This is a genomic window from Rhodopseudomonas palustris BisB18 (assembly GCF_000013745.1).
Classification (GTDB): domain Bacteria; phylum Pseudomonadota; class Alphaproteobacteria; order Rhizobiales; family Xanthobacteraceae; genus Rhodopseudomonas_A; species Rhodopseudomonas_A palustris_F.
In genome coordinates this window covers 4,716,256-4,760,000 of sequence record NC_007925.1, presented here as the reverse complement: position 1 = coordinate 4,760,000, position 43,745 = coordinate 4,716,256, and the positions used below count along the sequence as shown (strand labels likewise).

The 43,745-nt window shown below is 65.3% G+C and carries 40 protein-coding genes, 1 tRNA gene and 2 riboswitches (2 of these 43 only partly in view); of the genes, 21 read left to right on the top strand and 20 right to left on the bottom strand.

Annotation, left to right across the window (positions count from 1 at the left end):
- Positions 1–1,020 carry the beginning of a bifunctional proline dehydrogenase/L-glutamate gamma-semialdehyde dehydrogenase PutA gene (gene putA / locus RPC_RS21370; protein ID WP_011474679.1) on the bottom strand. The gene continues 2,067 nt to the left of window position 1, outside the view, so the window shows 1,020 of its 3,087 coding nt (coding positions 1–1,020); its start codon is at positions 1,018–1,020; the stop codon falls past the left edge of the window.
- Between the two features lie 428 nt (positions 1,021–1,448).
- Here putA and RPC_RS21365 point away from each other — a divergent pair, with 428 nt between their 5' ends.
- A complete protein-coding gene (locus RPC_RS21365; protein WP_011474678.1) occupies positions 1,449–2,099 on the top strand; it encodes a hypothetical protein in 651 nt (216 codons plus the stop codon).
- Positions 2,100–2,245: 146 nt separating this feature from the next.
- Here RPC_RS21365 and RPC_RS21360 read toward each other — a convergent pair whose 3' ends face one another.
- The 3 genes from RPC_RS21360 to RPC_RS21350 form a co-directional block, all read right to left on the bottom strand.
- Positions 2,246–2,446 carry a cold-shock protein gene (locus tag RPC_RS21360; RefSeq protein ID WP_011474677.1) on the bottom strand — a complete coding sequence of 67 codons (201 nt, stop codon included), beginning with the start codon at positions 2,444–2,446 and terminating at the stop codon, positions 2,246–2,248.
- Positions 2,447–2,718: 272 nt separating this feature from the next.
- A complete protein-coding gene (locus RPC_RS21355; protein WP_011474676.1) occupies positions 2,719–3,765 on the bottom strand; it encodes a YcjF family protein in 1,047 nt (348 codons plus the stop codon).
- A complete protein-coding gene (locus tag RPC_RS21350; RefSeq protein WP_011474675.1) occupies positions 3,762–5,228 on the bottom strand; it encodes a YcjX family protein in 1,467 nt (488 codons plus the stop codon). Before RPC_RS21350 ends, RPC_RS21355 begins: the two co-directional genes overlap by 4 nt.
- A gap of 210 nt (positions 5,229–5,438) precedes the next feature.
- Between RPC_RS21350 and trhA the strand changes: the two genes are divergently transcribed.
- Positions 5,439–6,149, top strand: a complete 711-nt coding sequence (trhA, locus tag RPC_RS21345; protein ID WP_011474674.1) for a PAQR family membrane homeostasis protein TrhA — start codon at positions 5,439–5,441, stop codon at positions 6,147–6,149.
- Positions 6,150–6,229: 80 nt separating this feature from the next.
- Positions 6,230–7,039, top strand: coding sequence for an SDR family oxidoreductase (locus RPC_RS21340; RefSeq protein ID WP_011474673.1), 810 nt, complete (start codon positions 6,230–6,232; stop codon positions 7,037–7,039).
- A 173-nt stretch (positions 7,040–7,212) separates the two neighbouring features.
- Here RPC_RS21340 and RPC_RS21335 read toward each other — a convergent pair whose 3' ends face one another.
- From RPC_RS21335 to RPC_RS21320, 4 genes are all read right to left on the bottom strand, one after another.
- Positions 7,213–8,064, bottom strand: a complete 852-nt coding sequence (locus RPC_RS21335; RefSeq protein WP_011474672.1) for an FAS1-like dehydratase domain-containing protein — start codon at positions 8,062–8,064, stop codon at positions 7,213–7,215.
- Positions 8,061–9,179 (bottom strand): CaiB/BaiF CoA transferase family protein, encoded by a 1,119-nt coding sequence (locus RPC_RS21330; protein WP_011474671.1) that lies wholly within the window; start codon positions 9,177–9,179, stop codon positions 8,061–8,063. The genes RPC_RS21335 and RPC_RS21330 overlap by 4 nt, the downstream gene beginning before the upstream one ends.
- 277 nt (positions 9,180–9,456) lie before the next feature.
- The gene (locus RPC_RS21325) at positions 9,457–10,629 is read right to left on the bottom strand and encodes an acyl-CoA dehydrogenase family protein (protein ID WP_011474670.1); all 1,173 of its coding nucleotides are present in this window, start codon (positions 10,627–10,629) and stop codon (positions 9,457–9,459) included.
- 60 nt (positions 10,630–10,689) lie between these two features.
- Positions 10,690–11,955 carry a cytochrome P450 gene (locus RPC_RS21320; RefSeq protein ID WP_011474669.1) on the bottom strand — a complete coding sequence of 422 codons (1,266 nt, stop codon included), beginning with the start codon at positions 11,953–11,955 and terminating at the stop codon, positions 10,690–10,692.
- A gap of 218 nt (positions 11,956–12,173) precedes the next feature.
- Here RPC_RS21320 and RPC_RS21315 point away from each other — a divergent pair, with 218 nt between their 5' ends.
- A complete protein-coding gene (locus RPC_RS21315; protein WP_011474668.1) occupies positions 12,174–13,346 on the top strand; it encodes an isovaleryl-CoA dehydrogenase in 1,173 nt (390 codons plus the stop codon).
- 164 nt (positions 13,347–13,510) lie between these two features.
- Here RPC_RS21315 and RPC_RS21310 read toward each other — a convergent pair whose 3' ends face one another.
- Together RPC_RS21310 and RPC_RS21305 are read right to left on the bottom strand one after the other, a co-directional pair.
- Complete coding sequence (locus RPC_RS21310) at positions 13,511–14,302, bottom strand: DUF2927 domain-containing protein (protein ID WP_011474667.1); 792 nt, start codon at positions 14,300–14,302, stop codon at positions 13,511–13,513.
- A 59-nt stretch (positions 14,303–14,361) separates the two neighbouring features.
- Positions 14,362–14,937: a L,D-transpeptidase gene (locus tag RPC_RS21305; protein WP_011474666.1), complete on the bottom strand. Its 576-nt coding sequence runs from the start codon at positions 14,935–14,937 to the stop codon at positions 14,362–14,364.
- A 179-nt stretch (positions 14,938–15,116) separates the two neighbouring features.
- On the opposite strand from RPC_RS21305, the gene RPC_RS21300 reads away from it, so the two are divergent.
- From RPC_RS21300 to RPC_RS21285, 4 genes are all read left to right on the top strand, one after another.
- Positions 15,117–16,655 carry an acetolactate synthase large subunit gene (locus RPC_RS21300; RefSeq protein ID WP_011474665.1) on the top strand — a complete coding sequence of 513 codons (1,539 nt, stop codon included), beginning with the start codon at positions 15,117–15,119 and terminating at the stop codon, positions 16,653–16,655.
- A gap of 332 nt (positions 16,656–16,987) precedes the next feature.
- Complete coding sequence (locus RPC_RS26365; protein ID WP_157043266.1) at positions 16,988–17,134, top strand: hypothetical protein; 147 nt, start codon at positions 16,988–16,990, stop codon at positions 17,132–17,134.
- Between the two features lie 217 nt (positions 17,135–17,351).
- A riboswitch (cobalamin riboswitch) is annotated at positions 17,352–17,554 on the top strand.
- A 244-nt stretch (positions 17,555–17,798) separates the two neighbouring features.
- Positions 17,799–18,134 (top strand): cysteine-rich small domain-containing protein, encoded by a 336-nt coding sequence (locus RPC_RS21290; protein ID WP_011474663.1) that lies wholly within the window; start codon positions 17,799–17,801, stop codon positions 18,132–18,134.
- A gap of 87 nt (positions 18,135–18,221) precedes the next feature.
- The gene (locus RPC_RS21285; protein WP_011474662.1) at positions 18,222–19,796 is read left to right on the top strand and encodes a cobyric acid synthase; all 1,575 of its coding nucleotides are present in this window, start codon (positions 18,222–18,224) and stop codon (positions 19,794–19,796) included.
- A gap of 7 nt (positions 19,797–19,803) precedes the next feature.
- On the opposite strand, the gene RPC_RS21280 is transcribed toward RPC_RS21285, so the two are convergent.
- The 3 genes from RPC_RS21280 to RPC_RS21270 are packed head-to-tail and all read right to left on the bottom strand — an operon-like array spanning position 19,804 to position 22,423.
- Positions 19,804–20,658, bottom strand: a complete 855-nt coding sequence (locus RPC_RS21280) for an ABC transporter substrate-binding protein (RefSeq protein WP_157043265.1) — start codon at positions 20,656–20,658, stop codon at positions 19,804–19,806.
- Complete coding sequence (locus RPC_RS21275) at positions 20,655–21,437, bottom strand: ABC transporter ATP-binding protein (protein WP_011474660.1); 783 nt, start codon at positions 21,435–21,437, stop codon at positions 20,655–20,657. The genes RPC_RS21280 and RPC_RS21275 overlap by 4 nt, the downstream gene beginning before the upstream one ends.
- Complete coding sequence (locus RPC_RS21270) at positions 21,434–22,423, bottom strand: FecCD family ABC transporter permease (protein ID WP_011474659.1); 990 nt, start codon at positions 22,421–22,423, stop codon at positions 21,434–21,436. The genes RPC_RS21275 and RPC_RS21270 overlap by 4 nt, the downstream gene beginning before the upstream one ends.
- A 101-nt stretch (positions 22,424–22,524) precedes the next feature.
- Positions 22,525–22,722: riboswitch (cobalamin riboswitch) on the bottom strand.
- Between the two features lie 1,551 nt (positions 22,723–24,273).
- On the opposite strand from RPC_RS21270, the gene RPC_RS26360 reads away from it, so the two are divergent.
- A complete protein-coding gene (locus tag RPC_RS26360) occupies positions 24,274–25,110 on the top strand; it encodes a hypothetical protein (protein WP_011474658.1) in 837 nt (278 codons plus the stop codon).
- A 434-nt stretch (positions 25,111–25,544) separates the two neighbouring features.
- On the opposite strand, the gene RPC_RS21265 is transcribed toward RPC_RS26360, so the two are convergent.
- A tRNA-Val gene (locus RPC_RS21265) sits at positions 25,545–25,619 on the bottom strand.
- 121 nt (positions 25,620–25,740) lie between these two features.
- Complete coding sequence (locus RPC_RS21260) at positions 25,741–26,937, bottom strand: hypothetical protein (protein WP_011474657.1); 1,197 nt, start codon at positions 26,935–26,937, stop codon at positions 25,741–25,743.
- On the opposite strand from RPC_RS21260, the gene RPC_RS21255 reads away from it, so the two are divergent.
- Entirely contained in the window at positions 26,921–27,112 is a 192-nt protein-coding gene (locus RPC_RS21255; protein ID WP_041802183.1) for a hypothetical protein, read from the top strand. The genes RPC_RS21260 and RPC_RS21255 overlap by 17 nt on opposite strands.
- A gap of 66 nt (positions 27,113–27,178) precedes the next feature.
- Here RPC_RS21255 and RPC_RS21250 read toward each other — a convergent pair whose 3' ends face one another.
- A complete protein-coding gene (locus RPC_RS21250; RefSeq protein ID WP_011474656.1) occupies positions 27,179–27,766 on the bottom strand; it encodes a DUF1134 domain-containing protein in 588 nt (195 codons plus the stop codon).
- A gap of 114 nt (positions 27,767–27,880) precedes the next feature.
- On the opposite strand from RPC_RS21250, the gene RPC_RS21245 reads away from it, so the two are divergent.
- On the top strand, positions 27,881–28,387 hold the full coding sequence (locus RPC_RS21245) for a YHS domain-containing (seleno)protein (protein WP_011474655.1): 507 nt from the start codon (positions 27,881–27,883) through the stop codon (positions 28,385–28,387).
- Positions 28,388–28,389: 2 nt separating this feature from the next.
- On the opposite strand, the gene RPC_RS21240 is transcribed toward RPC_RS21245, so the two are convergent.
- Positions 28,390–29,226, bottom strand: a complete 837-nt coding sequence (locus tag RPC_RS21240) for a 3'(2'),5'-bisphosphate nucleotidase CysQ family protein (protein WP_011474654.1) — start codon at positions 29,224–29,226, stop codon at positions 28,390–28,392.
- A gap of 174 nt (positions 29,227–29,400) precedes the next feature.
- Between RPC_RS21240 and chpT the strand changes: the two genes are divergently transcribed.
- From chpT to RPC_RS21210, 6 genes are all read left to right on the top strand, one after another.
- Entirely contained in the window at positions 29,401–30,060 is a 660-nt protein-coding gene (gene chpT, locus RPC_RS21235) for a histidine phosphotransferase ChpT (RefSeq protein WP_011474653.1), read from the top strand.
- 205 nt (positions 30,061–30,265) lie between these two features.
- A complete protein-coding gene (locus tag RPC_RS21230; protein WP_011474652.1) occupies positions 30,266–33,034 on the top strand; it encodes a hybrid sensor histidine kinase/response regulator in 2,769 nt (922 codons plus the stop codon).
- Between the two features lie 8 nt (positions 33,035–33,042).
- Positions 33,043–33,537 carry a chemotaxis protein CheW gene (locus RPC_RS21225; RefSeq protein ID WP_011474651.1) on the top strand — a complete coding sequence of 165 codons (495 nt, stop codon included), beginning with the start codon at positions 33,043–33,045 and terminating at the stop codon, positions 33,535–33,537.
- Between the two features lie 74 nt (positions 33,538–33,611).
- The gene (locus RPC_RS21220; protein WP_011474650.1) at positions 33,612–33,977 is read left to right on the top strand and encodes a response regulator; all 366 of its coding nucleotides are present in this window, start codon (positions 33,612–33,614) and stop codon (positions 33,975–33,977) included.
- A gap of 76 nt (positions 33,978–34,053) precedes the next feature.
- Complete coding sequence (locus tag RPC_RS21215) at positions 34,054–35,223, top strand: protein-glutamate methylesterase/protein-glutamine glutaminase (RefSeq protein WP_011474649.1); 1,170 nt, start codon at positions 34,054–34,056, stop codon at positions 35,221–35,223.
- Positions 35,220–36,092: a CheR family methyltransferase gene (locus tag RPC_RS21210; RefSeq protein WP_011474648.1), complete on the top strand. Its 873-nt coding sequence runs from the start codon at positions 35,220–35,222 to the stop codon at positions 36,090–36,092. The genes RPC_RS21215 and RPC_RS21210 overlap by 4 nt, the downstream gene beginning before the upstream one ends.
- A gap of 218 nt (positions 36,093–36,310) precedes the next feature.
- On the opposite strand, the gene RPC_RS21205 is transcribed toward RPC_RS21210, so the two are convergent.
- The 3 genes from RPC_RS21205 to RPC_RS21195 all read right to left on the bottom strand — a co-directional run bounded on the left by RPC_RS21205 (position 36,311) and on the right by RPC_RS21195 (position 38,360).
- Positions 36,311–36,688, bottom strand: coding sequence for a helix-turn-helix domain-containing protein (locus tag RPC_RS21205; protein ID WP_011474647.1), 378 nt, complete (start codon positions 36,686–36,688; stop codon positions 36,311–36,313).
- Between the two features lie 14 nt (positions 36,689–36,702).
- Entirely contained in the window at positions 36,703–37,005 is a 303-nt protein-coding gene (locus RPC_RS21200) for a type II toxin-antitoxin system HigB family toxin (RefSeq protein WP_011474646.1), read from the bottom strand.
- A 203-nt stretch (positions 37,006–37,208) separates the two neighbouring features.
- Positions 37,209–38,360 (bottom strand): AGE family epimerase/isomerase, encoded by a 1,152-nt coding sequence (locus tag RPC_RS21195; RefSeq protein ID WP_011474645.1) that lies wholly within the window; start codon positions 38,358–38,360, stop codon positions 37,209–37,211.
- Positions 38,361–38,615: 255 nt separating this feature from the next.
- Here RPC_RS21195 and RPC_RS21190 point away from each other — a divergent pair, with 255 nt between their 5' ends.
- The 4 genes from RPC_RS21190 to RPC_RS21175 form a co-directional block, all read left to right on the top strand.
- A complete protein-coding gene (locus tag RPC_RS21190; protein WP_011474644.1) occupies positions 38,616–40,115 on the top strand; it encodes a phosphomannomutase/phosphoglucomutase in 1,500 nt (499 codons plus the stop codon).
- A gap of 468 nt (positions 40,116–40,583) precedes the next feature.
- Complete coding sequence (locus RPC_RS21185) at positions 40,584–41,582, top strand: glycosyltransferase family 2 protein (RefSeq protein ID WP_011474643.1); 999 nt, start codon at positions 40,584–40,586, stop codon at positions 41,580–41,582.
- A 68-nt stretch (positions 41,583–41,650) separates the two neighbouring features.
- Positions 41,651–43,348 (top strand): hypothetical protein, encoded by a 1,698-nt coding sequence (locus RPC_RS21180; RefSeq protein WP_011474642.1) that lies wholly within the window; start codon positions 41,651–41,653, stop codon positions 43,346–43,348.
- Positions 43,349–43,665: 317 nt separating this feature from the next.
- Positions 43,666–43,745, top strand: the beginning of a protein-coding gene (locus RPC_RS21175; protein ID WP_041802181.1) for a GtrA family protein. It continues 367 nt past the right edge of the window; 80 of the gene's 447 nt are visible here — the first part of the coding sequence; its start codon is at positions 43,666–43,668; the stop codon falls past the right edge of the window.

Genomic DNA, 43,745 nt, shown 5'->3' with positions numbered 1-43,745 from the left:
GACCAGCCGCAGCATCAGCCGGCGGTCGAGCCGTTGTGCGAGATCAGCCGCATGATCGATCACCGCCAGCGCGCGCTTCTGATAGGCCTGCACCGCGAGGCCAAAGCCGTCCCAGCCGGCCAACGACGGATCGCGCAACACCGCGGCGAACACCTCGAGCGACAGTTCGAGCCGGTCGGCTTCCTCGGCGTCGAGCGTGAGGTTGAGGTCATACGACTTGGCCTGCCGCGCCAGCTCGATCACCCGCGGCACCAGTTCGTCCATCACCCGGGCACGGCTGAGCGCCTCGAACCGCGGATGCAGCGCCGAGAGTTTCACCGAAATGCCGGGACGTGCCGGCAGTCGGGCAGTGCCGGCGCTGCGCCCGATGGCGTCGATCGCCGCCGCATAAGAGGCGAAGTAACGGTCGGCGTCGGCTTGCGTGCGCGCGCCTTCGCCGAGCATGTCGAACGAATAACGCGCGCCGCCGCCCTGCGCCCGTTGCAGCGCCGCTGCGATGGTCTCGCCGAGCACGAAGTGATTGCCCATCAGCCGCATCGCCGCGCGGGTGGCGGCGCGCACCGCTGGCGCGCCGATGCGTTTGCTTAAACTGGCGAGTATGCCTTGCGGGGTTTCCGATGTGTGAACGACCCGCGCGGAAATCCCCAGCGCCCAGGCCGAGGCGTTGACCAGCAGCGCGCCGGACCGGGTGGCGTGGTGTTCGAAATCGCCCTGGCCGAGCTTGTCCTCGATGAACTGGTCGGCGGTGAGCGCGTCCGGCACCCGCAACAGCGCCTCCGCCAGCACCATCAGCGCGACGCCCTCCTTGGTGGACAACGCGAATTCGCGCAACATTTCCTCGACGCCGCCGAGCCGGTCATGGTCGGCGCGGATCGCCGCGATCAGCCGCGTTGCGCTGGCGTCGATCCGGGCCTCGCGCTCGGGCGACAGCCGCGCGGTCGGCAACAGCGCGGCGGCAAGATCGCCGTCGTCGGCGGCATAGGGCGCGCTGAATACGGGAAGAGCAGAATTGTCCAACATCGGAATGCTCCCCATGCTTGCCACTCAAGAGCCTCGCCGCAAATGCTGCGACTCCCCATTAGGCACGTCGCCCAACACGTCATGGCCGGGCTTGTCCCGGCCATCCACGCCCACATCCGACGCCTTGCCTGTTTTCCGTGGATGGCCGGGACAAGCCCGGCCATGACGTGGAGAGGCAGCACCTCTCACAAACACCGCCGTCGTCGAAAGCCCGGTTTCGCCTCTCACTTAGCCTCTGGAACAGTCCCGACAGTCATGACTCAAAGGTCACGCTCCGAAGACTCCGAAGAGCGCGCCCTGTGAAGACATGGCGATCCGGCGGCGGGTTGCAAAGGCCGGCGCTGCGCGCGGCGCGACCGGCTTTGGCCCGCGATATTGGCAGGCCCGGGCGGGCGGGCTAGGTTCGCGCGAAACCATGGAATGACTGCATGACATCGAGTAACCCGATCCGTTCACGTCTTAGCCGCGCGGTCGCGGCGCTGGCCATCAGTTCGGCCGCGCTGGGCGCGATGGCCTCGGCTGAAGCCGGCGAGATCAGTCCGGCGATTGCCCAGCTCTACACTTCGGTGTCGATCTTCCCGCCGTCGGGCAATGCCATGACGGTGTGCTACGGCTTCGTCTGCCGGCGCCGGCAGACGCTGGAGTTCGGCCCCGGCGACCGCCGGGCGCTGACCCAGATCCTCGCCGGCGGTCGCGGCTCGGCGGCGGCGGAGCGCGCCGCGGTGCAGAAGGCGGTGGTGTGGTTCGATCGCCGGGTGGGGCCGGTGCTCGGCACCGACAAACGGGTGGCGCGGGCGGATTTCCGCTTCGGCGCCGACAAGTCGAATTTCGATTGCTGGGACACCACGCGCAACACCACCAGCCTATTGTTGCTGCTGCAGGACTGGGGGCTATTGAAACATCACAGCGTCGGCAATCCGCATTATCGCGGCAACGTGCTGGTGCTGCAGACGCCGCACAACACCGCGGTGTTGCTGGAGCGCGCGACGCAGACCGAATGGGTGGTGGATATGTGGACCCGCGGCTATGCGCAGTCGCCCGAGGTGATGCCGGTCGGACAATGGGTCAAGCAGGACTGAGGCCTGCTGCGGACAATTTTCGCCGCATACAAAAAAACGATGGCCGTACTTGGAGTGAGGGCCATCGCAAAATTCAGCACGATCTTTTTTAAAGGACGCACCCTCGGATCATCTCCGAGGGCATGCCTTTCGAACAACGTCGCCGATCAAACCTTGAGGTTTTCCGCCGAAGTCTTGCCGCGATTGGCAACTTCTTCGAATTCAACCGTCTGACCTTCATTGAGCGTCGAAAGGCCTGCCTTCTCAACCGCCGAAATATGGACAAACACGTCCTTGCCGCCATTGCTGGGCTGGATGAAACCGAAGCCCTTGGTGGCGTTGAACCACTTCACAGTACCTTTAGCCATGTAGAGAGTCTCCGCAGGATTTAAAAACGTAACGAACGGTCGGCCCCGCACACCGGCTTGTTCTACGACGCACGATACGCGGTATCGCGATCGCTTGATAGCTTAAACAATCGCCGAATCCGGTTGCGACCGCGGTTAGAGCCGTAATTCGGCGATTTTTCCGGTTTTTGCCGCAGTGCAGCGGAGGCCGGCGCCGCGATGAACCGCGCGCCCGCGCTAAGCTGCAAGGATTCGGCCGAACCCGGCTCGGTTCCGCCCGCAACCGCCGGCTGCTATTCGTCTTTCTCACGCTTGCGCATCAGGTCCTTGACCAGATCGCCGAGCGCCGGTCGCGGCACCGCGATGAACGGCAGCGGCCGCGTCAGGTCGATCGCCGCGAGCCCGAGCCTGGCGGTCAGCATGCCGTTGAGCACGCCTTCGCCGAGCTTGGAGGACAGTTTGGCGGCGATGCCGTGACCCAGCACCTGCTGCACCACGCTGTCGCCGATTGCGACGCCGCCGGTGATGGCGAGATGCGCGATCACCTGCCGCATCAGCCGCATCATGCCGATGGTGCCGGGGCGGCCGCCATAGAGCCGCGCCAGCTGCCGCACCAGCCGCAACGCGGCGATGAACACGAACAGGATGTCGATCAGCGCCTTCGGGCTGATCGCGGTGACCAGCGAGACGCGCTGCGCGGCGGTAGAGACCAGGTTGCGGGCCTGCTGATCGAGCGGCTCGAGCAGTTCGCGCTCGGCGAGCCGGATCAGATCGGCGCCGTCGATGATGTCGTTGAGATGCGTGTTGAGCGTGGTGCGGGCGCGGGCCAGCTGCGGGTTCTGGTTCTCCAGCGTCAGCAGTTCCTTGACGATGGCGCGGCCTTCGGCGCGGTTGTCGGTCTCCAGCACCACCAGCGCGCGGCGGTGCAGCTTTTCAATCGCACCCATCCGCAACAGGCTCGTGACTTCACGAAGGACGATCACCGCCAAGGCGACGCCGGCGATCACCGCCAGCACCAGCGCGATGCTGCCGAGCGTCTTATTGTGCGCGAACAGGTCTTCGATCAGCCGCGTCACCGCGAGCCAGGCGGCGAGCGAAACCAGGCCGCTGACCGCGCTCCAGAACAGCGTCGCCCAGCGGAATCCCTTGCGTACAGCCAGCACCGGGGCGGCTTCCGCCGGCACCGTCTCGGCCGCGACCTGGTCGTTTTCCGGCGTGATCTGCACCCGGCCGCGCGGTGGCTGCGGGCGACTCGCGTCCTCGACCGGATCGGTCACGACGACGCTGGGATCGCCGAGCTTGAAGGTGGCCGGCCGGCGACTTTGAAACCGCTCCGTCATTGCAGTCTGTCTCCGATCAGGAACTGGAGCGCGCGGTCGAGGCGGATGTGAGGCAGGATGGTATCATCCGGGCCGCGATCGGCAATATGCGGCGGCCGGAACCGGAGGAAGCGGTAGTCGGCGTATTCGGCGTCGCCGGCGGCCAATCCGCGAAACGCGCCGGCCTTGAAAATCTCCTCGAGATTGGTCGGCAGGTCGCCGGGGAAGGTCGCCACCTCGGTCTCGCCGTCGAAAATGTCGCCGCCGGAGGTTTCGCCGGCGATCGGCGTGCCGACGATCGAGGGCAACCGGTCGTGGCCGCGCTGCACCTGGGCCTCGCGGGTGGCGCGCACCGCGGACAGCGCCACCACGTCGACCGCGGCGCCGGCGTATTCGGCGCGGCCCGCGGCGCGCTCGACCAGCCGGCGCAGGATCGCTTCCAGCCGGTCGTGGCTGGCGTGGTGCAGGTGGTCGGCCTTGGTGGCGGCGAACAGGATGCGGTCGATCTTCGGCCGGAACATCGAATTCAGCAGCGAACTGCGGCCGATCCGGAAGCAATCCAGAATGCCGGCGAGCGCCGATTCCAGGTCGTGCAACGCCTCCGGACCGGCGTTGAACGCGGTCAGCGCGTCCACCAGCACGATCTGGCGGTCCAGCCGTGAGAAGTGGTCACGGAAGAACGGCCGCACCACCACGTCCTTGTAGGCCTCGAAGCGGCGCCGCATCATCGCCCACAGCGTGCCGTCCGGCGCCTCGCCATTGGCGGGCACGTCGAGCGGCGCGAAGGTCAAGGCCGGCGAGCCGGCGAGATTGCCCGGCATCAGGAAGCGGCCGGGCGGCAACAGGCTCATGGCGAACTGTTCGTCGCGACATTCGCGCAGATATTTGGTGAACAGCCGCGCAGCAGTCAGCGTGGTCTGTTCGTTTTCGCGGCCTTTGGGCTGCAGCGTGGCGAGATGGGCGTGCCATTCGCCGGCCAGCCGCACCCGTGGGTCCTGCATCGACAGCTTAAGGCTTTCCGCCGCCCATTGCTCGTATGTCTGGTTCAACAATGGCAGGTCGAGTAGCCATTCGCCGGGATAATCGACGATATCGATGGTCAGCGTGCGATTGGCGCCGTTCTTGCGCTGATAATCGATGACGAGGCGCAATTCGCTGATGTCGACGGTTGAGTGCGGCCAATTGCGCTCGTCGATCAGCGTTCTGAGGTGATGTTCGTAATCGAACCGGGGAACCGCATCGTCCGGCTGGGGTTCTAGACGTGCCTTGGCAATCCGGCCGCTCGCCATGGACTCGAAGATCGGGAAGCGGCCGCCGCGCGACAGGCCGTGCACCAGCGCGGTGATGAAGATGGTCTTGCCGGCACGCGACAGGCCGGTGACGCCCAGCCTGATGGTCGGGTTGAACAGATTGTCGCTGTAATCGAGCAACGCCCGCGCCGACAGCCGGGCTTCCTCGACGATATTGGAGAAATTGAAGGCCATGCTTCGGGTTCGGCTCGATCGGACAGAGAAACCGGGCAAAATTAGCCGGAAAGCAGCGATTCTGGCGAATCAAGCCTTGGGTTTGCCGGGTTTGCAGACGAATAGTCTGCCCGTCATCGACCGGCAACAGAAGATGATTTATCGTGCCGCGTCGGGCGTCTTGAATGCGCCAGATCAATTTACAACAAAGTTCTCAGCGGGAAACGCCGGATGCCGATCTTCCAATTGAAGCAAATCGCGTCGTATTCCCGCCCCGCCGCGAACTCCGGCCACGCCGCTGGCGCGGTGGGCTGGCATTACGACCGCGCCGAGCTGATCGCCGACGGCGTCGTCCATGTTCTGGGCGTCGCGCTGGGCGTGATCGCGGTGACGGTGATGATCGTGTTGGCCGCGGTGTTTTCCTCGCCTTCCGACATCCTGCTGGTGCTGGTTTATGCCGGCGGCTTGCTGGCGATGCTGGGGTTTTCCGCGGCCTACAATCTGTGGCCGGTGTCGCGGCGCAAATGGATGCTGCGGCGGTTCGACCATTCGGCGATCTACATCCTGATCGCCGCGACCTACACGCCGTTGCTGGCGCAGATCAAGGACCAGGTGTTCGCCGCGGCGCTGCTCGGCGGGGTCTGGGGCGTCGCGATTATCGGTATCCTTCTCAAGCTGTTCGTGCCGGGCCGGTTCGACAAAGTGTCGATCGGGCTGTATCTGGCGATGGGCTGGAGCGGGCTGATCGCCTACGAATCGGTGGCGGCCGCGGTGCCGCATCTGGCGCTGTGGTTCATCGCCATCGGCGGCGTGCTGTACACGCTGGGCGTGGTGTTTCATGCCTGGCGGGCACTCCGGTTCCAGAATGCGATCTGGCACTCCTTCGTGCTGCTCGGCGCCGCTTGCCACTACACCGCGGTGCTCGACACCGTGCTTGCGTAATCCGACACCGACGAGGCCATTCAACGGCCTCGTCATCTCCATCCATCCATCAATCAATCAAGAAAATAGGGGAGGGGACCATGCAGGTCGCCGGCAAAATCGTGGTCGTGACCGGAGGCGCCAATGGTATCGGCCAGGCGCTGTGCGAGGCGTCGCATCGCGCCGGCGCCGCCAAGGTGGTCGTCTCCGATCTGGATCTGGCGCGCGCCGAACAGGTCGCCGCTTCGATCGATGGCGCGGCGTTCAAATGCGACGTCGGCCGGGAGGCTGACATCGCGCATCTGATCGGCGAGACCGAGCGGCAATTCGGGCCGATTGCGCTGTTCTGCTCCAACGCCGGAATCGGCGGCGGTTTTGATCCATTGTCGGAGAATGCCGGCGGTGCCTCCGACGAGCCGTGGGAGAAGAGCTGGGCGATCCATGTGATGGCGCACGTCCATGCCGCGCGGCATCTGATCCCGCTCTACAAGGCGCGCGGCGGCGGCTATTTCCTCAACACCATTTCGGCGGCGGGTCTGTTGTCGCAGGTCGGCAGCCCGGCCTATTCCACTACCAAGCACGCCGCGGTCGGCTTCGCCGAAAACCTCGCGATCTCGCATCGCGCCGACGGCATCAAGGTGTCGATCCTGTGCCCGCAGGGCGTCGATACCAACATGCTGCGCGCGATCCCCAAGGGCCCGCAATCCGGCGACGGCGATCTGTCGCCGGAGGAAGTGGCTCGGGTTGCGCTGGAGGGCGTCGCCGAGGAGCGCTTCCTGATCCTGCCGCATCCACAGGTGCTGGGCTATATGCGCGCCAAGACCGAGAACTACGATCGCTGGCTCGGCGGCATGGCCAAGATCCAAGCCAAGATGCGCGACGCCTATCGGGCGACGGCGAAGGCGGGGTGATACCTGATCCCGCAGCGCATGACGGGCTCAATCACCTCACTCCGTCATTCCGGGATGCGCGCAAGGCGGCGTAGCCGACTTGCCGCAGGCCCGGAATCCATACTCCCTGCAGGGGTCATGGATTCCGGGCTCACTCGCAGCTTCGCTGCTCATGCCCCGGAATGACCGAGTGATCACCAGCTCGCGCTGGCCTTCATGGTCGGCGCGCCGTCTGCGTTGGCGGTCCAGAGCTCGAGGCCGGCGTCGGTCGGGTTGGCGTTGACGCTGAATTCGGCGCCGTCGAACAACGGCTGCACGCCGCGGTAGCTGAACTTTTTTGGCTCGGCGCCGCCGTGCAATTTCGCCGCGAAGTTCACCAATAGCGCCGCCTGCAGCGGGCCGTGAAACACCAGACCCGGATAGAATTCGACTTTGGTGACGTAGTCGCGGTCGTAATGGATGCGGTGGCCGTTGAAGGTCAGCGCCGAATAGCGAAACAGTAGCACCGGATCGGCGACATGAATTTCGCGATGCTGCGCGGGCGGTGGCGCCGCGGGCTTGGCCGCGGGCGCGGCACCGCCGCTCGGCGCGTCGCGATAGACGATGTCCTGGCGTTCGCGAATAGCGATGCCGCGCGCGGTCGAGATCACATGCTCGACCGCGACGAAGCACAACGGCCCGCTGGAGCCGTGCTTCAGCGTTACGTCGGTGATGGTGGAGGTGCGGTTGACCGCGTCGCCGACCCGCAACGTGTCGAGAAACTGCAACTCGCCGCCGGCCCACATCCGTCGCGGCAGCGGCACCGGCGGCAGAAACCCGCCGCGCGCCGGATGGCCGTCGGGGCCGAGTTCGGCCATCGCCGCCACCGGCTGCGCCAGGCACCAATGCACCGTGAACGGTGCCGCGTCGCCCGCGGCCGGCGCGCCGATGTCGAGAAACAACGTGGCGCGCAAGCCCTTCACCAGCTGCGCGGTCACCACATCGGAGGCCTGCTCGCTACGGCCGATCCATTGTTTCAGATGATCGAGATCGAGAGCGTCGGTCATGAGGTTTTCGCCTTGGTCGTATCCTGCGGGCTGTCGCCGATGCCGGGCACCGCGCCGTAGCGGCGCTCCTCGCCGACAAAGATCGCCGCCGGCGCCGGATAGCTCACCGGGCCATTCGGCGTCGCCACTTCGATCCGCCGCAGATGCGGATGCGCGGAGAGGTCGGCCATCGTGTTGACTTCGGCGAAGGCGATGTCGGCAGCGGTCAGATGCGCCAGCAGATCCTCGCGGGTCAGCAGGCCGAACGCCGCCGCGACGGTGGCGTCGGTGAAGCCGCGGTTGCGCACCCGCTCGACGCCGTTGCAGAGCCGTGGATCATCCGCGAGCTGCGGCTGCCGCAGCACCTCGGCGCAGAGCTTTTTCCATTCGCGCTCGCTCTGGATCGAGATCAGGATGTCTTTGCCGTCCTTGGAGCGAAACACCCCGTAGGGCGCGATCGAGGGATGCGCCAAGCCCATCCGTTGCGGCGGTTGCCCGGCCTCGGCATTCAACAGCGGCACGGTCAGCCAATCCGCCATCACGTCGAACATCGAGATCCGGATGTCGGCGCCCTGGCCGTGGCGGGCGCGGCCGATCAGCGCCTCGAGGATCGCGGCGTGCGCCGCCGCGCCTGTAGCCACGTCGACGATCGACATGCCGACGCGCGCCGCGCTCTCAGGGCCGCCGGTGATCGAGGCGAGCCCGCTCTCGGCCTGGATCAACAGGTCATAGGCCTTGCGATGCGCGTACGGGCCGTCGTCGCCATAGCCGGAAATGGTGCAGATGATCAGCGCCGGATAGTCCTTTCGCAGCCGCTCGCGGGCAAAGCCGAGCTTGTCCATCGCGCCGGGCTTCAGATTCTGCAGCAGCACGTCGGCGGAGGCGATCAGCGTCTCCAGATCGTCGCGGCCTTCACGCGTGGTGAGATCGATCACCACGGAGTCCTTGCCGCGATTGAGCCAGACGAAGTAGCTGCTCAGGCCCTTGGCGGCGTGATCGTAACCGCGGGCGAAATCGCCCTCCGGGCGCTCGACCTTGATGACATGCGCGCCGGCATCCGCCAGCCGCGAGCTGCAATACGGCGCCGCGACGGCTTGCTCGACGGCGACGACGGTCAGTCCCTCAAGCGGCAGCATCGGCGGTCCTTTAGGATAGCTGTCGTCATTGGAGCGTGCCCCGGACGCAGCGCAACGCGCCGCGCTCGCGGCGTGGTGCGCTGCAGATCCGGGGCCGTAACGGAACGCGGCGCTTGAAACGGTCCCGGCTCGCGGCGTCGCGTGAAGAACGCGGCACCGCGTCCGGGACACGAGGCCCCTGAGTACTGGATTCCGGGTTCGCTCGTTCTTGCGAACTCGCGCCCCGAATGACAGCTTCGTTGTGGGGTGGGGTCTGCACTGAACCGAACGCTTCCTCTCAATACGACCGCGGCAGGCCGAGCACGTGCTCGGCGACGTAGGACAGCACCAGGTTGGTCGAGATCGGCGCCACCTGGTACAACCGCGTCTCGCGGAATTTGCGCTCGACGTCGTATTCCTCCGCAAAGCCGAAGCCGCCATGGGTCTGCACGCAGGCATTCGCCGCCTCCCACGAGGCGTCGGCGGCGAGCATCTTCGCCATATTGGCCTCGGCGCCGCAATCCAGACCCGCTTCGTATTTCCGCGCGGCTTCCTTCACCATCAGCTCGGCGGCGCGCATCGCCGCGTAAGCCTTGGCGATCGGAAATTGGATACCCTGGTTCTGTCCGATCGGCCGGCCGAACACCACGCGCTCGCGCGCATAGGCGGTGGCCTTGGCGATGAACCATTTGGCGTCGCCGATGCATTCCGACGCGATCAGGATGCGCTCGGCGTTCATGCCGGACAGGATGTAGCGAAAACCCTTGCCCTCTTCGCCGATCAGATTCTCGGCCGGCACGTGCAAATCGGTGAAGAACACCTCGGTGGTGGAGTGGTTCATCATGGTGCGGATCGGCCGGATGGTCAGCCCGTGGTCCTTGGCCTGTTTCATGTCGACCAGGAACACCGACAATCCGTCGGTGCGCTTGGCGGACTGCTCCTTCGGCGTGGTCCGCGCCAACAGGATCATCAGGTCGGAATATTCCGCGCGGCTGGTCCAGATCTTCTGGCCGTTGACGACGTAGTCGCCGTTGTCGTCCTTCTTGGCGAAGGTCTTCAGCGACGAGGTATCGGTGCCCGAGCTCGGCTCGGTGACGCCGAACGCCTGCAGCCGCACTTCGCCGGAGGCGATCTTCGGCAGCCACTCGGCTTTCTGCTTGTCCGAGCCGTGCCGCAGCAGCGTGCCCATGGTGTACATCTGGGCGTGGCAGCCGCCGCCATTGCAGCCGGCCTTCTGGATCTCTTCGAGGATAGCCGCCGCAGCCGACAGTTTCAGTCCGGAGCCGCCATATTCTTCCGGGATCAGCACCGACAGATAGCCGGCTTCGGTCAGCGCATCGACGAAGGCCTGCGGATATTCCATGGCGCGGTCGAGCTTGCGCCAGTACTCGCCGGGAAACTGCCCACACAGTTTGGCGACGGCGTCGCGGATGTCATGGAATTCGTCCTGCTCCGCGCTGTGATCGGTCATTGATGAAGTCGGACTCTCTGGGCTGGAAACGATGGGGCTGGAAGCATCGGTCGCAAACGATCAGGAGATCCGCACCGGCAGGCACTCGTAGCCCCTGACGAAGCTCGAATACACCCGCCTCGGTTCGCCGACAACTTGGATATGGTCGAAGCGTTTCAGCATTTCTTCCCATACGATCCTGAGTTGAAGTTCGGCGAGCCGCATGCCGACGCAGCGGTGAATGCCGAAGCCGAACGAAAGATGCGTGCGCGGCCGCGCGCGGTCGATGATGAAATCGTTCGGCGCCTCGATCGCCTCGTCGTCGCGGTTGCCGGAGACGTACCACATCACCACGCGCTCGCCCTTGCGGATCAGCTTGCCACCGAGTTCGCTGTCGACCAGCGCGGTGCGCCGCATATGCGCCAGCGGCGTCTGCCAGCGGATCACCTCCGGCACCATGCTGTCGAGCAGCGCCGGGTTTTCGCGCAATTTCCTGAATTGGTCCGGGTTTTCGTTCAGCGCCAGCACCGAGCCGGTCATGGTGTTGCGGGTGGTGTCGTTGCCGCCGACGATCAACAGGATGATGTTGCCGATCAGATTGTCGTGGTCCATCTGCCGCGTGGCGTCGTGATGCGCCATCATCGAGATCAGGTCGTTGCGCGGCGCCGCGTTGATGCGCTCGTTCCACAGCTTGGTGAAATAGCTGGCGCATTCGCTCATTTCGGTGCGGCGCTGCGTCTCGGATTCCACCACGCCGCTTTTCGGCAGCGCGGTGGCGACGTCGGACCAGCGCGTCAGCTTACGCCGCTCGTCGAACGGAAAGTCGAACAATGTGGCCAGCATCTGCGTGGTCAGTTCGATCGAGACTTTCTCCACGAAGTTGAAGGTCTCGTTCTTCGGCAGCGCGTCGAGCACTTGGCCTGCGCGCTGCCGGATCAGCACTGCCAGTTCGTCGAGATGCTCCGGGGTGAACATCGGCGACACCGTCTTGCGCTGCTCGGCGTGCCGCGGCTGGTCCATCGCGATGAAACTCGGCCAGTCGTAGCCCTGCGGCGCGTCGCGGATCGAAATGCCGCCGAGCGTGGAGTCCGAGGAGAAGATCTCGTGGTGGGTGTCGACGTTCATGATGTCGTGATACTTGGTCACCGACCAATACGGCTCGATCGGCGCGTTGGTGCAGTAATGCACCGGCGCCTCGGCGCGCAGCCGCTCGAACCACGGCCACAGCGTATCGTCGCGGAAATGCCGCGGCGCGCCGGGATGGAAGTCCTTCAGCGGCGTGGCGTAGGCCTCCGCGCGGGCGGCGCGCAATCGGTCGGCCTTTTCCGAATCCACGCTGCCGTGCATGCCGCGCTCCTTTGACTTTGTGCGCTCTCCCGAGGCCGCTTGGTGTGGTGAGGCCGGCGGCGATTGGCTGGAATTACACTCCGTCGCACGCGGCGGCGCAAGGCCCGGGAGCTGCGATGCCGCACTCGTCATCAGGCCTCGTGACATTGCCGATGCCGGCGAATAGACCTGAGCGGAAGCAGTTTGGCACAGACCAGCAGGCGACCGGAGGCGACCCCATGATTCCCAACGCGCAACGGATGTTCAATTTTGATCTCGGCGAGACCGCGGACGCGATCCGCGACACCGTGCGGGATTTTTCGCAAAACGAAATTGCCCCGCGCGCCGACGACATCGACAAGAGCAATCAGTTCCCGCGCGATCTGTGGCCGAAGCTCGGCGCGCTCGGCCTGCACGGCATTACCGTCGAAGAGGAGTATGGCGGTGCCGGGCTCGGCTATCTCGAGCATTGCATCGCGGTCGAGGAAATTTCGCGGGCTTCGGCCTCGGTGGGATTGTCCTACGGCGCGCATTCCAACCTCTGCGTCAATCAATTGCGCCGCAACGGCAACGAGGCGCAGAAGCGAAAATACCTGCCCAAGCTGATCAGTGGCGAACACGTCGGCGCGCTGGCGATGTCGGAGCCCGGCGCCGGCTCCGACGTGGTGTCGATGAAGACCCGCGCCGAGAAGAAGGGCGACCGCTACGTGCTCAACGGCAGCAAGATGTGGATCACCAACGGACCCGTAGCCGAGACGCTGGTGGTCTATGCCAAGACCGATCCCACCGCCGGCGCCCGCGGCATGACCGCCTTTATTATCGAGAAAGGCATGAATGGATTCAGCACCGCGCAAAAACTCGACAAGCTCGGAATGCGCGGCTCCGATACCGGCGAACTGGTGTTCGAGGATTGCGAGGTGCCGGAGGAGAACGTGCTCGGCGACGTCGGGCGCGGCGTCAACGTGCTGATGTCGGGGCTGGATTATGAGCGCGCGGTGCTGGCCGCGGGTCCGCTCGGCATCATGCAGGCCTGCCTCGACGTGGTGATGCCCTATATCCACGAGCGCAAGCAGTTCGGCCAACCGATCGGCCTGTTCCAACTGGTGCAGGGCAAGGTCGCCGACATGTATGTGACGCTGAACGCCTCGCGCGCTTACGTCTATGCGGTGGCGAAAGCCTGCGACCGCGGTGAAACCTCGCGCGAGGATTCCGCCGGCGCCATCCTCTACGCCGCGGAGCGCGCGACGCAATGCGCGTTGGATGCGATCCAGCTGCTCGGCGGTAACGGCTATATCAACGACTATCCCACAGGGCGGCTATTGCGCGATGCCAAGCTCTACGAGATCGGCGCCGGCACCAGCGAGATCCGCCGGATGCTGATCGGGCGGGAGTTGTTCGAGAAGAGCGCGTAGGGCGTGGTCTCCCGCGGCTGTCATTCCGGGGCACGAGCAGCGATAGCGGCGAGTGAACCCGGAATCCAGTATTCCAGGGCGTGAGCACTGGCTTCCGGGTTCGCTCGGGCTGACGCCCTCGCGCCCCGGAATGACGCTTCGTATGGGGCTGAGCGCCGCGCGCCTCACTCCTGCCGCAACCCATTCACCCTCGCCACGAACGCCCGTACCTCGGGCAACACCACCGGCAGCACCGCCTCGACCTCCGCCACGGTCATGCCGGGCCGGATCAGCGGGTGATACAGGATGTTGAGGATGTACTGATCGTAGACGTCGAAAAAGCCCATCTGCACGTCGTCGTTGAACATCGTCCACGGCAGGGAATCGGTGTCGTTGATCGGCCCCAGCGACTGCAGCAGCTCCTCATAGGCGCAATCCAGGAAGACGAAGTCGCCATTGTCGACGGTGAGGATGACGTCGGAATGTTCGATCTCGTAGCGCTCGTTCTTGCGGAAGCCCGACAGGCATTGCGGATCGAGCGATGAGCGGATTTCCTTGGCGCGCTCGGCGCCATACGACTTGGCGATGGCCGGATACAGATCGCGGTCGCGCACCAAAGTCACGGTGACTTGTGCCTCGCCGCCGGGCTCGGCCAGCGCGATGTCGAGGTGCTGCACATGCGCGGCGATCTCGGCGACCACGCCGGCGAGCTGCGCCCTGCGGTCGCGGCGGGGCGCGCCCTCGATCGCGACCCGCACCGGACCGGGATATTTGCGGATCCGGTCGACCCGACCGGCGAGATGATATTCGGCACCGAACGCGGTCTTGAAGAATCCGTCGAGGATTTCGGCGTCGCTGAACGCCTTGCGCTCGCTGCGCTGCTTGGCCGCGACGCTGTTCGTTGCGGCGCTTGGGTTTTTGGCGGACGCGGGCAGCGGCGTCAGTGACGCCGCGACCGCCGCGCCGGTCACGAGCACGATGGCTTGAAACAGCCGGCTCGGCCGCAGCCGCGCCGGCGCAGCGCGGCGCTGCGAGCTCAGTTCTTCACCACCACGGTGGTGCCGACGCGGACCCGATCATACAGATCCTGGACGTCCTCGTTGGTCATCCGGAAGCAGCCCGACGACACCGCCTGGCCGATGGTCTCCGGCTCGTTGGAACCGTGGATGCGATACAGCGTCGAGCCGAGATACATCGCCCGCGCGCCGAGCGGATTATCGATGCCCCCCGCCATGTGGCGCGGCAGGTCGGGGCGACGGCGCAGCATCTGCGACGGCGGCGTCCAGCTCGGCCATTCCTTCTTGGCGGTGATGCGGTGCACGCCGCCCCAGCGGAAGCCGTCGCGGCCCACCCCGATGCCGTAGCGCAGCGCCTGGCCGCCCTGCAGAATCAAATACAGACGGCGTTCCGCGGTATCGATGTAGATGGTTCCCGGCGCGTAGTTGCTGGCGAAATTCACCGTGGTGCGTGGGATCGGATTGGCGTCGCTGGCGCCACCGAAGAAGTTCGGGCCAAAGCCCATGAAGCCCCGGGAGTCCTCCTGGGCGGAGGCCGCCCCGACACCGCCGACCAAAACCACCATCGCAACCAACGCCGCAGCAACCCGATTCATCTGTTTCCCCACGTGTCCGAATTTCGCCTGGGAAGTGGCCACAAAGCGAGCAGATGCGCAACCCACGGCCGCGTGAGTGGTGAATCGCCGGGCCGCGCGGCGTTCGGTAAACCTTTGACGCCGACGCGCAACGATGATTGATCGATGCGGCGTCCAACCAAGCCGAAGGGCCTCAAAACATGAATGGTGCGGAAAGTCTGGTGCGAACCCTGGTGGCCGGCGACGTCGACGTCTGCTTCGCCAATCCCGGCACTTCCGAGATGCATTTTGTCGCAGCCTTGGATCGGGTCGAGGGCATGCGTTGCGTGCTCGGGCTGTTCGAAGGCGTGGTGACCGGCGCCGCCGACGGCTATTTCCGGATGCGGAACAAGCCGGCCTCGACGCTGCTGCATCTCGGTCCGGGCCTCGCCAATGGCCTGGCCAATCTGCACAACGCCAAGAAGGCCAATTCCGGCATCGTCAACATCGTCGGCCAGCACGCCACCTATCACATCGATTACAACGCGCCGCTGACCTCGGATATCGAAGGCCTGGCGCGGCCGATGTCAGCCTGGCTGCGCACCTCGCCGGACGCGCAAGCGGTGGCGAGGGACGGCGCGGCTGCGATCGCCGCAGCCCGCCACGCCCAGATCGCGACGCTGATCCTGCCCGCCGATACCGCTTGGAACGAGGCCGACGGCATCGCCGCGGTGCCGGAGGACAGGCAGCGCGCCAGCTATTCGCGCGAGGCGGTGGAAGCCGCCGCCAAGATCCTGCGCACGGGCGAGTCGACGCTGCTGCTGATGACCGGCGGCGCGCTGACCGAGCGTGGCCTGTCGATGGCTTCGCGGATCGCCGGCAAGACCGGCTGCAAGGTGATGGGCCAGACCTACAATCCGAAGATGGCGCGTGGTCGCGGCCGCTTCGCGATCGACCGGATTCCTTACGTGATCGAGCAGGCGCTGCCGATCCTGAAGGATTTCCGCCACATCATTTTGGTCGAGGCCAATGATCCGGTGGCGTTCTTCGCCTATCCGAACAAGCCGAGCCTGCTCAAACCCGAAGGCTGCGAGGTGCATCGCATGACCGATCCGGGCGAGCATTCGGTGGCGGCGCTGGAAGCCTTGGCCGGCGTGCTCGGCGCCAAAGCGCCCGACGCCCAGCCGCAGCCGATGGTCGAATTGGTGAAGCCGGTCGGCGCCTTGACCCATGCGGCGATCGCGATGGCGATCGCGGTGGCGATCCCCGAGCACGCCATCGTGGTCGATGAATCGATCACCACCGGCCGCGGCTTCTTCCCGCCGACCGCGGCTTCGGCGCCGCACGATTGGCTGCAGAACATGGGCGGTTCGATCGGCTTCTCCACGCCGGTCGCCACCGGCGCCGCGGTGGCCTGTCCGGATCGCAAGGTGATCTGCATGGTCGGCGACGGCTCGGCGATGTACACGCTGCAATCGCTGTGGACCCAGGCGCGCGAAGGCCTCGACGTCACCACCATCGTGTTCGCCAACCGCAATTATCAGATCCTGAAGGGCGAATTCGCAGGCGTCGGCGCCGGCGAGATGGGCGCACGCGCCATGGACATGCTCAGCATCGACCGGCCGACGCTGGATTGGCCGGCGCTCGCCAAGGGCATGGGGGTGCCGGCGCGCTCGGTGGCCACGGCCGAAGCGTTCGTCGCCGCGCTGGCGGAGGCGGTGGCCGAGCCGGGGCCAAGACTGATCGAAGTGGTGATGTGAGCGGGGGAGCCGGCGCGAGGGCGAGGGACATGCCAGCCGGCGATCCGCAGTCCGCTGCGGGCGAAAGCCGCGATGGCGGCGCCAAGCTGCCCTAAAAAAACGACGGCCCGAAGTTTTCACTCCGAGCCTCTGAGAAACGAACGTACATCCGGTCCGCCTCACATAAGTTGAGCTTATACCGAGCAAAGTTAACAGATTCATAACAGCGCCGGCGCGGCGTCCGGAATCCTGGCCGGACTTCACGTAAACGTTGCCGGGCGACCGTCGCTCAATCTTTGAGGCGCCGGAACCGGCGCTATGGCTGCCGATTATCTCCTTTTCAGGAGGTCGACATGGCAGACCACTGGCGAAGCGCCCGCCCAGGTGCGGAAGTGATGAGCGGCGTCGGCGATCCCGCCGCACGCTATTTGACCGGCTGGGTGATCAGTCTGGCGCTGACGGTGGCGACCATCCTGGTGGTGTGGCGCTATCAGTTCTGAAGCCGGATGCCGCAGGCCGAGCCTATCGCCCGGCGGTCGCACCGCCGCGGCAATCTGCCGAGCACCTGCGACGATCTCGCACTCGCAGCGGCCGGCGACGGCCGGGCGAATGCCGCTGCGCTTGGGCATTCATCCTTGGATCATCGTTACGAGAATCGCGAGCCGCGCCGCCTGCTCGCGCGGCGCAATTCTCCTTGCGTGGCGGCACGCGTCATGCTCTTTTCAGGCCGTCTTCGGTGCCTCTGGTAACAGAGGTGAAACTGGGAATGCGGTGCGGCGAGAAATCGCCAATGCCGCGGCTGCCCCCGCAACTGTAGGCGGACTGTGCCCGATCGATAAGCCACTGATGCCGTGCATCGGGAAGGCGATCGGGGACCATGTCCGTGAGCCAGGAGACCGGCCGAAGACGCTGGTCCAACTCAATCGACGGCGGGTCGATAGCGGAGAAATCATGAACAAGCTCAACTAGTCAGCGCGTCGCCGGCGATCCAAAGGATGCGCTGTCCGCGCTCGATCGCGCGTGCGGCGGGCGTCTCGATCAGACATTCTCAAGTAACGGTTCGCGCGCAGCAATGCTGCACGAGTGCGGCTGCGCGTCGACATGTCGCTGCGTGATGGCGCGAGCCGCTGCGGGCGCCGAGTTGCGCCTGCTCCTGGAGTCGATATGGAACCGAAACACACCACCAGTAACGAAGCCTTCAAGGGTTTCACCAATGCCAACTGTCCGTTCATGCCCTGTCACCCGGGGGTGGAACGCGAGTTCAATTGCCTGTTCTGTTACTGCCCGCTGATCGCCTACGAATGCCCTGGGCCGTATCAGGTGTTCACCGATCGCAATGGCCTGAAGCGCAAGGATTGCTCGGCCTGCACGCTGCCGCATAACGGCTACCGCCGCTCCTGGAATTTCATCCAGCGCTGGCTCGAGCGCCCGAAAATCTGGGATGGCCACGACCAGGATCCGCGGCGGCTCAAGCAGCCGAACACCGAAGCCGACGGCTGATCGGCCGGGCCCCACCATTCGCGCGCCCGCGGCCACGACGGATCGCGACCGCATTGCCGCGACCTTCACATCAATCATGGACAAGAAATGCCCGATATCAACGTCAGCGAACTGATCGACCGCATCACATTCACCGCCGCGCCCGCCGATCTGCCGCGCCGCGCCCGCGTGCTGATGATCCAGGGCACCAGCTCCGACGTCGGCAAGAGCATGGTGGTCGCAGGTCTTTGTCGCGCTTACACCAACCGCGGCCTCATGGTGCGTCCCTACAAGGCGCAGAACATGAGCAACAACGCCGCGGTGGCCTGCGACAGCGATCTGCCGCCCGGTGCCGACGGCGTGATCCCGCGCGGCGAGATCGGCCGCGCGCAGGCGATGCAGGCGCGCGCCTGCCGCGCCGCACCCTCGATTCACATGAACCCGGTGCTGCTGAAACCGCAGAGCGAGATCGGCGCGCAAGTGGTGCTGCGCGGCCGCGTGCTCGGCAATTGTCCGGCGAGGGTCTATCACAAGATGCGCCGCGCCTTGATGCCGGCGGTGCTCGACAGTCTGCAGCGGCTCAAAGCCGAGGCCGATCTGGTGCTGGTGGAGGGCGCCGGCAGCGGCGCCGAGGTCTATCTGCGCGCCTCCGACATCACCAATATGCGGCTCGCCGAGCAGGCGGACCTGCCGGTGGTGCTGTTGTCCGACATCGACCGCGGCGGCACCATGGCGGCGATCGTCGGCAGCCACGCCTTGCTGGACCATGCCGACCGCGACCGCGTCGAAGGCTACATCGTCAACAAATTCCGCGGCGATTTTTCGCTGTTCGAGCCGGGCTGCAGAACCATCACCGAACACACCGGCTGGCCGTTCCTCGGCGTGCTGCGCTGGTTCGATCGCGCCCAGCAATTGCCGGCGGAGGATTCGCTGGCGCTGGAGCGGCCGGCCAATGGCGCTGGCGTTGGGCTTAAGATCGCGGTGCTGCGATTGTCGCGCGTCGCCAATTTTGACGACATCGATCCGCTCGCCGCCGAGCCCGGCGTGCAATTGCGCTGGGTGCAGCCGGGTTCGCCGATCCCGGCCGACACCGACGTCATCCTGATCCCCGGCTCCAAGGCGACCCGGACCGATCTCGCGGTGTTGCGCCGGGAAGGCTGGGACATCGACATTCTCGCCCATGTCCGCCGCGGCGGCCGCGTGGTCGGGATCTGCGCCGGCTTCCAGATGCTCGGCCATGTGGTGCGCGATCCGCAAGGGCTGGAAGGCGCGCCGGGCGACACTGCGGGGCTGGGGCTACTCGACGTCGAGACCGAGATCGGCGGCGACAAGCGGCTCACCGACATCGACGCCGTCGACCAAATCAGCGGTTGCCGGGTCACCGGCTACGAGATGCATATGGGCCGCACCACCGGGCCGGGCTTGGCGCGGCCGTGGTTGATACTCGACGAGCACGGCGTGCCGCGTCCGGAGGGCGCGATCTCCGCCGACGGCCGCGTCAGCGGCGGCTATCTGCACGGGCTGTTCGGCTGCGACGCGTTTCGCGCGCAATGGCTTCGCAGCGTCGGCGGATCGAATTCGCAGCTCGCTTATGAGGCGCGGGTCGAAGCCACGCTGGATGCGTTGGCCGAACAGATCGAGGCGCAGCTCGATCTCGACGCGCTCTTGGCCTTGGCGCGCTGAGATCGCCTCAGTGACCGATGCGGTCCAGCGCGGCGGTGAGGCGGTCGAGCGCGGCGGGCAGCATCGGCCCGCCGCACATCGTCAGTTGTTCGGCGATCACCAGCCGCTTGTCGGGCGGGTAGGCGCGCTGGATCGCCGGATGCAGCAGCAACGCCTTGCCCTGATCCTCCGCGGCCGGATCGGCTTCGGCGATCAGGATCAGATCCGGCTTTGACGCGACGATGGTCTCCAGCGCGGCGAAGCCGCCATGCGGCAGTCCGAGCTCGGCGGCCGCATTGGACAGCCCGGCGGCCGCCAGCAGCGAACTGGTCAGGCTGTCGCTGCCCGAGACCCAGCCGCGCCGCGACACCGTCAGCACGCGGTCGTGGCGGCGCGAGGCCGCTGCCCGCGTGCGGCTCAAAGCTTCGTCGATCTTCGCGATCAGCGCCTCGGCGCGATCGGTGTGGCCGACCAGATCGCCGGCGCGGCGGATCTGGCTTTTGACGTCGTCGATGCTGCGCGGCACGTCGAATTCGGCGACCGGCACGGCTTTGGCGCGCAGCAGGTCGCGGGTGGCGCGCTTGCCGTAGCGGCCGGCCAGCACCAGGTCGGGCTGCAGCATCAACAGATCCTCGGCCTCGCCGGACAGCCGCGGATAGCGCAGCGCCTCGGTCGCAGACCACGACAGCCGCGGGTCGCGCGCATAGGGGCCAAGGCCCGCGATCTGCTCGGGATCGGCGAGCGCCAGCAGCAATTGATCGGTGCACATGTTGATCGAGGCGATCCGTGCCGGGCCGGCGAGGGCGCCCGTCGCCAGGGTCGCCAAGGCCAGCACGCCGCCTGCGCGGGCGAGCCAGCCGGATCGGGCGAGACATCGCCTCATCGTGCCGCCCATGGCACGATCACCGGCTGGCCGTCGTGCACGCCGCGAAAAGCCTCGATCGCAAATATCTCGGCCAGCCTATCCGCCGAGAGCGCGACGTCCGGAGCTCCGGCGTTGCTCAGCCGGCCGTCGCGCAGCGTCAAGACCCGATCGGCGAACCGCGCGGCGAGGCCGAGGTCGTGGGTCACCACCACCACCAGCGCGCCGGCATCGGCCTGCTTGCGCAGCAACGCCATCACCGAGAGCTGGTAGTAGGGATCGAGCGAGGCGATCGGCTCGTCGGCCAGCAGCACCGGGGCTTGCGTCGCCAGCGCGCGGGCCAGCGCCACCCGGCCGCGTTCGCCGCCGGACAATTCGCTGACCGGGCGGTCCTGCAGCGCCATCAGATCGGCCTCATGCAAGGCGCGATCGACCGCCGCCGCGTCGGACGGGCCGAGCCGCCGCGGGTCGGTGGCGCCGTGCGGATAACGGCCGAGCGCGACCACGTCGCGGACCGGCAGCGGCCAATGCACCGCATGGCCTTGCGGCAGATAGGCGAACCGCACCGCGCGCTCGCGCACCGCCAGGCCGGCAAGGTCTTTGCCGTCGATGGTCACCTGACCTTGGCTCGGCACCAGGCCGGCGAGCGCGCGCAGCAGCGTGGTCTTGCCGGCGCCGTTCGGGCCGACCAGGGCGACCAGGCAGCGGCGCGGCAGCGCGACCGAGACGTCGTCGACGAGAACGCGACCCCCAAGGCGGACGCACAATCGTTCGATCGCGAGAAAAGCCGTCGCCGTCATGCCTGACCGCCGCCGAGCGTGCGGCGCTCGCGCATGATCAGATACAGAAAGAACGGCACGCCGATCAGCGCGGTCAGCACGCCGACTTTGATTCCGGTGCCGGACGGAATGATCCGCACCGCGATGTCGGCGGCGAGCAGCAAGGCCGCGCCACTGAGCGCGCTCGGCACCAGCAGCCGGCCGGGATCGTGCCCGACCAACGGCCGCATCAGATGCGGCGCCACCAGGCCGATGAAGCCGATGGTGCCGGACACCGCGACCGCGGCGCCGACCCCGAGGGCGACGCCGATGATGACCTGAAGCCGCAGCCGGCCGACGTCGACGCCGAGCGATTGCGCGGTCTCTTCGCCGAGGCTGAGCGCGCGAAACGCATCGCGCCGCGCCAGCAGCAGAAAGCCGCCGCACAGAATGAACGGCAGCGCCAACGCCAGATGATGAAAGCTGCGGTCCTCCAGCGAGCCGAGTAGCCAGAACGAGATCTCCAGCGCGGCGAACGGATTGGCCGACAGGTTCAGCGCCAGCGCGGTGGCGGCGCCGGCCAGGCTCGACAGCGCCAATCCGGCGAGGATCAGCAGCAGCAGGCTGGAATTGCGACCGGCCACCGCGATCAGCACGAACACCGAGGCGAACGCCATCAGGATCGCCGCGAACGGCAGCGCGAACGACAGCACGTCGGCGAGCCCGGTGGCGATCACCAAGACGGCGCCGAACGCCGCCGCCTGCGGCGCGCCGAACAGCGACGGCGAGGCCAACGGGTTGCGCAGCAATCCCTGCAGCGCCGCGCCCGACAGCCCGTGAATGGCGCCGATCGCCACCGCCAACAGCGCGCGCGGCAGCCGAATTTCCTGCACGATGGTCTGCTGAATCTCGCTGCCGAAACCGAACAGCGCCTCGACCACCGAGGCGATCGGCAACCGAACCGGGCCGACGCCGAGCGACACCAGGAACAACAGGACGACGCCGCCAATCAACAGCGGCAGCAGCACGGCGCGATCGGCCGCACGCGCCAAAATAATTGTCGCAGCCGCGCCAGGCGCGGCCAACGAGATCTTCAAGACAATGCCCTCCGCCGGCCCATCGCCGAACGCGTAAGATCGACGTCGCCGGCCGGTCTCCTGGCTCGCGGATATCTCCTCGTCCGCCTTCCCAGCCGATCGGCCAGTGGCATGTTGGACGTCTCGATCCGCATACAGTTGCGAGGGCAGCCGCGGCCTTGGGACATCGTCCCGCACCGCATTCCCGTTTCACCTCCCTTGCGAGAGGCACCGACGACCGCGGCGTTTAAGCATGGCGCCCGTCGCCGCACAAGCGGCGGGGCAACCCAGCGGCGCGGCAAAAGCCATGGTCCAAACCGTCAACTCGGGCTCAAAAAAGGGTGGATTATTCGCCAAGGCAGCGCCGAATTTCAGCAGCCGATGGTGTGAGACGTCAGTGGGGGAAGAACGGCCGAGGGCACTAAGCCATTGAAAGATGCTGGGCGCACAAGGGATCGAAGTTTGGATCTCTCCCGTGTGAAGGCGTGTGAAGGGAACGGGCATTCACATGGTAGCGCTTTGTTACTATTTGGGTTTCTAGGCTAGCACGATGCGCCGGGGCGGATTTGGGGCGGGGCAGGCTGGCGTCGCGCATCTCGGCAGCGCCCTATCTGATGCAACGCTTCCAACACGCTAGGATGCCTTTGCGCGTGGATTGGAGCGAAGGATCGACTTCACCAGGGCATGATGTAGAATTCATCATCGATGAACAAGGACGCACCCATGATAGTAGCGAGAATTCGAAAATGGGCAAAGGAATGGGGTCCCGTTGCAGGCATTGTGAGCTGCATAGTCGGGGTCCTTACGTTTTTTGGATTTGAAATCAGGTCACAGTCAGTTGAGGCTCAGTTGGCTGTCGGACAGGATATCCGCAGTAGCGGCGGCGGCACAGGTCAAGAGATCATCAACAACGGGTCAGGTACTGGCGCAGAAGTAACCGCGATCGCCCCCACCGGAGGATCAGCGATCGGCTCTCGGGTTATCCAGTCCGGGCCGGGGAACGGGCAACGGGTCATTCAAAATGGTCCAGGAACGGGATTTAGCTCCAAGGCTATTTCTGGCGTTTCGAGCAAGTCGCCATAGAAGCCCAGTATCCAATAGATTCCGGCGAACAACGCAACCACGTTACCGAACGCGCGAGCAAAGGAATAATCAAACATCTCGGCTGCGCTTAGTGACAGCGCTTGGCGTGCGCGAGTGAGTATGGCGTCGCGTTAGACGATCGCCAAACCTCGGCCCATATCGCGGCGTTGACCTTTTTCGTCCTGTCAAGCTGGTAGGGGTCATAGTAGCGCGGGTTCGCCGCGCTCGATCTCAGCCGCCGGCTTCCTATAAGTCACGTCTTCGGGCTGGCCGGTGCGCATCCAAACGTGAAACCGATCGGCGTCGATCGTCCATCCGATCGCTAGGCGTTCGCCGGAAGCTGAATCAACGCACATGTTCCGGACGGTCGACTTTGCAATTTGGGGTTTTCCTTGCTCGGCTGGGCACCATTCCCCGCGCCTTGGTCATGATCTAGTGCGTTTTGCACTATTGGTTAAAGAGGCAAGGTGATGCACAAACTGCCTTGCGGCGGCCTAGGAATGTGTCGGGCTATGGGTATAGCGCCGGGCTCGATTTGACTCACCGGCGTTGGCGCGCCGGGCGATGGTCTCAGGCATAGGCCGACCACGACGCCGACTAGTAGACCCTTGATGCCGGCGACGATTTTGAGCGCGGCCGGGGTTGCGCACCTTGGAACATGTAGCTGGCGTTGGTACATGTTTGTCTGCCACAACTGACGCCAGAGGGCGGAGGCAGGTATGCGTAATAGAGCTAAGCCGTACTTCCTGGTCGCGCTTCCGGCTGTTCCGTACCTTTTCGGCGTGGGGCTTCAGGTGAGCGGTGTGACAAACATCCCGCTCTCGGTGACGATCTTTGAGGTCGCCGCGTTTCTTGCAGCCGCCGTAGTTTGGGCGTTTTGGTCCGACTGGCACGTAACTGCATTTCTCACTCCGAACGATGCCAGCCTGCTAACCGGCATTCGGCGTTGGAGTGGTCTCCCCATCGGTTTCTGCACCATAAGAACTTCATTGCTCGCAGCATTCGTCGTCCTTTTTTTGAGCAACGCGGCCATATACGGTTTCGTGAATCTTGCCGAAGATAGACGGTCTGCGGCTGCTGTCGTCAAAACCGGCGCTCGTTTATTCGCAAGAGTTGGTGCTTTCACTAGGGAAAAGAGAACCGCAGAAATTTCGGTCATTAATGACGGCGATGTAATCGCGCGAATGGGAAGCAGAGTCGGCACCGCTCAGGGTCTATACGATCGCATCCTCAGCGAGCGCGAAGAAGATAGCTTGTACCAATTGGCGCTGCAGAAATTACCGCCTATCGGGCCCGGCATAGAGATTCCAGTCAAGGGCGGACGCACAGTTGAATTTGAATCCAATTTGACGGATGCGCAATTTGACACTGTCTTGAACGGCACCAGTCACTATTACGTTGTCACGGTGATTGCATTCAATGATGAACAGACTCCAAACGGAGAAACAAACTTGGCAAGTATCTGCAACCGATTTAACAAAAGAATCGATGTTGGCCTCGTATGCGTTGGTCACAATGAATCACGAATGCGACGAACAACTCCCGAGGAACGCTGATGCCTGAAAAAGAAGCTCAAACGTCAACGCAGGCTGTTTCCGCAAGTCATGGCGATACTCGAACTCGCGCAGGTAAGGTTGCGAATGCTTGAAACCCAAGCGTCAAACAGCTTTAACGCGAGTCCTGACAATCTAGGATTGCATCAGTGATGCTCTTATCATCGCTCTCGCCGTGGCCGGGGTTTGTGGCGGGTACGTGTCTTGCTGGGAGGGACCGCGCCAACCGCGACCTCGGCGTGGTTTGATCAGGGCGCGACTGCACCCCAACGTCGCCGGCAAACTCGTGCTCATGATCCTGGCGCTCACCGTTGTGGCGTTTTAGGTGTTCGCCGAGCGCGCCGCTTTCCAGGGTCAGAATTCGCCCCAGCCCGTTGACTTTTGCTCAAGAGGGCGAGGTGCCCAGGAATGAAAAAACCGATCTCCGAGGCTTCAGATGGTGGGCGCACAAGGGATCGAACCTTGGACCTCTCCCGTGTGAAGGGAACGCTCTCCCGCTGAGCTATGCGCCCGGGATCTCAACATCTGGTCCGAAAGGCCGGCTTGCGAACAGACCGGGTGTTTCGGAGCCGGGATTTACGGAATTGCAGGCATCGGTGTCAAGCCAACGTTGGCGGAAAACCCGGGATACTTCTATCCCGCTTGCCCGGTGCGGGCGGTCTGCGACTGCAAGGCCCGGATTCGCTCGGCCAAGGTGCCGCGCGGCGCGCTTCCGGCGGGTTTGGCGGGGGCCGCGCCATTGGTGGATTTCGCGGGCTCGGTGGGGGCGGCGGCCAGCATCGCTTGGATCGCGGAGTCCGGCCCCTCCAGCTGCATCGCCAGCTTGGCGACCTCGGCGGCGATGTCGTTGATGCGCTCGCGCAACAGCGCGTTCTCCATCCGCTCGGTGGCCCAGGCGGTTTCTGCCTGCTGCTGGATGGCGGCGAGATCGCGCTGCAGCTTGCTGCGATCCTCGCGGGTCGCGCGCAGCTCCAGCTCCAGCACGGCCTTTTCGGTGCGCAATTGCTCAAGATCGGGCGAGGCTGCCGCGCTCGCGGCAGCAACGGAGACCGCCTGGGCCCGCAGCTCGGCGTTGTCCCGCTCGAGCTGCTGCAGCCGGCCGGCGAGCGTTTCGGCCTCTTTGACCTGGGCGATCAGCTGGCGGTCGAGCTCGGTGACGCGCTGGCTGAGCTGGGTGATGCGCTCGCGCGCCTGCGTCAAATCCTGGTTGGCCGCGTTGGATTCGCCGCGCTGCTGCTCCAGCCGCTGCTGGGTGGCGGCGAAGTCCTTCTCGGCGGCGTCGATCCGGGTCTTCAGCGCGTCGATCTGGGTGTGCATGGCGACCAGCTCGACCTGGCGGCTGTCGGCCTCCAGCGTGCGGTCGGCCAGTTCGCTCGAAAGCTTGGCGAGCTCGGCCTGCTTGTCGCTGAGCGCCTGTTCGGCGGCCTGCAGCGCCGCGGCTTTGCCGGCGAAATCCTGTTCGGTGGTCTGCAGCTGTTCCTTGAGAGCGGCCTCGCGGGCCTCCAGCGCGAAGATCGCGGCGTTCTTTTCGCCAAGCTCGAGCTTCAGCCGGTTGATGGCGTCGGATTTCTTGCCGAGTTCGGCGAGCTGGCTGGTGGTCTTGTTCTTGAGCTGCTCGACGCTCATTTCCAGCCGCCTGGCCGACATCGCGAATTCGGCGCGCAGCTGATCCTTGTCGGCCTGGATTTCCGCCATCGACAGCGGGGTCGCGGCCTCCAGCCGTTTGGTGGTCAGCCGCACCGCGCGATTATGCACCAGCGGCACGATCATCAGCCACAGCAGCATCGAGACCAGAAAACCGATCGCCAGATACATGATCGGCTCGACCATGGATGACACTCCTTCAGAATGGCCGCAGGTCATTTGCGCCGGCGAGGCCGGCAGCCATCGCCGGCCCGCGCAGCGCGAGAGCCGATCGGTGCCGAACATCGGCGATCCGACGCCGCTTGGCGCCGGCCACTCTGCCATCGCGGCCGGCGGACACGCCAGCGCCGTGCAGCGTTAACGTGAATCCGGCATCGCCGTCACGCGATTTTGTGGGAATTTGGGCCTTTGCGAGCCGCGCGGCCGATCAGAAAGGATTCCAGGTCGCGCCCTGGGTGAACTTGAGGTAGCCGATATTGGCGCCCAGCCGCAGCCCGAGGCCGGAGCGGATCGGCACCAGCACGATGTTGTTGGCGGTGAGCGCCGTCATGCCGAAGCCGCCGACGATGTAGGCCGAGCCGTCGATCCCGGCGAAGCGCTGATAGATCGCATTGGTGGCCGGCAGATTGTACACCAGCGTCATGGTCCGCGCGCCGTCGCCGCCCCAATCGAAGCCGACCGAGGGACCCTGCCAATATACCCGCAGATCGCCGGCATTCTTGGTGTAGAGCGTGCCCTCGCCGTAGCGCAGCCCGGCCACGAAGGCGCCGGAGCCTTCTTCGCCCAGAATATAGCCGTTCGGCAGGCCCCATTGGCTGACCGCCCGCTCGATCACCGAGGCGAGGCCGCGCGAGACATTGCCGAAGAAGCGGTGGCCGGCGTTGGTCAATTCGTCCGGGCCATAGGTGTTCGGCGTGGCCTGCTGCTGCCGCGGCGCCTGCTGCGCCGATGCCGGCACAATCCAGGACATCATCGCGGCGAGCGTCACCGCGGCGAGGCGTGATGCGAAAGTCATGATGAAGAACCCCTAGGTCTCAAAATTCATGGCTGCGGCCTTAACCGAATGCTGAGCAGCGTCAGCTAAGGCTTGCGTCCAGTGTCCCCGACTCGATTGTTATCGGCATCAACTATGACGGCACAACGGCAGGAAAGAAAAGCGCGGCGCCGCGGAATAGCCCTGATTGCGGCGTTGGCCGGCGTATTAGCTGGGGTGGGCGTGCCGGTGCTGGTCCGTGCCAATACCACCGAGCGGGTGGTCGCCAACCGCTACACCGGGGTCGCGATCTCGGGCTACGACCCGGTGGCGTACTTTACCGAAAAGCAGGCGGTGCTCGGCCGCCCGGACGTCGAGGCCTGGCTGGCCGGGGCGGTCTGGCGGTTCTGCAACGCCGCGAACCGGGCCTATTTCGTCGAGCGGCCGGATATCTATGCGCCGCAATTCGGCGGTTACGACCCGGTCGACGTCGCCCGCGGCGTCGCCGTGGAGGGCAATGGCGAACTCTGGCTGGTCGTCGGCCAACGGCTGTATCTGTTTTCGCGCCAGGAAAGCCGCGAGGAATTTTCCGCCGATCCCGCCCGCTACCTCGCCGAAGCCCAGCAGCGCTGGCCCAAGCTGTTGGACTCGTTGGTGCAATAGCTTCAGGCCGCAGCCTTGGGATCGCCCCAGGCGATGAACTCCGGAATGATGAAGCCGGCCGCACCGAGGCCGAAGCGAATTGGCCGGCCCGCCGAATCGCCAACCTTGCCGCCGGCGGCGGAGAGCACCGCATGGCCGGCGGCGATGTCCCATTCGCAGGTCGGCGCCAGCCGCGGGTAAATATCCGCCACGCCTTCGGCGACGCGGCAGAATTTCACCGCCGAGCCCATGCATCTGCGCACCGCGCCGGGCCGCTCGTCGATGAACGCCTCGGTGCGGCAATCGCCATGCGAGCGGCTGACCGCGGCGATCCATTCGCAGCCGGCGGGGAAGCGGCGGGTGCGGATCGGACTGGCTTCGCTCACCGTCATATCCGGCGCCACGCGCAATCGCTCGGCGCCGGCCCCGACGATGCCCCGCCAGACCAGCCCCAGCGCCGGCGCGCCGACGATGCCGAGCAGCGGCACCGCATCGGTGACCAGCGCCAGATTGACGGTGAATTCGTCGCGGCCGGCGATGAATTCCTTGGTGCCGTCGAGCGGATCGACCAGAAAGAAGCTGCCGCGGTAGGGCGGCGTCGCCAGCGCAACGCGTTCCTCCGAGACCACGGGCAGGTCGGGGCACAGCCGCGCCAGCCCGTCGGCGATGATCCGGTCGGCGGCCAGATCCGCCGCGGTCACCGGCGATCCGTCGGATTTCCCTTCTACCGCCAGATGCCCGCGGTCGACCGCCAGGATGGCCGCCCCCGCTCTGAGTACCAGTTCGGTCAACCCCGCCAGCAGCGCTTCGGCCGCCTCGCGCTGCAGGCTGGGGTGGCTGGAGGCTGGCTTGCTGATCATCAGACTTCCTGTTGCGGCGGTGTGCGGTTTTGGCGATGATTGCAACGCGGGTTGCGCGTGGACCAGGCGACGACGGCCGCCTCGTGTTGGCAGTGGCGGCGCCCGCGGTGTATCAACCATCACCCATGGCTGATTCGCCGTGTCCAAGCCGAGCGGCTTTCCAGGAAAGATGTGATGTCTGGCACCCCGATATCTGCCCCCGTCTCCGTCCCCGCTCCCGATGCGCTGGAACTCGCGGCGCTGTTGTGTTCGCGGGTCTGCCACGATTTGATCAGCCCAGTCGGCGCCATCGTCAATGGCCTCGAAGTGCTGGATGACAGTCCGAAGCAGGAAGATCGCGAATTTGCGCTCGATCTGATCCGCAAGAGCGCGCGCACCGCCTCGGCGCGATTGCAGTTCTGCCGGCTGGCGTTCGGCGCGGCCGGCTCGGCCGGCGCGCAGATCGACCTCGGCGATGCGCAGAACATGGCGCGCGGCCATCTCGAGGACGACAAGACCAAGATCGAATGGAATTTGCCGCGCATTCTGTTGCCGAAGAACAAGGTCAAGCTGCTGTTGAACATGCTGGTGATCGCCCAGCAGACGATTCCGCGCGGCGGCGTGCTGACGGTCGAAGCGGTGGGCGAGGGCGATGCGATGGGCTTCCGCGTCGCGGCGTCCGGATTGAACGCCCGCACCCAGACCAACATCGTCGACATGCTGAGCGGCGCGCATGCCGGCTCGATCGATGCCCATGCGGTGCAGCCTTACTACACGCGGCTGTTGGCGCAGGCCTGCGGCTTCAGCGTGTCGCTGGCGCCGGCAGGCGAAGCCGTGGTGGTGACGGCCTCCTGAGCGGCGAGCTTCGCATCGTCGACGCTGTGCCGTCGGCGATCCGAATTCGGGTTGGTTAACCAATGCTTGACGACGGCCGCCGACACTGCGATCGGCCGGTCGTGATCGTTCTTATCCATTACTCAACCAATATTAAACGCTTTGCGCCGACAGTGCCGGTTCCAAGGCGTGACGACGTGCGCGCCAGAGACTGAAGGCGTGTTCCATGGACGACTTGTTGCGCGAGTTTTTGACGGAGACGAATGAGAGCCTGGACACGGTTGACAACCAACTGGTCAGGTTCGAGCAGGACCCCAACAACGCCAAGATTTTGGACAACATTTTCCGGCTGGTCCACACCATCAAGGGGACCTGCGGGTTTTTGGGTCTGCCGCGGTTGGAAGCTTTGGCGCACGCCGCCGAGACCCTGATGGGCAAATTCCGCGACGGCATGCCGGTGACCGGCGAGGCGGTGACGCTGATCCTTTTGACCATCGACCGGATTAAAGAGATTCTAGGCGGGCTGGAGGCCACCGAGGCCGAGCCTGAGGGCGTCGACCAGGATTTGATCGGCGAGTTGGAAGTGTTGTCGCAAGCGCCGATGGCGGCGCCGGTGGTCGAAGTCGTCCCCGAAGTGGAGGCCGCGCCGGTGGCGGCGGTCGCCGAGGGCACGCTGGTGCCGCAGATTCTGGAGCGCGCGCTGCGCCCCGGCGAAGTCTCGCTCGACGAATTGGAGCGGGCGTTTCGCGAGACCGAAGTCGCGGTGGAGATTGCGCAGCCGGTCGAAGCCAAAGCTGCCGAAGCCGACCACGCCGAGCATAAGCCCGCGGACGCCGCGCCGGTGGCCGCCGAGGCCAAATCCGACGCCAAATCGGACGCCAAGCCAGGCAAGCCCGTGACCAAGAAGAAGACCGCCGTGGAATTGGATATGCCGCTGCACGATTCCGACAAGATCGCCAACCAGTCGATCCGGGTCAATGTCGACACCCTCGAGCACCTGATGACCATGGTGTCCGAGCTGGTCTTGACCCGCAATCAGCTCCTGGAGATCAGCCGCCGCCACGAGGACACCGAGTTCAAGGTGCCGTTGCAGCGGCTCTCCACCGTCACCGCCGAACTGCAGGACGGCGTGATGAAGACCCGCATGCAGCCGATCGGCAACGCCTGGCAGAAGCTGCCGCGCATCGTGCGCGATCTGGCCTCCGAACTCGGCAAGCAGATCGAACTGGAGATGCACGGCGCCGACACCGAGCTCGACCGCCAGGTGCTCGACCTGATCAAGGATCCGTTGACGCATATGGTGCGCAACTCCGCCGATCACGGCCTCGAGACCCCGGCCGATCGCGCCGCCGCCGGCAAGCCCGAGCAGGGCACGATTCGCTTGTCCGCCTATCACGAGGGCGGCCACATCGTGCTGTCGATCGCCGACAATGGTCGCGGCCTCGACACCGCGCGGATCAAGGCCAAGGTGATCGCCAACGGGCTGGCCTCCGAAGCCGACGTCGAGAAGATGTCGGAGAGCCAGATCCACAAATACATCTTCGCGCCGGGGTTCTCCACCGCGGCTGCGGTCACCAGCGTGTCCGGCCGCGGCGTCGGCATGGACGTGGTGCGCACCAATATCGATCAGATCGGCGGCACCATCGACATCAAGTCGGTGGCCGGCGAAGGCTCCAGCGTCACTATCAAGATCCCGCTGACCTTGGCGATCGTCTCGGCGCTGATTGTTGAGTCCGCCGGCAACCGCTTCGCCATCCCGCAATTGGCGGTGGTCGAGCTGGTGCGGGCGCACGCCAATTCCGAGCACAAGATCGAGCGCATCAAGGACACGCCCGTCCTGCGCTTGCGCAACAAGCTGCTGCCGTTGATGCATCTGCGCCACCTGTTGCGGATCGACGACGGCAAGGTCACCGAGCCGGAGAACGGCTTCATCGTGGTGACCCAGGTCGGCAACCAGACCTTCGGCATCGTCGTCGACGGCGTGTTCCACACCGAAGAAATCGTCGTCAAGCCGATGTCGACCAAGCTGCGGCACATCGGCATGTTCTCCGGCAACACCATCCTGGGCGACGGCGCGGTGATCATGATCGTCGATCCCAACGGCATCGCGCAGGCGCTCGGCACTTCGGTCGCAGCCCAGCACGACATCGCCGAAGACAACGCCGCGATCCGCGCCTCCTCGGCCGATCAGTTGACCTCGCTGCTGGTGTTCCGCGCCGGTTCCGCGCAGCCCAAGGCGGTGCCGCTGTCGCTGGTGACGCGGCTCGAAGAGATCGCCGCCGACAAGATCGAGTTCTCCAACGGCCGCCACATGGTGCAGTACCGCGATCAGCTGATGCCGCTGGTGACGATGGACGGCGTCAGCGTCAAGACCTCCGGGGCGCAGCCGATCCTGGTGTTCGCCGACGAGGACCGCGCGATGGGCCTCGTGGTCGACGAGATCGTCGACATCGTCGAAGAACATCTGCAGATCGAGGTCGGCTCCAGCCACGAGGGCATTTTGGGCTCCGCGGTGATCAAGGGCGCCGCCACCGAAGTGATCGACGTCGGCCACTTCCTGCCGATGGCGTTCGCCGACTGGTTCAAGCGCAAGGAAATGCGGCCCTCCACCACCGCACAGTCGATCCTGCTGGTCGACGACAGTGCGTTCTTCCGCAACATGCTGGGCCCGGTGCTGAAGGCCGCGGGCTACAAGGTGCGGCTCGCCACCAACGCCCAGGAAGGCTTGGGCGTGCTGCGCTCCGGCCAGGAATTCGACGCCATCCTCACCGACATCGAGATGCCGGACATGAACGGCTTCGAATTCGCCGAGACCATCCGCGCCGACGCCAAATTGGCGCAGACCCCGATCATCGCGCTGAGCTCAATGATCTCGCCGGCGGCGATCGAGCGTGGCCGGCAGGCCGGCTTCCACGACTACGTCGCCAAGTTCGACCGGCCGGGCCTGATCGCCGCGCTGAAAGAACAGACCACCCATCTGAACCAGGCGGCGTGAGGACCACGATGACCACCAACATCTCCAGCGTCGAAACCTTAAAGCCGGTTGCCTCCGACGGCGCCATCACCGAATACGTCACCGCGATGATCGGCGGGCAATTGTTCGGGCTGCCGATCAGCCGGGTGCAGGACGTGTTCATGCCGGAACGGCTGACCAAGGTGCCGCTCGCCCCCGACGACGTCGCCGGCGTGCTCAACCTGCGCGGCCGCATCGTCACCGCGATCGACATGCGCGCGAGGCTCGGGCTGCCCCGGATCGACGACGGCAAGCCGCCGATGGCGATGGGCGTCGACCTGCGCGGCGAATCCTACGGCCTTCTGATCGATAGCATCGGCGAAGTCTTGAAGCTCGCCGACGACAGCCGCGAGGTCAACCCCGTCAACCTCGACCCCCGCATGGCCAAAATGGCCTGCGGCGTCCACCGCCTCAACGGCCAACTCATGGTCGTCCTCGATGTCGACCGCGTCCTCGAAATCGGTCCTGACAGGATTGCTGCGTAAGCTGCGACGGATTTGCGTGCCTTGATGAGTTGAAAATGCCCATCCGGGCGATCAGAGAGAACACAGAGGCTGAAATGAAAACATGTTTGGTCGTCGATGATTCAAGCGTCATCCGCAAAGTCGCCCGCCGGATTCTGGAAGGTCTCGATTTTCAGATCGTCGAAGCCGAGGACGGCGAAAAGGCGCTGGAAATCTGCAAGCGCAGTCTGCCGGAAGCGGTGCTGCTCGACTGGAACATGCCGGTGATGGACGGCTACGAATTCCTGCGCAATCTGCGTCGGATGCCCGGCGGCGATCAGCCCAAGGTGGTGTTCTGCACCACCGAGAACGACGTCGCCCACATCGCGCGCGCGCTGCATGCCGGCGCCAACGAGTACATCATGAAGCCGTTCGACAAGGACATCGTGATGGCGAAATTTCACGAAGTCGGCCTGATCTGATCTCGTCATCCCGGTCTCGCGATCGACACCGGACGGTCGAGCGCCTTGCCTTTGTTCGTCTTGAGTTTGGTGTTGAATGAGTATCGCAGTGGCAAGTGCTTCGATTCCGGAACCGGTGCGGTACGAACCGCTGCGCGTGATGGTGGTCGACGATTCGGTGGTGATCCGCGGATTGATCTCGCGCTGGATCGAGGCCGAGCCCGACATGGTGGTGGCGGCTTCGCTGCGCACCGGCCTGGACGCCGTCAACCAGGTTGAACGGGTCAAGCCCGACGTCGCCTTGCTGGATATCGAAATGCCGGAGCTCGACGGCATTTCGGCGCTGCCGCAATTGCTCGCCAAGCAGCGCAATCTGATCATCATCATGGCCTCGACGCTGACCCGCCGCAACGCCGAGATCAGCTTCAAGGCGCTGTCGCTCGGCGCCGCCGATTACATCCCGAAGCCGGAGAGCACCCGCGAAGCTTCCGCGGCCGAAATATTCCGCCACGACCTGTTGCAGAAGGTGCGCAGCCTCGGCGCCCGGGTTCGCCGCAAAGTCCAGACCGGGCCCGGTGCGGTTGCCGCGCCCGCCATCGTGCGCGCCCGCGAACCGGCGCCGGTGCCGGCAGCCGGTCACGCGCCGGCGGTGCCGCTGTTGCGCCGCGCGCTCAGCTTGACCGCGCCGCGCGTGCTGCTGATCGGCTCATCGACCGGCGGCCCGCAGGCGCTGATGACGCTGGTCGCCGACATCGGTGCGGTGATCGATCGCTTCCCTGTGCTGATCACCCAGCATATGCCGCCGACCTTCACCACCATCTTGGCCGAACATCTGGCGCGCGCCAGCCGACGCCCCGCCCATGAAGGCATCGACGGCGAAATCATCAAGCCCGGCCAGATCTACCTGGCGCCGGGCGGCAAGCACATGCGGGTGGCGCGGCAGGGCGGCAACACCGTGATCGCGCTTGACGACGGTCCGGCGGTGAATTTTTGCAAGCCCGCGGTGGATCCGTTGTTCATCTCGGCGATCGAGGTTTGGCAAAGCGCGATCATGGCGGTGGTGCTGACCGGAATGGGCTCCGACGGCATGCGCGGCGGCAAGGACGTGGTCGCCGCCGGCGGCAGCGTGATCGCCCAGGACGAGGCCTCCAGCGTGGTGTGGGGGATGCCCGGCGCCGCGGCCAATGCGGGGATCTGCGCGGCGATCCTGCCGCTCAATCAGATCGGGCAGAAGCTGGTCCGGGTATTTGCAGGAGACCGCTCGTGAGCCCGGCCGATTACGATTTTCTCTGCAAGCTGTTGAAGGATCGCTCCGGCCTCGACCTGTCGGCCGACAAGCGCTACCTGGTCGAAAGCCGCCTGCTGCCGCTGGCGCGGCGCCACGATCTGCCGGGCATCAGCGAACTGGTGCAAAAAATCCGCGCCGGCGCCGAGGCGATCACCGCCGAAGTGGTCGAGGCGATGACCACCAACGAGACGTTCTTCTTCCGCGACAAGTTGCCGTTCGACCATCTGCGCGAGGAGATCATTCCGGCGTTGCTGCAGGCCCGTGCCGGCCGCCGTGCCTTGCGGATCTGGTGCGCCGCCGGCTCGACCGGGCAGGAGCCGTATTCGATCGCGATGGTGCTGAAGGAGATGGCCGCACAGCTGTCCGGCTGGCGGGTCGAGATCGTCGCTACCGATCTCAACGAGGCGGTGCTGGAGAAGGCCAAATCCGGCCTGTACAGCCAGTTCGAGGTGCAGCGCGGACTGCCGATTCAGCTGTTGGTGAAGTACTTCAAGCAGACCGGCGAACTCTGGCAGCTCAACCCCGAGATCCGCGCCATGGTGCAGCATCGTAAGCTCAATCTGTTGCAGGACTTCTCAAGTCTCGGCTCGTTCGACGTGGTGTTCTGCCGCAACGTGCTGATCTATTTCGATCAGGACACCAAGATCTCGATTTTCAACCGCATCGCCAAAGTGCTGGAAGCCGACGGCTATTTGGCGCTCGGCGCCGCCGAAACCGTGGTCGGGTTGACCGACGCGTTCAAGCCGCATCCGGATCGTCGCGGCATCTATCGGCCGAACGCCGACCGCCGTGCGCCGTCGATCGTGCCGGCGATGCAGCCCGCGCTGAAACTGGTCGCGGCAAGATAGTGCGCTGCGCGTTGTCTCATCATCGCGGATCGCGATCGGCGCGAAGCCCGTTTCGAGGATCTGCAACATCCGTGTCCCGGACGTCGAGCAGCGCCGTTGCGCTGCGAGGCGAGCCGGGACCGTACCAAAGGCAGCATCCGTAACGGCCCCGGCTCTGCAGCGCACCACGCCGCAAGCGCAGCGCACCACGCCGCGTCCGGGGCACGCTCAGACCCAATTCATGCACCCGCTTTGGCCAAACTCGGTCTCACGAGAAGTTCGGCGGGGATTTTCCAGGCCTCGCTGATGGTGCGGATCATCTCGACCGTCAGCGCTCGCTGGCGGCCCAGGATCTCGGAAGCACGGGAGCGCGAGCCGAGCAAGTCCGCAAGCTCGGCCTGGGTGTGCCCGAGGTCGGAAATAGCGTAGTGAAGCAGATCGATCGGATCGGCGATATCGACCGCCGGCCAGCGCGATTCCTCGTACTTCTCGACCAGGGTCGCAAGCACGTCGAGCTTGTCGCCGTCATCCGTGCCGGTCGGCGCGCCCCATAACTTCTCGATCTCGGTGAGCGCGGCGGCATGATCGTCATCGTTCCGGATCGGGCGGATGTCCATGATGTGCATCTCCCTCAAAAACGCGAAACCGTCAGGGCGTCGATCTTGTCGTATTCGCCGTGGGTCCCGATGAACTTCACGAAAGCAATCTGCCGGCCGAAGTCGATGACGACGATCAGCCGATGCTTTCCTCCGGCGACCTCGAATTTCACCCGCTCGGCGTTGAGAACAGTGGCGTTCGGCGCCGCGCGCCGGACGTCATCCATCGACGCCCACTTCGCGGCCCTGAGCAAAGTCCTCCACCGCGTCAGCGGCACTGCCGTCTCGGGATGTCCCTCCACATAGGCTGCCAGGGTGCTCCAGGCGATAATCCGCATGCCGAATCATGTTCCCGAATTGGGAACGAGTCAAGCGGTGGTCAGCAAAGCCGGTGTCCCGGACGCCGAGCAGCGCCTTGGCGCTGCGCGGCGAGCCGGGACCGTTCCAAGCGCTGTCGTCGCAACGGCCCGGATCTGCTGCGCACCACCCCGCAACCGCGGCGCTGTGCGCAGCGTCCGGGGCACGCTTCACACCAAGTCGTTCAGTCCGCGCCGCCGAACACCCGGTCGGCTTCGGCGATCGCGACAAACACGTGGTACAGCGTCGAGGCCGGCACGTAGTCCAGCATCGGCCGGCCGTCGCCGTCGATGCGGTCGATCCATCCGCCGTCGAACGGCCCCGACAGGAAACAGACCCGCAGCGCCCGCAGCAGCGCGGCGGCGCGGCTTTTCGACAGCGCGCGGTCGCGGCCGAATTCGAAATCGCTGGCGACCGCCTTCAGCGCTTCGCAGGTCGCCCAGCAGCGCCGGCTTTCGACCCGCGCCGTGCCTTCGATCGCAATCGATTCGACGATCGCGCCCGATCCGCCGATGCCCTCGGCGTAGGCGCGTTGCGACAGCTCGCCGATCAGCGCTTCGGTGGCGCGACCGGTCGCGCGCGAGAAGCGGTCGAGCAGCCAGATCCATTCGAAATGGTGGCCCGGCTCGAAGCTGGCCCGCGGTAGGTCGGCGATCTGCCAGTTGTCGTCGTAGAGCTCGGCGAGCGCGCGGTGCTGCCGCGAGAACATTTTGCTCTCGAACAGCGCGACGATCTGGTCGCAGATCCGGCGCGCCTCGGCGTTGTCGAAGGCGCTCGCGGCCTCAAGGGCCGCTTCCAGCAGATGCATCTGCGGATTCTGCCGGGAGTAGGCATCGCGCCGCGGCAGGCGATCGAGGAATCCCAATCCGCAGGGATGCGCCAGATCGGAGCGCAACAACGCGATCATCTCCGCGGCCGCTGCATCAGCCGCACCGCAGTCGCCGAGCTTGCGGACAAACGACAGCGCCAGCAACAGGAACGCGTAGCTGTAGGTGTCGGCGAACGTCTCGACGAGGTTGCCGCGGCGATCGACCGAGAACGCCATCGGAGCGCGTGGCTGTCCGGTTGCATATTTCTTGAGGACGGAGCGCAGCGCGGTGTCGACCAGTTCGCGGCCGTCGAACCAGCCGAGCTGCGTCGCATGGCTAAACACATAGATCTGCCGCGACTGCACCATCAGCCGCTGCGGGACGTCGATCGGCTGCGCGGAAAAGTCGACCCGCTCGACAAACAGCTCGATGTTGCGATCGAAGCCGGTGCGCGACCAGAACGGCAGCGCCTTGTCGACGATCCAGGCTTTTGCAGCGCCGAGTTCGGTGTGAAGGGGGTCAGGCAATTGGAAGGTCCCGCGTCTTGATCCGCCGTCGTTGGTGCGGTCGTCTTATATCAGGCCGATGGCGTGATCCATGGTCTGTGAGCGACGCGTTGCGGCGCGTTGCAGATCGGCCGCGCCGGAATTGTCGTGGATCGCGACCATAGACCGATCCCAGAGCCGAATCCGTCGTCAGATCGAATATGGCTTCTCACTGGCGGACCTATCCGCTATGGCTGCCAAGTTTGACCTGACACGTTCTTCCTTGCGAGGCCATTGATGTTTCCGGTGCCGAAACCCGTCTTGTTTCCGAACACCTACGCCTACGAATCCGAGCCGATGGTGAAGCCGACCGGGTTTCGCGAATACGACGCGCGCTGGCTGTTCGGCTCCGAGATCAACCTGATGGGCGTGCAGGCGCTGGGCATGGGGCTCGGCACGCTGATCGGCGAATTGGGGCAGCGCAAGGAGATCATCACCGGGCACGATTTCCGCAGCTATTCGGCGTCGATCAAATACGCGCTGATCTCCGGGCTGCTGGCCTCGGGCTGCAAGGTGCACGACATCGGTCTGTGCATGACGCCGATGGCGTATTTCGCGCAGTTCGAGCTCGACGTGCCCTGCGTCGCGATGGTCACCGCCTCGCACAACGACAACGGCTGGACCGGCGTCAAGATGGGCGCCAACCGTCCGCTCACCTTCGGGCCCGAGGAGATGACGCGGCTGAAGGACATCGTGCTCGGCGCCGCGTTTCACAACGAGGCCGGCGGCTCCTATCAATTCCACGAAAATTCTCCGGCGCGCTATATCGCCGATCTGACCAAGCGGCCGCCGCTGAAGCGCAAGCTGAAGGTGGTGGTGGCCTGCGGCAACGGCACCGCCGGCGCGTTCGCGCCGCAGGTGATGCAGGCGATCGGCTGCGAGGTGATCCCGCTCGACACCGAACTCGATCACAGTTTTCCGAAATACAATCCCAATCCGGAAGACATGGAGATGCTGCACGCGATGCGCGACGCGGTGCTGCAGCACAAGGCCGATCTCGGCTTCGGCTTCGACGGCGACGGCGACCGCTGCGGCGTCGTCGATAATACGGGCGAAGAGATTTTTGCCGACAAGGTCGGCGTGATGCTGGCGCGGGATATGTCGGCGATCACGCCGAACGCGGAATTCGTGGTCGACGTCAAATCCACCGGGCTGTTCGCGACCGACCCGGTGCTGCAGGCGCAAGGCGCCAGAACCGAATACTGGAAGACCGGGCATTCCTACATGAAGCGGCGCACCCACGAATCGAAGGCGCTGGCCGGCTTCGAAAAGTCGGGCCACTTCTTCTTCAACGCGCCGCTCGGCCGCGGCTATGACGACGGGCTGATCTCGGCGATCGCGATCTGCGAGATGCTGGATCGCGCGTCCGGCAAGACCATGTCCGATCTGAAAAACGCGCTGCCAAAGACCTGGTCGTCGCCGACGATGTCGCCGCACTGCGCCGACGAGACCAAATACGGCGTGGTCGCCGCGGTGATCGCGCATTTCGAGGCCGCGCAGAAGCACGGCGACCAGGTCGCCGGCCAGCCGATCCGCGATCTCGTCACCGTCAACGGCGTCCGCGTCACCTGCGAAGACGGCAGCTGGGGCCTGGTGCGGGCCTCCTCCAACAAGCCGGAACTGGTGGTGGTGGTGGAAAGCCCGGTGTCGGAAGCCCGGATGCACGAGATGTTCGAGGCGGTGAACGTGGTGCTGCGCACCCACCCCGCGGTCGGCGCCTACAACCAGACGATCTGAGCGTGACCCCGAGTTGGTCTACAAGCTGGAGAGCAGGAAGCGAACCCACCCAGAAAGAGCATCGCAAAAGAAACGGCGTGTGGTCGATGTACCCGGGAAGCGCGTCACAGCACGTCGGAATGATCGAGCTCGATCCGCGATATCCATCAGGGCCTGCGCTCAACGACCGCGCCGCAAGGCCGTATACATGACCGCATCGCTTCATTTGCCGAAACGCCAAAAAAGCTTGCCCAGAGGACCGTCCATACATGACTGCTGTGGATGTGGTAGCGGCACCGGCTGGAACAGCCGGGCCATTCGACCGCGCTGACGCCCCGCTTCGCGCGCCGCCTGCGGTTGCCTGGCCGCCGCCGCTATGCTTTGGTTGCCGCCGCACGTCACCTTGCGAAGGCGAAGCGTGGAGCGCGACGTCGCTCGGGCGCCGCCGGGCAATGGATCGATCCCAGACGAATCACGGTATAAATATCGATGGACAGGCTGACCTCCGCAAATGTCCGGCCGGCGCCGGACACGACGATTGCCGTGTTGATCCCATGCTACAATGAGGAAGCGGCGATCGGCGCGGTGATCGCGGATTTCCGTAAGGCGCTGCCGAACGCCGGGATTTTCGTCTACGACAACAATTCGTCGGATCGCACCGTGGCGGTGGCGCTCGCGGCCGGTGCCGAGGTGCGCAGCGAACGCCGCCAGGGCAAGGGCCATGTGGTCCGCCGGATGTTCGCCGACGTCGATGCCGAGATTTACGTGCTGGTCGACGGCGACGCCACCTACGACGCGGCCAGTGCGCCGCGGATGATCGAGGCGCTGGTGTCGGACGGTCTCGACATGGTGGTCGGCGTGCGCGTCGACCAGGCGCCGGAGGCCTATCGCGCAGGCCACCGCACCGGCAATTGGATGCTGACCAGCTTTCTGTCCTCGGTGTTCGGCGAGGCCTTCAACGACGTGCTGTCCGGCTACCGGGTGTTCTCGCGGCGCTTCGTCAAATCCTTCCCGGCGCTGTCGAGCGGCTTCGAGATCGAGACCGAGCTCAGCGTCCACGCGCTGGAGCTGGCGCTGCCGGTCGCGGAACTCCAGACGCCTTACTACGCCCGGCCGGAAGGCTCGTTCAGCAAGCTCAACACCTGGCGCGACGGCTTTCGGATTCTCAGCACCATCCTGAAACTCTACCGGTGGGAGAAGCCGCTGCAATTCTTCGTGGCGATCGGCGCCTTCCTGGCGCTGCTGTCGGCCGGCCTCGCGGTGCCCGTCGTGATCACTTATCTCGAGCAAGGCCTGGTTCCACGGCTGCCGACCGCTGTGCTGTCGATGGGGCTGATGACCCTGGCGATGCTGTCGGTCTCCTCGGGTCTGGTGCTGGATACGGTGACCCGCGGCCGCCGCGAGATGAAGATGCTGGCCTATCTGTCGCTGCCGAGCGCGAGGGTGAGCCGCAGCGGGCAACGCAGCGCCAAAGAGCTGCCCAACTAAGCCATCGCCGACCGCTCGTTGTCAGCACGCCGCCGATTGCCCTCACCGTTGAATGAAATGTCGCATCGATGACAAACCAAATACCGACGACCGATCGACGCCACAGCTTGCAAGCGGGCGACACCCGCAGCCAGCGTATCGGGTTCGCCGCGGTCGTATTGTCGGTCGTGATGCTTGGCCTGTATTTCTACCGCAGTTGGCTGTTCACCGGGTTTGACGGAGTGTTCGGCGATACCGGCGACGCGCGGATTCTGATCGCCATCCTGGAGCACTGGCATCGCTGGTTCGCGGGCCTCGACCCGCATTGGAGCGACCCGATCTTCTTCTATCCGGAACGCGGCGTATTGGGCTTCACCGACGCCTACTTCCTCTATGCGCTGCCCTATTCGCTCGCGCGCGCCGCCGGCATCGATCCGTTCCGATCCTTCATGGTCGTAATGTTGCTGCTGTCGCTGATCGGGACATCGACATTCTACATCCTGGCCCGCCGTTGCCTGTCGGCGTCCGCGCTCACCGCGTTGCTCGGCGCCGCGTTGTTCGGCTTCGCCAACATGATGGCGCTGAAGATCGGCCACGCCCAAAGCTATTGCGTGATGCTGCTGCCGTCGGCGGTCTTGTTGTCGACCGCGGCCTGGAGCAGCCCGAGGAAGCCGCTCGGCGCGTTGCTCGCCGCATCGTCCGGCCTGCTGCTGGCCTTGATGTTCTTCACCGCCTATTTGACCGCGTGGTTCGCCGCCACCTTGGCGATGCTCACCTTCGTGATCTATGCAGTCATCGGCGGTCGGCCGCGGATGGTCACGCTGTCCCGTCGCTTGTTTGTCGAGCGCCGTCCCGTCACCATCGGCTTCGTCACCGGCTTCGCCCTGGGGCTTGTGCCGTTCCTGGTGCTGTATGTGCCGGTGCTGCTGCGCGGCACCGCGCGCCCGTTCGACGAGGTGCAGGGGTTCTTTCCGCAACTTGCCGACATCATCAATCCGGGGGCGGACAATATCGTCTGGGGACGGCTGCTGAAATCGCTCGGCATCGCCGGCATCGAAGGCCGCCAGCTCGGCGAGGTCGAGCTCGGCTATACGCCGCTGTTGTTCGCCACCTTCCTGGCGACGATGCTGGCGCTGCTCGGCGGCGCGCGGCGCAAGCTCGGCGTGGCCGGCGATGTCGGACTGGCGCTGGCGCTCGCCGTCATGCTGTATTGGCTGGTGCAGCTCGATTGGTTCGGTTATCGGCCCTGGCACGTCATTTGGGAATACGTCCCGGGCGCCAAGGGCGTGCGCACCACGTTCCGCTCGCAGATCGTGGCGCTGTTCGCCAGTTGCGTCGTGGTGGTGATCGGCCTTGAGCTATTGCGCCACAGCGGCGCTTCCAAGACATGGCTGGTGTGGCTGGTGCCGGTGCTGGCGCTGGGTCTGTTGACCGAGCAGCTCAATCGCAAATCGCCGCCGCGGTTCTGGCGCAGCGAGCAGATCGCCTGGCTGGCGAGCCTGCCGCCGGCGCCGGCCGCGTGTCGCGCGTTCTACTTATCGCCTGGCAGCGGCGGCACCAAGGAATGGTGGGAGATCCAATCCGACGCGATGATCGTCTCCGCTGTCCGGGGCCTGCCGACGCTGAACGGCAATTCGTCGTGGTGGCCGAAGGGCTGGCAGCTCAACGACCTCGGCGATCCGTCCTATCCGGCCAAAGTCGCCGAGTGGATGCGGCAGAACAAGCTCGGACCGGAGGTCTGCGCGCTGGATCTGGCGGCGGCCACCTGGCACCCCGCCGCGCCGTAGCCGGCGCGCTCCCGGCCGCGCCCGCGACAGGCGAAACGGTGGCCCCTTCCGAACTCGGTGTGGCGCCGTGCGACGAGATCATGCGCGAAGAACCGTAGTAGCCGTGGGTTGGCAAAGGCGCTCTTGCGCCGTGCCCACCACAAGACGGCCGGACCACTGTGGCGGGTCCGCTGCGGTGCGCCGTTGTTGACCGCGCAATGCCGCTGCTCTGGCCGGGCATCGCCATCTGAGTTATGCTCCGGCCGTTCTTCGAATGGGCCTGCCGGTGTGCTCGCGTTCGAGGCTTCGCACCGCAACCGTTCGAACCGAGTTTTGCCATGAAGCATCTGCTGGACCGCCTCGTCGCCGCTTGGCATAGGCGGGATTTTTGGGTGAAGGCGGTCAGCTTCGCGCTGGT

Coding starts and splice junctions, on each gene's coding strand:
- RPC_RS21365 (WP_011474678.1), top strand. CDS start 1,449: ATGACATCGAGTAACCCGATCCGTTCACGTCTTAGCCGCGCGGTCGCG.
- RPC_RS21360 (WP_011474677.1), bottom strand. CDS start 2,446: ATGGCTAAAGGTACTGTGAAGTGGTTCAACGCCACCAAGGGCTTCGGT.
- RPC_RS21355 (WP_011474676.1), bottom strand. CDS start 3,765: ATGACGGAGCGGTTTCAAAGTCGCCGGCCGGCCACCTTCAAGCTCGGC.
- RPC_RS21350 (WP_011474675.1), bottom strand. CDS start 5,228: ATGGCCTTCAATTTCTCCAATATCGTCGAGGAAGCCCGGCTGTCGGCG.
- trhA (WP_011474674.1), top strand. CDS start 5,439: ATGCCGATCTTCCAATTGAAGCAAATCGCGTCGTATTCCCGCCCCGCC.
- RPC_RS21340 (WP_011474673.1), top strand. CDS start 6,230: ATGCAGGTCGCCGGCAAAATCGTGGTCGTGACCGGAGGCGCCAATGGT.
- RPC_RS21335 (WP_011474672.1), bottom strand. CDS start 8,064: ATGACCGACGCTCTCGATCTCGATCATCTGAAACAATGGATCGGCCGT.
- RPC_RS21330 (WP_011474671.1), bottom strand. CDS start 9,179: ATGCTGCCGCTTGAGGGACTGACCGTCGTCGCCGTCGAGCAAGCCGTC.
- RPC_RS21325 (WP_011474670.1), bottom strand. CDS start 10,629: ATGACCGATCACAGCGCGGAGCAGGACGAATTCCATGACATCCGCGAC.
- RPC_RS21320 (WP_011474669.1), bottom strand. CDS start 11,955: ATGCACGGCAGCGTGGATTCGGAAAAGGCCGACCGATTGCGCGCCGCC.
- RPC_RS21315 (WP_011474668.1), top strand. CDS start 12,174: ATGATTCCCAACGCGCAACGGATGTTCAATTTTGATCTCGGCGAGACC.
- RPC_RS21305 (WP_011474666.1), bottom strand. CDS start 14,937: ATGAATCGGGTTGCTGCGGCGTTGGTTGCGATGGTGGTTTTGGTCGGC.
- RPC_RS21300 (WP_011474665.1), top strand. CDS start 15,117: ATGAATGGTGCGGAAAGTCTGGTGCGAACCCTGGTGGCCGGCGACGTC.
- RPC_RS26365 (WP_157043266.1), top strand. CDS start 16,988: ATGGCAGACCACTGGCGAAGCGCCCGCCCAGGTGCGGAAGTGATGAGC.
- RPC_RS21290 (WP_011474663.1), top strand. CDS start 17,799: ATGGAACCGAAACACACCACCAGTAACGAAGCCTTCAAGGGTTTCACC.
- RPC_RS21285 (WP_011474662.1), top strand. CDS start 18,222: ATGCCCGATATCAACGTCAGCGAACTGATCGACCGCATCACATTCACC.
- RPC_RS21280 (WP_157043265.1), bottom strand. CDS start 20,658: ATGAGGCGATGTCTCGCCCGATCCGGCTGGCTCGCCCGCGCAGGCGGC.
- RPC_RS21275 (WP_011474660.1), bottom strand. CDS start 21,437: ATGACGGCGACGGCTTTTCTCGCGATCGAACGATTGTGCGTCCGCCTT.
- RPC_RS26360 (WP_011474658.1), top strand. CDS start 24,274: ATGCGTAATAGAGCTAAGCCGTACTTCCTGGTCGCGCTTCCGGCTGTT.
- RPC_RS21255 (WP_041802183.1), top strand. CDS start 26,921: ATGATCGGCTCGACCATGGATGACACTCCTTCAGAATGGCCGCAGGTC.
- RPC_RS21260 (WP_011474657.1), bottom strand. CDS start 26,937: ATGGTCGAGCCGATCATGTATCTGGCGATCGGTTTTCTGGTCTCGATG.
- RPC_RS21250 (WP_011474656.1), bottom strand. CDS start 27,766: ATGACTTTCGCATCACGCCTCGCCGCGGTGACGCTCGCCGCGATGATG.
- RPC_RS21245 (WP_011474655.1), top strand. CDS start 27,881: ATGACGGCACAACGGCAGGAAAGAAAAGCGCGGCGCCGCGGAATAGCC.
- RPC_RS21240 (WP_011474654.1), bottom strand. CDS start 29,226: ATGATCAGCAAGCCAGCCTCCAGCCACCCCAGCCTGCAGCGCGAGGCG.
- chpT (WP_011474653.1), top strand. CDS start 29,401: ATGTCTGGCACCCCGATATCTGCCCCCGTCTCCGTCCCCGCTCCCGAT.
- RPC_RS21230 (WP_011474652.1), top strand. CDS start 30,266: ATGGACGACTTGTTGCGCGAGTTTTTGACGGAGACGAATGAGAGCCTG.
- RPC_RS21225 (WP_011474651.1), top strand. CDS start 33,043: ATGACCACCAACATCTCCAGCGTCGAAACCTTAAAGCCGGTTGCCTCC.
- RPC_RS21220 (WP_011474650.1), top strand. CDS start 33,612: ATGAAAACATGTTTGGTCGTCGATGATTCAAGCGTCATCCGCAAAGTC.
- RPC_RS21215 (WP_011474649.1), top strand. CDS start 34,054: ATGAGTATCGCAGTGGCAAGTGCTTCGATTCCGGAACCGGTGCGGTAC.
- RPC_RS21205 (WP_011474647.1), bottom strand. CDS start 36,688: ATGGACATCCGCCCGATCCGGAACGATGACGATCATGCCGCCGCGCTC.
- RPC_RS21200 (WP_011474646.1), bottom strand. CDS start 37,005: ATGCGGATTATCGCCTGGAGCACCCTGGCAGCCTATGTGGAGGGACAT.
- RPC_RS21190 (WP_011474644.1), top strand. CDS start 38,616: ATGTTTCCGGTGCCGAAACCCGTCTTGTTTCCGAACACCTACGCCTAC.
- RPC_RS21185 (WP_011474643.1), top strand. CDS start 40,584: ATGGACAGGCTGACCTCCGCAAATGTCCGGCCGGCGCCGGACACGACG.
- RPC_RS21180 (WP_011474642.1), top strand. CDS start 41,651: ATGACAAACCAAATACCGACGACCGATCGACGCCACAGCTTGCAAGCG.